Origin of the sequence: Gilliamella sp. Imp1-1, from assembly GCF_001690415.1 — a bacterium.
Lineage (GTDB): Bacteria > Pseudomonadota > Gammaproteobacteria > Enterobacterales > Orbaceae > Gilliamella > Gilliamella bombi.
In genome coordinates, this window is record NZ_LZHK01000036.1 from 1 (window position 1) to 57,671 (window position 57,671).

At 34.3% G+C, this 57,671-nt stretch carries 59 protein-coding genes, 3 tRNA genes, 1 rRNA gene and 3 pseudogenes (1 of these 66 running past the window's edge); 29 read left to right on the forward strand and 37 right to left on the reverse strand.

What is annotated here, in order from left to right; all coding sequences use genetic code 11:
- Positions 1–109, reverse strand: a 16S ribosomal RNA gene (locus tag A9G38_RS03070); the annotation flags it as partial.
- A gap of 541 nt (positions 110–650) precedes the next feature.
- Here A9G38_RS03070 and A9G38_RS12745 point away from each other — a divergent pair.
- A complete protein-coding gene (locus A9G38_RS12745) occupies positions 651–863 on the forward strand; it encodes a DUF4184 family protein (protein ID WP_255306891.1) in 213 nt (70 codons plus the stop codon).
- Complete coding sequence (locus tag A9G38_RS12750) at positions 847–1,170, forward strand: DUF4184 family protein (RefSeq protein ID WP_274517963.1); 324 nt, start codon at positions 847–849, stop codon at positions 1,168–1,170. Before A9G38_RS12745 ends, A9G38_RS12750 begins: the two co-directional genes overlap by 17 nt.
- 225 nt (positions 1,171–1,395) lie before the next feature.
- On the opposite strand, the gene gmhB is transcribed toward A9G38_RS12750, so the two are convergent.
- Positions 1,396–1,932, reverse strand: a complete 537-nt coding sequence (gene gmhB / locus A9G38_RS03075; RefSeq protein WP_034910762.1) for a D-glycero-beta-D-manno-heptose 1,7-bisphosphate 7-phosphatase — start codon at positions 1,930–1,932, stop codon at positions 1,396–1,398.
- A gap of 118 nt (positions 1,933–2,050) precedes the next feature.
- On the opposite strand from gmhB, the gene metN reads away from it, so the two are divergent.
- From metN to tsaA, 4 genes are all read left to right on the forward strand, one after another.
- Positions 2,051–3,082, forward strand: coding sequence for a methionine ABC transporter ATP-binding protein MetN (metN, locus tag A9G38_RS03080; protein WP_034910764.1), 1,032 nt, complete (start codon positions 2,051–2,053; stop codon positions 3,080–3,082).
- Between the two features lie 112 nt (positions 3,083–3,194).
- Positions 3,195–3,836, forward strand: a complete 642-nt coding sequence (locus A9G38_RS03085; RefSeq protein ID WP_034910876.1) for a methionine ABC transporter permease — start codon at positions 3,195–3,197, stop codon at positions 3,834–3,836.
- A gap of 14 nt (positions 3,837–3,850) precedes the next feature.
- A complete protein-coding gene (locus tag A9G38_RS03090; protein WP_034910765.1) occupies positions 3,851–4,753 on the forward strand; it encodes a MetQ/NlpA family lipoprotein in 903 nt (300 codons plus the stop codon).
- 122 nt (positions 4,754–4,875) lie between these two features.
- A complete protein-coding gene (tsaA, locus tag A9G38_RS03095) occupies positions 4,876–5,589 on the forward strand; it encodes a tRNA (N6-threonylcarbamoyladenosine(37)-N6)-methyltransferase TrmO (RefSeq protein WP_034910768.1) in 714 nt (237 codons plus the stop codon).
- Between the two features lie 221 nt (positions 5,590–5,810).
- On the opposite strand, the gene hslO is transcribed toward tsaA, so the two are convergent.
- The 3 genes from hslO to A9G38_RS03110 form a co-directional block, all read right to left on the reverse strand.
- A complete protein-coding gene (hslO, locus tag A9G38_RS03100; RefSeq protein WP_034910878.1) occupies positions 5,811–6,683 on the reverse strand; it encodes an Hsp33 family molecular chaperone HslO in 873 nt (290 codons plus the stop codon).
- Positions 6,676–7,071: a ribosome-associated heat shock protein Hsp15 gene (gene hslR, locus A9G38_RS03105; protein WP_218056483.1), complete on the reverse strand. Its 396-nt coding sequence runs from the start codon at positions 7,069–7,071 to the stop codon at positions 6,676–6,678. Before hslR ends, hslO begins: the two co-directional genes overlap by 8 nt.
- 100 nt (positions 7,072–7,171) lie before the next feature.
- Positions 7,172–8,716, reverse strand: a complete 1,545-nt coding sequence (locus A9G38_RS03110) for a hypothetical protein (protein WP_141671712.1) — start codon at positions 8,714–8,716, stop codon at positions 7,172–7,174.
- 304 nt (positions 8,717–9,020) lie between these two features.
- Here A9G38_RS03110 and greA point away from each other — a divergent pair, with 304 nt between their 5' ends.
- Positions 9,021–9,497 (forward strand): transcription elongation factor GreA, encoded by a 477-nt coding sequence (greA, locus tag A9G38_RS03115; RefSeq protein ID WP_034910774.1) that lies wholly within the window; start codon positions 9,021–9,023, stop codon positions 9,495–9,497.
- A gap of 62 nt (positions 9,498–9,559) precedes the next feature.
- Here the strand turns inward: greA and yhbY are convergent, their stop codons facing one another.
- Positions 9,560–9,853 carry a ribosome assembly RNA-binding protein YhbY gene (gene yhbY, locus A9G38_RS03120; RefSeq protein WP_034910776.1) on the reverse strand — a complete coding sequence of 98 codons (294 nt, stop codon included), beginning with the start codon at positions 9,851–9,853 and terminating at the stop codon, positions 9,560–9,562.
- 96 nt (positions 9,854–9,949) lie between these two features.
- Here yhbY and rlmE point away from each other — a divergent pair, with 96 nt between their 5' ends.
- The 5 genes from rlmE to A9G38_RS03145 all read left to right on the forward strand — a co-directional run bounded on the left by rlmE (position 9,950) and on the right by A9G38_RS03145 (position 14,587).
- Positions 9,950–10,576 (forward strand): 23S rRNA (uridine(2552)-2'-O)-methyltransferase RlmE, encoded by a 627-nt coding sequence (rlmE, locus tag A9G38_RS03125; protein ID WP_034910778.1) that lies wholly within the window; start codon positions 9,950–9,952, stop codon positions 10,574–10,576.
- A 76-nt stretch (positions 10,577–10,652) separates the two neighbouring features.
- A complete protein-coding gene (gene ftsH / locus A9G38_RS03130) occupies positions 10,653–12,509 on the forward strand; it encodes an ATP-dependent zinc metalloprotease FtsH (RefSeq protein ID WP_080702311.1) in 1,857 nt (618 codons plus the stop codon).
- 196 nt (positions 12,510–12,705) lie between these two features.
- Positions 12,706–13,548, forward strand: a complete 843-nt coding sequence (gene folP / locus A9G38_RS03135; protein WP_034910882.1) for a dihydropteroate synthase — start codon at positions 12,706–12,708, stop codon at positions 13,546–13,548.
- 244 nt (positions 13,549–13,792) lie between these two features.
- Positions 13,793–14,365: a DUF2975 domain-containing protein gene (locus A9G38_RS03140; protein ID WP_034910781.1), complete on the forward strand. Its 573-nt coding sequence runs from the start codon at positions 13,793–13,795 to the stop codon at positions 14,363–14,365.
- A 12-nt stretch (positions 14,366–14,377) separates the two neighbouring features.
- Complete coding sequence (locus A9G38_RS03145) at positions 14,378–14,587, forward strand: helix-turn-helix domain-containing protein (protein WP_034910784.1); 210 nt, start codon at positions 14,378–14,380, stop codon at positions 14,585–14,587.
- A 4-nt stretch (positions 14,588–14,591) separates the two neighbouring features.
- Here A9G38_RS03145 and A9G38_RS03150 read toward each other — a convergent pair whose 3' ends face one another.
- Positions 14,592–15,281 (reverse strand): aspartate/glutamate racemase family protein, encoded by a 690-nt coding sequence (locus A9G38_RS03150; protein ID WP_034910785.1) that lies wholly within the window; start codon positions 15,279–15,281, stop codon positions 14,592–14,594.
- 582 nt (positions 15,282–15,863) lie between these two features.
- Positions 15,864–16,247 carry an autonomous glycyl radical cofactor GrcA gene (grcA, locus tag A9G38_RS03155; protein ID WP_034910787.1) on the reverse strand — a complete coding sequence of 128 codons (384 nt, stop codon included), beginning with the start codon at positions 16,245–16,247 and terminating at the stop codon, positions 15,864–15,866.
- Positions 16,248–16,451: 204 nt separating this feature from the next.
- Here grcA and ung point away from each other — a divergent pair, with 204 nt between their 5' ends.
- The gene (ung, locus tag A9G38_RS03160; RefSeq protein WP_034910789.1) at positions 16,452–17,141 is read left to right on the forward strand and encodes a uracil-DNA glycosylase; all 690 of its coding nucleotides are present in this window, start codon (positions 16,452–16,454) and stop codon (positions 17,139–17,141) included.
- A complete protein-coding gene (gene gntR, locus A9G38_RS03165) occupies positions 17,138–18,142 on the forward strand; it encodes a gluconate operon transcriptional repressor GntR (protein WP_034910792.1) in 1,005 nt (334 codons plus the stop codon). The genes ung and gntR overlap by 4 nt, the downstream gene beginning before the upstream one ends.
- Positions 18,143–18,209: 67 nt before the next feature.
- Here the strand turns inward: gntR and A9G38_RS03170 are convergent, their stop codons facing one another.
- The gene (locus tag A9G38_RS03170) at positions 18,210–18,584 is read right to left on the reverse strand and encodes a DUF805 domain-containing protein (RefSeq protein WP_034910793.1); all 375 of its coding nucleotides are present in this window, start codon (positions 18,582–18,584) and stop codon (positions 18,210–18,212) included.
- A gap of 248 nt (positions 18,585–18,832) precedes the next feature.
- On the opposite strand from A9G38_RS03170, the gene upp reads away from it, so the two are divergent.
- Positions 18,833–19,459 carry a uracil phosphoribosyltransferase gene (upp, locus tag A9G38_RS03175; protein WP_034910795.1) on the forward strand — a complete coding sequence of 209 codons (627 nt, stop codon included), beginning with the start codon at positions 18,833–18,835 and terminating at the stop codon, positions 19,457–19,459.
- A 102-nt stretch (positions 19,460–19,561) separates the two neighbouring features.
- Entirely contained in the window at positions 19,562–20,821 is a 1,260-nt protein-coding gene (locus tag A9G38_RS03180; protein ID WP_080702316.1) for a uracil-xanthine permease family protein, read from the forward strand.
- 317 nt (positions 20,822–21,138) lie between these two features.
- Here the strand turns inward: A9G38_RS03180 and lysS are convergent, their stop codons facing one another.
- From lysS to recC, 13 genes are all read right to left on the reverse strand, one after another.
- Positions 21,139–22,656 carry a lysine--tRNA ligase gene (gene lysS, locus A9G38_RS03185; protein WP_034910798.1) on the reverse strand — a complete coding sequence of 506 codons (1,518 nt, stop codon included), beginning with the start codon at positions 22,654–22,656 and terminating at the stop codon, positions 21,139–21,141.
- A 30-nt stretch (positions 22,657–22,686) separates the two neighbouring features.
- A protein-coding gene (gene prfB, locus A9G38_RS03190) for a peptide chain release factor 2 (RefSeq protein WP_141671713.1) occupies positions 22,687–23,785 on the reverse strand; the annotation gives its coding sequence in 2 pieces (ribosomal slippage) (positions 22,687–23,709 and positions 23,711–23,785; 1,098 coding nt in all).
- 189 nt (positions 23,786–23,974) lie between these two features.
- Positions 23,975–24,601, reverse strand: coding sequence for a Fe-Mn family superoxide dismutase (locus A9G38_RS03195; protein ID WP_034910802.1), 627 nt, complete (start codon positions 24,599–24,601; stop codon positions 23,975–23,977).
- Between the two features lie 121 nt (positions 24,602–24,722).
- Positions 24,723–25,565, reverse strand: coding sequence for a VanW family protein (locus A9G38_RS03200; protein WP_034910804.1), 843 nt, complete (start codon positions 25,563–25,565; stop codon positions 24,723–24,725).
- 34 nt (positions 25,566–25,599) lie between these two features.
- Entirely contained in the window at positions 25,600–26,328 is a 729-nt protein-coding gene (locus tag A9G38_RS03205; RefSeq protein ID WP_034910807.1) for a type 1 glutamine amidotransferase, read from the reverse strand.
- A gap of 211 nt (positions 26,329–26,539) precedes the next feature.
- Positions 26,540–26,615, reverse strand: a tRNA-Asn gene (locus tag A9G38_RS03210).
- 97 nt (positions 26,616–26,712) lie between these two features.
- Positions 26,713–27,288, reverse strand: a complete 576-nt coding sequence (locus A9G38_RS03215; RefSeq protein WP_034910810.1) for a YiiX/YebB-like N1pC/P60 family cysteine hydrolase — start codon at positions 27,286–27,288, stop codon at positions 26,713–26,715.
- Complete coding sequence (locus A9G38_RS03220; RefSeq protein WP_051634174.1) at positions 27,272–27,859, reverse strand: biotin transporter BioY; 588 nt, start codon at positions 27,857–27,859, stop codon at positions 27,272–27,274. Before A9G38_RS03220 ends, A9G38_RS03215 begins: the two co-directional genes overlap by 17 nt.
- 160 nt (positions 27,860–28,019) lie before the next feature.
- Complete coding sequence (locus tag A9G38_RS03225; protein ID WP_034910811.1) at positions 28,020–28,652, reverse strand: MBL fold metallo-hydrolase; 633 nt, start codon at positions 28,650–28,652, stop codon at positions 28,020–28,022.
- 4 nt (positions 28,653–28,656) lie between these two features.
- The gene (locus tag A9G38_RS03230) at positions 28,657–30,060 is read right to left on the reverse strand and encodes a DHA2 family efflux MFS transporter permease subunit (protein ID WP_051634175.1); all 1,404 of its coding nucleotides are present in this window, start codon (positions 30,058–30,060) and stop codon (positions 28,657–28,659) included.
- Between the two features lie 128 nt (positions 30,061–30,188).
- A complete protein-coding gene (gene panS, locus A9G38_RS03235; protein ID WP_051634176.1) occupies positions 30,189–31,154 on the reverse strand; it encodes a ketopantoate/pantoate/pantothenate transporter PanS in 966 nt (321 codons plus the stop codon).
- 67 nt (positions 31,155–31,221) lie between these two features.
- Positions 31,222–32,001: a TatD family hydrolase gene (locus tag A9G38_RS03240; RefSeq protein ID WP_034910812.1), complete on the reverse strand. Its 780-nt coding sequence runs from the start codon at positions 31,999–32,001 to the stop codon at positions 31,222–31,224.
- A gap of 14 nt (positions 32,002–32,015) precedes the next feature.
- The gene (gene recC / locus A9G38_RS03245) at positions 32,016–35,240 is read right to left on the reverse strand and encodes an exodeoxyribonuclease V subunit gamma (protein ID WP_034910813.1); all 3,225 of its coding nucleotides are present in this window, start codon (positions 35,238–35,240) and stop codon (positions 32,016–32,018) included.
- 161 nt (positions 35,241–35,401) lie between these two features.
- Here recC and A9G38_RS12545 point away from each other — a divergent pair.
- Positions 35,402–35,856: pseudogene (locus tag A9G38_RS12545) on the forward strand (transposase); the annotation flags it as partial.
- A gap of 96 nt (positions 35,857–35,952) precedes the next feature.
- Positions 35,953–36,123 (forward strand): peptidoglycan peptidase, encoded by a 171-nt coding sequence (locus A9G38_RS12200; RefSeq protein WP_080702313.1) that lies wholly within the window; start codon positions 35,953–35,955, stop codon positions 36,121–36,123.
- A gap of 1 nt (position 36,124) precedes the next feature.
- On the opposite strand, the gene rnhB is transcribed toward A9G38_RS12200, so the two are convergent.
- The 4 genes from rnhB to fabZ are packed head-to-tail and all read right to left on the reverse strand — an operon-like array spanning position 36,125 to position 39,130.
- The gene (gene rnhB, locus A9G38_RS03250) at positions 36,125–36,715 is read right to left on the reverse strand and encodes a ribonuclease HII (protein ID WP_034910816.1); all 591 of its coding nucleotides are present in this window, start codon (positions 36,713–36,715) and stop codon (positions 36,125–36,127) included.
- Positions 36,709–37,860 carry a lipid-A-disaccharide synthase gene (lpxB, locus tag A9G38_RS03255; protein ID WP_034910820.1) on the reverse strand — a complete coding sequence of 384 codons (1,152 nt, stop codon included), beginning with the start codon at positions 37,858–37,860 and terminating at the stop codon, positions 36,709–36,711. Before lpxB ends, rnhB begins: the two co-directional genes overlap by 7 nt.
- Positions 37,860–38,639 (reverse strand): acyl-ACP--UDP-N-acetylglucosamine O-acyltransferase, encoded by a 780-nt coding sequence (gene lpxA, locus A9G38_RS03260; RefSeq protein ID WP_034910823.1) that lies wholly within the window; start codon positions 38,637–38,639, stop codon positions 37,860–37,862. Before lpxA ends, lpxB begins: the two co-directional genes overlap by 1 nt.
- Before the next feature lie 44 nt (positions 38,640–38,683).
- Positions 38,684–39,130: a 3-hydroxyacyl-ACP dehydratase FabZ gene (gene fabZ, locus A9G38_RS03265; RefSeq protein ID WP_034910827.1), complete on the reverse strand. Its 447-nt coding sequence runs from the start codon at positions 39,128–39,130 to the stop codon at positions 38,684–38,686.
- Positions 39,131–39,358: 228 nt separating this feature from the next.
- On the opposite strand from fabZ, the gene fkpA reads away from it, so the two are divergent.
- The 3 genes from fkpA to tusC are packed head-to-tail and all read left to right on the forward strand — an operon-like array spanning position 39,359 to position 40,885.
- Entirely contained in the window at positions 39,359–40,147 is a 789-nt protein-coding gene (fkpA, locus tag A9G38_RS03270; protein ID WP_034910830.1) for an FKBP-type peptidyl-prolyl cis-trans isomerase, read from the forward strand.
- Between the two features lie 4 nt (positions 40,148–40,151).
- Positions 40,152–40,517: a sulfurtransferase complex subunit TusD gene (gene tusD, locus A9G38_RS03275; RefSeq protein ID WP_442902856.1), complete on the forward strand. Its 366-nt coding sequence runs from the start codon at positions 40,152–40,154 to the stop codon at positions 40,515–40,517.
- 14 nt (positions 40,518–40,531) lie between these two features.
- A complete protein-coding gene (gene tusC, locus A9G38_RS03280) occupies positions 40,532–40,885 on the forward strand; it encodes a sulfurtransferase complex subunit TusC (RefSeq protein ID WP_034910832.1) in 354 nt (117 codons plus the stop codon).
- A gap of 246 nt (positions 40,886–41,131) precedes the next feature.
- On the opposite strand, the gene nagE is transcribed toward tusC, so the two are convergent.
- Entirely contained in the window at positions 41,132–42,622 is a 1,491-nt protein-coding gene (gene nagE, locus A9G38_RS03285) for an N-acetylglucosamine-specific PTS transporter subunit IIBC (protein WP_034910834.1), read from the reverse strand.
- A gap of 249 nt (positions 42,623–42,871) precedes the next feature.
- On the opposite strand from nagE, the gene nagB reads away from it, so the two are divergent.
- The 3 genes from nagB to A9G38_RS03300 are packed head-to-tail and all read left to right on the forward strand — an operon-like array spanning position 42,872 to position 46,098.
- Positions 42,872–43,678 carry a glucosamine-6-phosphate deaminase gene (gene nagB / locus A9G38_RS03290; protein WP_034910836.1) on the forward strand — a complete coding sequence of 269 codons (807 nt, stop codon included), beginning with the start codon at positions 42,872–42,874 and terminating at the stop codon, positions 43,676–43,678.
- Between the two features lie 11 nt (positions 43,679–43,689).
- Positions 43,690–44,832, forward strand: coding sequence for an N-acetylglucosamine-6-phosphate deacetylase (nagA, locus tag A9G38_RS03295; protein WP_034910839.1), 1,143 nt, complete (start codon positions 43,690–43,692; stop codon positions 44,830–44,832).
- A gap of 36 nt (positions 44,833–44,868) precedes the next feature.
- Positions 44,869–46,098: an ROK family protein gene (locus tag A9G38_RS03300; protein WP_034910842.1), complete on the forward strand. Its 1,230-nt coding sequence runs from the start codon at positions 44,869–44,871 to the stop codon at positions 46,096–46,098.
- A gap of 50 nt (positions 46,099–46,148) precedes the next feature.
- Here the strand turns inward: A9G38_RS03300 and asd are convergent, their stop codons facing one another.
- From asd to A9G38_RS03325, 5 genes and pseudogenes are all read right to left on the reverse strand, one after another.
- Positions 46,149–47,252, reverse strand: coding sequence for an aspartate-semialdehyde dehydrogenase (gene asd, locus A9G38_RS03305; RefSeq protein WP_034910847.1), 1,104 nt, complete (start codon positions 47,250–47,252; stop codon positions 46,149–46,151).
- A 205-nt stretch (positions 47,253–47,457) separates the two neighbouring features.
- Positions 47,458–47,534 (reverse strand) — tRNA-Pro (locus A9G38_RS03310).
- Between the two features lie 22 nt (positions 47,535–47,556).
- A tRNA-His gene (locus tag A9G38_RS03315) sits at positions 47,557–47,632 on the reverse strand.
- Between the two features lie 123 nt (positions 47,633–47,755).
- Positions 47,756–48,034: pseudogene (locus A9G38_RS03320) on the reverse strand (L-serine ammonia-lyase, iron-sulfur-dependent, subunit alpha); the annotation flags it as partial.
- A gap of 7 nt (positions 48,035–48,041) precedes the next feature.
- Positions 48,042–48,290 (reverse strand): annotated as a pseudogene (locus tag A9G38_RS03325) (serine dehydratase subunit alpha family protein); the annotation flags it as partial.
- A gap of 320 nt (positions 48,291–48,610) precedes the next feature.
- Here A9G38_RS03325 and A9G38_RS03330 point away from each other — a divergent pair.
- Both A9G38_RS03330 and A9G38_RS03335 read left to right on the forward strand, forming a co-directional pair.
- The gene (locus tag A9G38_RS03330; protein WP_034910896.1) at positions 48,611–49,291 is read left to right on the forward strand and encodes a response regulator transcription factor; all 681 of its coding nucleotides are present in this window, start codon (positions 48,611–48,613) and stop codon (positions 49,289–49,291) included.
- 18 nt (positions 49,292–49,309) lie between these two features.
- Positions 49,310–50,605: an ATP-binding protein gene (locus A9G38_RS03335; RefSeq protein WP_034910851.1), complete on the forward strand. Its 1,296-nt coding sequence runs from the start codon at positions 49,310–49,312 to the stop codon at positions 50,603–50,605.
- Between the two features lie 13 nt (positions 50,606–50,618).
- Here the strand turns inward: A9G38_RS03335 and A9G38_RS03340 are convergent, their stop codons facing one another.
- Entirely contained in the window at positions 50,619–51,353 is a 735-nt protein-coding gene (locus A9G38_RS03340; RefSeq protein ID WP_162162643.1) for a M15 family metallopeptidase, read from the reverse strand.
- A gap of 175 nt (positions 51,354–51,528) precedes the next feature.
- On the opposite strand from A9G38_RS03340, the gene A9G38_RS03345 reads away from it, so the two are divergent.
- The 3 genes from A9G38_RS03345 to A9G38_RS03355 all read left to right on the forward strand — a co-directional run bounded on the left by A9G38_RS03345 (position 51,529) and on the right by A9G38_RS03355 (position 53,947).
- The gene (locus tag A9G38_RS03345; RefSeq protein WP_034910857.1) at positions 51,529–52,662 is read left to right on the forward strand and encodes a bifunctional tRNA (adenosine(37)-C2)-methyltransferase TrmG/ribosomal RNA large subunit methyltransferase RlmN; all 1,134 of its coding nucleotides are present in this window, start codon (positions 51,529–51,531) and stop codon (positions 52,660–52,662) included.
- Positions 52,663–52,691: 29 nt separating this feature from the next.
- Positions 52,692–53,306 (forward strand): hypothetical protein, encoded by a 615-nt coding sequence (locus A9G38_RS03350; protein WP_034910860.1) that lies wholly within the window; start codon positions 52,692–52,694, stop codon positions 53,304–53,306.
- A 65-nt stretch (positions 53,307–53,371) separates the two neighbouring features.
- Complete coding sequence (locus A9G38_RS03355) at positions 53,372–53,947, forward strand: manganese efflux pump MntP (protein WP_034910864.1); 576 nt, start codon at positions 53,372–53,374, stop codon at positions 53,945–53,947.
- Positions 53,948–54,090: 143 nt separating this feature from the next.
- On the opposite strand, the gene A9G38_RS03360 is transcribed toward A9G38_RS03355, so the two are convergent.
- The 4 genes from A9G38_RS03360 to A9G38_RS03375 all read right to left on the reverse strand — a co-directional run.
- Positions 54,091–55,113 carry an AAA family ATPase gene (locus tag A9G38_RS03360; RefSeq protein ID WP_051634181.1) on the reverse strand — a complete coding sequence of 341 codons (1,023 nt, stop codon included), beginning with the start codon at positions 55,111–55,113 and terminating at the stop codon, positions 54,091–54,093.
- Positions 55,114–55,384: 271 nt separating this feature from the next.
- Positions 55,385–56,224 (reverse strand): nSTAND1 domain-containing NTPase, encoded by an 840-nt coding sequence (locus A9G38_RS03365; protein WP_034910869.1) that lies wholly within the window; start codon positions 56,222–56,224, stop codon positions 55,385–55,387.
- Between the two features lie 14 nt (positions 56,225–56,238).
- Positions 56,239–57,435 (reverse strand): hypothetical protein, encoded by a 1,197-nt coding sequence (locus A9G38_RS03370; RefSeq protein WP_034910874.1) that lies wholly within the window; start codon positions 57,433–57,435, stop codon positions 56,239–56,241.
- Positions 57,436–57,449: 14 nt separating this feature from the next.
- Positions 57,450–57,671, reverse strand: part of the annotated coding region (locus A9G38_RS03375) for an IS30 family transposase (protein WP_141671714.1) (this coding region is incomplete at its 5' end). Its footprint extends 95 nt past the window's final position; 222 of its 317 annotated nt are in view.

The following is a 57,671-nucleotide window of genomic DNA, read 5'->3' on the forward strand; positions in this document are numbered from 1 at the left end:
CCCGTCCGCCACTCGTCATCAAGTGCAAGCACTCATGTTACCGTTCGACTTGCATGTGTTAAGCCTGCCGCCAGCGTTCAATCTGAGCCATGATCAAACTCTTCAATTTAAAGTTTGATGCTCAATAACTGTCTCTGACATATTCAAATGAATCTTCAGTGTCACTTATCAAGACTTAACTTTTTTTAGTCCGTAGACTTTAATCTTTCGTCTCGCAAGTGCCCACACAGATTGTCTGTTTCTTATTTTTAAAGAGCTGACAGCTTATGTTCCTTATCAACCTTTTGTTGATTTAGCTCACTGTCTCAAGGATTGCGTATACTACGCTAACCTTTTTTATTCGTCAAGATCTTTTTTAAAATTTTTGATCTCACTTAATCACCAACTCTTCGTCTGCTTGTCGCTGACTGCGTGTCAGTGGATGCGCATTATAGGGGTTTAAAAAAATTATACAAGAGATCATTACGCATTTTTTCTTGTTTGCATTTTTTTTGCTCAAGACGAGCTAAAAACAAACTAAACTGAGTTGTTGTAAAACCAAATTCTAATATTTAATATCTTTGGTAGGTTGATTATATTTCTTATAACAAACAAAATAATTTTAAATTAAACACTCTTTATTAAGTTAGAATAAAAAGTGCCTTTTACATTTGCTCATCCAGCTATCATATTACCTTTATATAAGAACCCCCCATCTATTTTCTATGACGGCTTTGATTATTGATAGTATGGCGCTTGATTTTGAATACTTCTTAAGAATGGAGGTAAAAAGTGCTTTAAGTCATAGTCTAGCTGGTATTTTTCTATTTGATTTACCAATGACTTTAGTTATTTCTTATATTTTTCATTTTATCATTCGATAATGTTTTAATTAAAGATTTACCTAATTTCTTTTATAAGCGATTTGCTAATTATTTAACTTTCAACTGGAATAAATATTGTTGTCAGCATTGGTTAAGTGTTTTAACATCGGCAATTATTGGCATAATTTCTCATATTGGGTGGAACTCTTTTACTCATCCGTCAGGTTGTTCTGTTCAACTTTTTAGTTTATTACAACATACTGTTAATATAGGGAAAATGAAAATTCCAATTTATAAATTATTACAACATGGTAGTTCATTAATTGGTATGAGTTTTGTGGGACTATTTATTATTTACCGATTGTAACATCTAAACAGAATAAAATTGGTTTTTCATACTGGAGCTTAGTAACACTTATTACTTTGCTTATTTTTATATTTGGCAACTATTTTTTCTACAAATCAGCTAGGTATAACTGTTGTTACTTTTATTAGTGCCTGTTTTATTGGATTAACCATTATTCCACTGATACTTAAAAGTATAACTTTAATACAGCGTTTAATATAAACACTGTATTAGTTAAAACAACAATCAAGATTGGTTTTTTATTTTTTTTGGTAGATCAGCCAAACTATCAATAACCCAATCAGCTTGTTCTAATGCTTCTTCAGTTATAGTATCGCCCGTTTTTACTAGCACAGTTTTTTTAACGCCAGCTTTTTTACCCGACAATAAGTCAGACACTCTATCTCCAACCATATAAGAATTAGCAATATCAATTTTTAGTTCTTTAGCTGCTGTTTGAATCATCCCTGGATTTGGCTTACGACATTCACAAGTATCCACTAACGGGTCGTGAGGGCAATAATAGACACCATCTAAATCAACACCACGATCTTGTAAAGACCAATCCATCCATTCAGTCAAAGTATGAAATTGTTCTTCAGTAAATATATTTCTAGCAATCCCCGATTGATTGGTTGTAATGACTAATAAAAAACCCATTTTCTTGAGCTCTTGCATTGCCTCAATAACACCGTTAATAAAGTGGAACTTATCAATTGTATGTACATAATTATAATCTATATTAATAGTACCATCTCGATCTAAAAAAATTGCTGGCTTCATATTTACTTTTTTTCCTTTTAATTTTAGATATTACTCTAATTCATATAGCATATTATTGATTGACTTAGATGTCTAGACGTCTTAATATTCATTCATTCATCTTTTGTTTTTATATATTATGATACAACTACAACATATTTCGAAAACATTTGAGCATAATAAAACCCCCATTTATGCTTTAAAAGACATTAATATCCATGTTCCCCAAGGGAAAATTTACGGTGTTATTGGCAAATCAGGGGCTGGGAAAAGCACACTTATTCGCTGCATTAACCTACTAGAAAAGCCGACTAGTGGGAAGATCTTCTTTGATAATCAAGAGATCACTAATCTATCTAATAGAAAATTAATTGAAATACGTCGAAAAATTAGTATGATTTTTCAACATTTCAATCTACTTTCTTCACGTACTGTATTTGATAATATCGCTTTCCCTCTTGAACTAAATAAAACGCCTAAAATAGCAATTAACCAGAAAGTAAATGAGCTTATGGAATTAGTTGGATTGACAGAAAAAGCGAATGTTTATCCAACTAATTTATCTGGTGGACAAAAACAACGTGTTGCTATTGCGAGAGCTTTGGCAAGTGACCCCAAAGTATTGTTATGTGATGAAGCTACCAGTGCGCTTGATCCTGAAACAACACGTTCAATTTTGTCATTACTAAAAGATATTAACCAAAAATTAGGACTAACAATTTTATTAATTACTCATGAAATGGATGTAGTAAAACAGATTTGTGACCAAGTAGCTGTTATAAGCGATGGCAAACTAGTTGAACAGTCATCAGTTGGCGAAATGTTTTCTCATGCTAAAACAGATATTGCTCGACAATTTATTCAATCAACCTTACATCTTAATATTCCAGATGATTATTTAATAAGGCTATCATCTGAACACAAAGAAGGACTCAATCCGTTATTACGTTTAGAATTTACAGGAGTCTCCGTTGATTTACCATTATTATCACAAATTGCTAAAGAATTCGAAATTGATAGCAACATTATCAGTGCACAAATGGATTATGCCGGAGGAGTCAAATTTGGCTTAATGTTAGCGGAAATGAAAGGGAAACAAAAAAGTATGGCATCAGCAATTCAATTCTTAGAAAAAAATAATACTAAAGTAGAGGTGCTCGGCTATGTTTGATTTTATTCCTTCATTTAAACCTTTTGAATCATTATTTCGATACTTAACTCAATATAATTTTTGGGCTGACTTTGTTGCTTTTTGTTCATCATTTAATGGCTTTAATGAAGCAATGCTTTTCAAAATGGCACAAGCAACAGATGAAACTCTATTTATGGTCATCTTATCAGGTTTTTGGGGAACGATAATTGGATTACCCATTGGCATATTACTTTATACAACTCGTAAAGGACAAATATTGGATTGTTATGCCGCTAATAGTATTATTTCATTTATTACAAATGTATTCCGTTCAATTCCTTTTATCATATTAATTGTATGGATTATTCCTTTTACCACAATTTTAATGGGTACATTTATAGGCAAACAAGCTGCAGTGGTGCCATTAAGTATTGGAGTATCGCCATTAATTGCTCGTATGATAGAAAATGCATTATTAGATGTCCCCAAAGGATTAATAGAGGCGGCTCGCTCAATGGGTGCAACACCACTGCAAATTATATATAAAGTTTTATTGCCTGAGTCATTACCTATAATTGTCAATAGTATGACGATTACCTTAATTACTTTGACAGGATACATTGCAATGGCTGGAGCTGTTGGCGCAGGAGGCCTTGGACAACTTGCTATTCAATATGGTTACAACGGCTACAAGCCTGCTATAATGAATACTGTTTTAGTTATATTAATTATTATTGTCTTTATTATTCAATTTATTGGCAATATGATTGTTAAACGCGTCACACATCATTAATTTTGGAGAAATATATGTCTATTAAAAAGCTAGCACTTATTACCACATTGGTAAGTGCATTTTTTTTAACTGGCTGTGATAATAATAAACAAACAGCCACAACAGATAACAAACCAACAGAACCAACTAAAGTAAATATTCTAAAAGTCGGAGTAATTTCAGGCCCTGAACAAGAAGTTGCTGAAGTAGTTAAACAACAAGCAAAAGATCTTTATAATCTAGATGTTGAACTAGTTATTTTTAACGATTACGTAACCCCAAATCAAGCATTAAATGATGGTCTAATTGATGTAAATGCTTTCCAACATAAACCTTATTTAGATGAACAAATGAAAGAACGTGGCTATAAATTAGCTGTAGTAGGTAATTCATTTGTTTATCCTATTGCAAGCTATTCTCATAAACTAAAACCAATTGATGAATCAATAGAAACAGGCGAAGGTGTAAAAGTCACTTCACCACGCGGTGAAGCATTTTTCATTCCAGCTAACTCAACGATTGCTATTCCTAATGACCCTACAAACTTAGGACGAGCATTACTATTATTACAACATGAAGGGATGATTACTGTTGATAAATCTAAAGGTTTACTACCAACTGTACTTGATATTACCAGTAACCCTTATAACTACAATATTTTAGAACTCGAAGCCCCAATGTTACCTCGTTCATTGGATGATGCCCAAGTTGATCTTGCAATCATCAATAACGCATTTGCAGGACAAGCAAACTTAACACCAAGTAAAGATGGTATTTTTGTTGAGGATAAAGAATCACCATATGTTAACATTATTGTTTCGCGTGAAGTGGATAAAGATAATGAAAATGTGAAAAATTTTGTTAAAGCATACCAAACCGAAGCTGTTGCACAAAAAGCTGACCAAATTTTTAATGGTGGAGCTATTCGCGGTTGGTAACAATTTATAAATAAATATTAGACTAATATTAAATCCGCCGATCTTTGTATCGATCGGCGGAAATAGAGATAATAATAAAATGACTTAACAAAACTGCTACTCATAAATAAAATTATCGACCAATAATGACATATCAAATTGAACCAATCGGCATTATCCGCTCACCGTATAGTGAAAAATTTGCTGTACCAAGACAACCCAATCTAGTTAGTGCAGGACAAGGGGAACTTTATTTATTAGCACCTTATAATGACCCTATCAGTGTAAAAGGATTAGAACAATTTTCACATTTATGGTTATTATTCCTATTTCACCATGTTGCTCCTGAAAAATGGAGATTAACCGTTCGCCCTCCTCGTTTAGGTGGAAATAAAATAATGGGAGTGTTTGCTACACGATCGCCATTTAGACCTAATCATATTGGGCTTTCAGCAGTAGAGTTAAAAGATATCATCATAGAAAATAAGCAAGTAGTCTTAAAATTAGGAAGTCTCGACTTAGTCGATGGCACACCAATTATTGATATCAAGCCTTATCTCCCTTATTCCGATAGCCACTCAGAAGCACTTGCAGGATACGCACAATCTACTCCTGAAAAAAAAATAACAGTAGAGTTCTCACAAAAAGCACGATTATCTTTAGATTTACAAAAACAAAGTTATCCTCAACTCGCCGAATTAATTACACAAGTAATATCCCAAGATCCAAGACCAGCCTATAAACAAAAAAACATTAATGAACAAGCATACGGACTTGCACTTTACCATTTTAATATTAAATGGAGAATCGTAAATCAACACGCCATTGTTGAAGATATTTATGTAGGAAGTAAATAAAAATAATTTTTATGAATTTTAAAAAGTTAAGGCTAAAAAATTTTTTATTAATTTCAATGTAAAATAGCTTTGTAAATTTACTTTACAAAATTTTTATATAAAATCGATAAAATAGGTTGGTATCTTTTTTCTATTCTGTTAAATTGAACACGGGTTTAATTCCCTATATTTCACTTTACCACTAAGGTGTTAATAACCTTAGTGGTATTTTTCTATTAAGATCAATGATAATTTAGGTTACTTTTACTTCTAATTTCAGCAATATCAATTGCATCAAACAGATAATGCTTTCCACAATAATCACAATGGATATCAATCTTCCCCTCGTTTTCCTTTAGGATTTCATCAATCTCATTAGCTGGTAAAGTCATTAAACTATCTTCACAACGTTGACGTGAACATCCACACTTAAAAGTAATATCATGCGTTTCAAAAAGACGTACTTCTTCTTGATTATATAAACGATATAAAATCTCATCAGTAAAAAGTTGAAATAACTCATCACTAGTGATTGTCTCAGTTAAAGCGCTAAGATGTTCAAATGATTCAACTGTATTTTCATTAGCAGGTAAAACTTGCAATAAAATACCTGCTGCTATTGGTTTATTATCATGTACACCTGTTTTTACAAATAGACGAGTTGGGAGCTGTTCTGATTGCATAAAATAATTTTCGATACAACCAATAAGTGTATCTTTTTCCAGCCCAACGATACCTTGATAACGTTCACCATTTTTAGGGGTGATAGTAATAACGACATAGCCATTACCCACCATCTCTTTAAGTGTTGCATTATCAGCGATTTCACCACTAACCCGAGCTATACCGCGTAGCTGCTGTTGATCATTACCATTAACAACCGCTAAAGATAACGCTCCATCACCTTGTAACTGAACAGCAATATCGCCTTCAAATTTTAGTGTTGCTGTTAATAAACTAGTTACAACCAATAATTCACCAAGCAATTTTTGTACTGCTATTGGATAAGTATGATTATCTAAAATCGCTTGATATGTCTGTTCCAGACGAGTAATTTCACCACGAATAGGGTGATTATCAAACAAAAAACGATTTAAAGTATCCATATTAATCATTACCATCTTGTTGCCTATCATATTTAAATTTAATCAAATTACGCCGTTCCTTTTTATCAGGCCGTCTATCTGGATGCGGCATTGTCAATGCATTAAGTTTACGCGCTTGTGCTATTTTTTCTCGTTTTGCAATACTATCAGGAGTTTCTTGATAAAGCTGTTGGGCTTCAATAGCCGTTCTTCGTTGTTCACTAATGGCTAAAACCCGAACTGTTTTTTGATCAGAACCTTGGCGAAGCGTTAAGATTGCACCGACTTCAACAAGCTTACTTGGTTTGGTACGTTGGCCATTATAATGCACTTTGCCACCATCAACCATTTCTCGTGCTAACGATCGAGACTTATAAAATCTTGCCGCCCAAAGCCATTTATCTAATCTTACAAGCACTATTACTACCTCGTATTACTTATTATTGAGTTTTTAAGCTCAAATGAACATAATAACTTAAACATCTTAACGATGTTATATAAGGATGCTTTTGTAAAAATCAATGCGCAAGATTAATGATATACTCATTCCCATTTGCCGAAAATTTACCTGAGAAATTAAATGGTTGTAATTTACCATGTAAATTAGCTGAGTAATTCGTAGCATTTGGCGGTTGTTTTATCAATTTCCAATTTTCTAGTAGTGAACTTGTTACACCATAAGCATCAAATTGCAAAGATAGCGGTTCATTTTGCGATAAATCAACTTTTGCTCTCGACTCAATTATTCCTCCATTAGTTAAAGAACTAAAAGCTAATGAAGGATGGTTATCAGAATCAAATTTGAGAACAAGATCTGGATAACGAATATCTATTCGATTTAACGAAGCTTTTTCAGATTTCAAAAAAACAGTTCCTGAAAATAGTCCTAATTTTTGCGCTTTTGCTAAAGTGATATCTTTACCTGAAGCTTGAAAATTATATAAACTAAAAGGAAAATCGCTCTGCTTTCTAATTATCAAACTCTGAAAAACATTCAGCTTATCAAGCTTAATATTTCTAAAAATATTAGGTAACAGAGTCTGTCCCAAATTTTCAGGAATCTCATAGACAATATCCGCTAACATTAATTGATCTAGATGTAAGGTATTATCTTTCCACTTACCAGAAAAATTTATACTACCTTTATTCCATTTTGCTAATACTTTTTGAATTGTCGCTTCTTGGTTTTGAAATGATAATTGTGCTAATACCGACGAAAATAACTGATTATGCCAAACTAGTTCCTCGGCAGTAAAAATAAAGGAGCCCTGTTCGAAATGCCATTGCCCATCATAACGAAGATTCGTCGCTTCAATATTGCCTTTTTCCATTAAAAAACTAGGCAACTGAATACTACTTTCCTGTATCGATAATTGTTTGATTATTAACTTTGGAAGGACATGAAAATATCTATCAAAAAAATCATCATCAGTTGATTGAAAATGTATATTATGCAACTTTAATTGTTCGATATCTAAAATATTGTCGGCCTGTATTTTTAATTTACTGACAAAAAATCCGTCTTTAATATTTCCACCTAAATTAGTAATCGTAGTAATACCATCTCGATGGAAACCTTGAATAAGCAAAGATTTTATTGGTATTTGATTTACCAAAGCTTCTTGAGAAGTAAAATCAAATTGATATTTATCTCCCCCTGATGAAAAAAAAGGTTGAATCCCTCCATTGATTTTGAAGAAAGAAAGTTTATCTTTTCCATTATTAGCCAGAATATTAATGGTTGAATTAACAAATTTTAGTGTGTTTGTTGAAAAAGCATAATGCTTGGATTGAGTAGTATTAATAGTACCATTAATGACAGTAACATAATTAAAATGGCTTAATTGCCATAAATCACTTTTATCCAACCCTACAACTAATTTAGGAACATTAACAATCTCTTGATTATTATCATTGACAACAACATCATCAAAAACCAATTCATAAAAAGTTGAAAAAGAGTGATGAACACTGCCGATTGAGATTGTATATGAACTTAATTTAGATAACTGATAACTAACTAATTTTGCTCCGAACGAAGTTTGTAAAACAAAATAAGACAACAATAAAAAAAACCAAACGATGGACAGAGAAATGATTATATAAAATCGGAATTGCCGCATAAATAAATGTAATTATTATAATGAACTACTAAATAGTTATATTACGATAACCGATTTTTATAAAAATATCATCTCATTTTCAGTATAAATGATTTGTTATTAAACTAACTTTACAGTTAATATATAAATATTCACTTTAACGTTTTTAAATAAACAAAAAACAATTAACTTTCTCTTTCTTTTGATTAAGATAAGGGATAATTATTTTTATTTACTAAAATAAGTAAAAACGGGAGATACCTAGATGAAACAAATCCCAATGACAGTAAAGGGAGCTGAACTATTACGAGCCGAATTAGAAGAGTTAAAGAATGTCAAAAGACCACAAATAACGGCAGCAATAGCAGAGGCAAGAGCTCATGGCGATTTAAAGGAAAACGCTGAATACCATGCAGCAAGAGAACAGCAAGGTTTTTGTGAGGGTCGTATTCAAGAAATCGAAGGTAAATTATCACAAGCTCAAATTATTGATATTACCAAAGTAAAAAATACTGGTCGTATTATTTTTGGTGCTACAGTAACAGTAATAAATATTGAAACGGACGAAGAGACAACATATCGCATAGTGGGTGATGATGAAGCTGACTACAGACAAAATCTTATTTCAGTCAACTCACCTATTGCCAGAGGGTTAATTGGCAAAGAAGATGGTGATACAGTACAAATTAAAACCCCAGGGGGTGATGTAGAATTTGATATTGTTAAAGTTGAATATATCTAATTATTAAATAAATCACTTACAAAAACAGATGATAAATGCAACAGGGCTAAGCCCTGTTACATTTATTTAGGTAGGGAAATTTTCTTATCTTCGCTTGGTCTAAAAATAGTGAAATTAGAACCAACCAATTGCACTGCTAACGCTTTTGTTTCGCGTACAATTGCATCACAAATAAGCCTTTTTGTTTCACGATCTTCAGCAGAAACCTTAATTTTAATCAACTCATGGAAATTTAAAGCGTTGTCAATCTCGGCAAGTACACCCTCGGTAAATCCATTAGCCCCAATCATCACTATAGGTTTTAAATGATGAGCTTCACTTTTTAAATACTGTTTTTGTTTATTCGATAAATTCATTAAATTTTTATCACATTAAGTTGTAATTTTGCTATTCTACCCTTATATATGTTTGTAATCAATGAAGTGACCTTTTACATTAAGGATTTATTAGTTGTGAGTAATAAAAAACGCTCAGCAAGTTCAACGCGCTGGCTCAATGAGCATTTTAATGATCGCTTTGTACAACAAGCACACAAAAAAGGGCTCCGATCTAGAGCTTGGTTCAAACTTGAAGAAATTCAAAAAAGTGACAAATTATTTAAGCCCGGAATAACGGTTGTTGATTTAGGTGCAGCCCCAGGAGGTTGGTCACAATATGTCGCATCGCTTATCGGCAATAAAGGGCGTATTATTGCCTGTGACTTACTTCCCATGGATCCCATTGTTGGCGTTGACTTTCTTCAAGGCGATTTTCGGGATGACGCAGTTTTAAAAGCATTACTTGAACGAGTTGGCGAAGAAAAAGTCCAAGTTGTCATGTCAGACATGGCGCCCAACATGAGCGGTCAACCTGCAGTTGATATACCTAGAGCAATGTATTTAGTTGAACTAGCGTTAGATATGTGTAAAGACGTGCTTGCTCTTAATGGTAATTTTATTGTTAAAGTGTTTCAAGGTGAAGGATTTGAAGAGTATCTAAAGCAAGTACGTTCGATGTTTAAAACTGTCAAAATTCGAAAACCTGAGGCTTCACGCGCAAGGTCTCGAGAAGTTTATATTGTTGCAATGGGTATAAAGTAGCCAGTTGTATAATTTTGTAGTACCATACTTTGTTAAATTTAGTCGTAACTGTTAATTTTTATGAGAGGTTTTTCTTTTGAACGACATGATAAAGAATTTACTGATCTGGGGAATTATCGCTGTAGCATTGATTGTTGGATTTAGCCAATTCAGCTCAATATCTAATAGTGGACCTCAAGTCAATTATACCCAATTTAATTCCGATATCGCAGCTGGTAATCTCCAAGAAGTGCATATTAACGGACGAGAAATTGTTGCCACAACTAAAAATAAAGGCAATTACACTACATATATCCCTTACCTTGATGGAAAATTAATGGATGATTTATTGGCCAATAAAGTACCTGTTTATGGTAAACCCGATGAAAGACCAAACTTAATCACCAGCATTCTTATCTCTTGGTTTCCTATGATTTTGCTTATTGGTTTTTGGCTCTTTATGATGCGTCAAATGCAAGGTGGTGGTAAAGGTGGACCAATGTCAGTTGGTAAAAGTAAAGCAAAAATGCTAACGCCAGACCAAGTCAAAACAAAATTTACCGATGTTGCCGGAAGTGAAGAAGCAAAACAAGAAGTCACCGAAGTTGTCGACTTTTTACGCGATCCAGGCAAATATCAAAAATTGGGAGGACGCATACCAAAAGGGATTTTAATGGTAGGACCTCCAGGAACAGGTAAAACTTTACTAGCAAGAGCTATTGCAGGTGAAGCCAATGTGCCTTTTTTTAGCATTTCAGGTTCTGACTTTGTTGAGATGTTTGTGGGAGTGGGGGCTTCGCGAGTGCGAGATCTCTTTGAACAAGCACGTAAGCACGCACCTTGTATTATCTTTATTGACGAAATTGATGCCGTCGGACGCAAGCGTGGTGCTGGCTCAATGGGAGGTCATGATGAACGAGAACAAACATTAAACCAAATGTTGGTTGAAATGGATGGGTTTGAGGCTAATAGCGGCATTATTATCATCGCAGCAACTAACCGAGTTGATATTTTAGATTCGGCGTTACTCCGTCCTGGTCGTTTTGACCGCCAAGTGCAAATTGGTTTACCAGACATGAAAGGCCGTGAGCAAATTCTTGCCGTTCATGTACGCAAAGTTCCGTTAGGTTCTGATGTCAACTTATCGGTATTAGCTCGTGGCACACCAAATTACTCTGGTGCAGAACTTGCTAATTTAGTTAACGAAGCAGCTTTATTTGCTGCACGTCGAAACAAACGAGTAGTTACCATGGAAGAATTTGAGGAAGCCAAAGACAAAATCAATATGGGAACTCAACGCCGTTCATTATCTATGACGAAAGAACAATTAACTAATACTGCTTATCACGAAGCTGGACATGCGATTGTTGGCTATCTTGTGCCAGATCATGATCCACTTCATAAAGTAACTATTATCCCTCGTGGGCGCGCATTAGGTGTAGCATTCTTTTTACCTGAAGGTGACCAAATTAGCCAAAGCCGAACTCAATTAGAATCAAAAATTTCTACCGCTTATGCAGGCCGAATTGCTGAAGGATTAGTCTTTGGTGAAGATAAAATTACGTCGGGGGCATCAAGTGATATTCAATATGCATCTAATGTTGCTCGAGCAATGGTAACCCAATGGGGATTCTCAGAACGTTTACCACCTGTATTATTTGAGTACGAAGAATCATCTTATGGGCCATTGAAAAAAATCTCAGATAGTACAGCTCAAATTATTGATGAAGAAGTTGACGCTATTATTCAACGTAACTATCAACGTGCAAAAACGATCCTAACTGAAAATATTGATATTCTTCACGCTATGAAAGATGCACTGTTAAAATATGAAACAATCAATAAACAACAAATTGATGAACTTATGAATCGTCAACCGGTCACACCGCCTGATGATTGGACGGAAAGCGATGAAAAAGCAGCAAATGGAGGTAGTGATACACCACTACAATAAAAAAGTTAATTTGCTTTAATAAAATATAACGCGCTTACGGCGCGTTTTTTATCGGTAAACTAAAAATAGCTTATCAATAAATTTGCAGGAATAAAGCAACGATTATATTGAAAATTTCACTTTAATTATGCTTAATAATTTTGAAGATCATTTAAACAACTGCATCATTAATTTTAATCAAATAGGGCTTTTAATCATGGAAATACATTTTCAAAATCATGTGATGGATCTTTCATTCCCACAAGTGATGGGCATCGTTAATATGACGCCAGATTCATTTTCTGACGGTGGTAATTATAACAACCTTGATGATGCTATGCGTCGAGTTGACAGTATGATCCAAGCTGGTGCAACATTTATTGATGTCGGCGGCGAATCAACACGCCCTGGTGCAACTGAAGTGTCTGTCGATGAAGAGCTTAACCGTGTTATTCCATTAGTTGAAAAAATTGCCCATTATTTTGATGTTTGGATTTCGGTTGATACATCAAAACCACAAGTCATGACCGAATCTGCCAAAGTAGGAGCCCATCTAATTAATGATATTAGAGCTTTAACAGAACCAGGTGCGGTTGAAGCAGCTGCACAAACAGGATTACCTGTTTGCATTATGCATATGCAAGGCGCTCCTAAAACTATGCAAAATGCGCCATACTATGAGCTAGATATCTATCAAGAAGTCGATAATTTTTTTACAAAACAGATCCAACGCTGCATAAACGAAGGCATTGACCGTCAAAAAATCATACTCGACCCAGGTTTTGGATTTGGTAAAACACTAATGCACAATTACCAGCTATTAGCAACACTTGAACGGTTTCACCATTTAAACCTTCCTTTATTAGTAGGCATGTCCCGAAAATCCATGATAGGACAAGTATTAAATGTACCACCGCAAGAACGTACACTTGGTAGTGTTACATGTGCAGTAATTGCGGCAATGAAAGGAGCAAAAATTATTCGCGTACACGATGTAAAGGAAACTTTCAATGCACTAAGGATTGTACAAGCAACCCTTGCAGAACAAGATTCCTTTTGAGATTGTAAAATCGTTGTATTTTTTCGAACAAACTTTTTCATATATAACATTGATTTTAATTAATTTATATCTAATTATTTTTTAGTGAAATCAAATGATTATAAAGTAATTTTATTTAATATTTAGCTTTTATAATTAAAAATAATAAAATAAAAAATTATCTTTTTACTTTAATTTTTTATTGTTTAATGAATTTCCTAATGCTATACTGTGTTCACTTTTTATAAAACGAAAGGATTTAAAAATGAACACAGATATGACTAAAACACATTCTCGATTGAATCAATATTGTCGAATTATGGCATTACTAACATTAATTCCAATTCTAATTTTGTTAATTGGCGCAATATCTCCATTCTTATATTATTTTTTTGATAGGCAAGATATTGGACTTGTAGGGTTTATTTTCTCCTCTGGTGGGTGGGAGAATGTTGATCCTGTATCTTTATCTGGATGGCAAGCGGCTATTGCAACATTAATGGATACTTCATTAATACTTCTTTTAGTTTATGCGTTTTATCAACTTAGACTACTGTTTATCAATTACAGTCAATCCGAATATTTCTCAGTAAAATCAGCCAACCATAGTTACATCTTTGGCAAATTGCTTGTTTGTTGGGTGGTTATAAGTTTTTTATCTGAACCATTATTAACAACGATCTTAACTTATAATCAAGAGGAATCAGCACGTTACTTTTCTATTTCTTTTTCTAGTGATGAAATTATAACGTTATTTCTTGCGATTAGTATTATGCTTATTGGTCAAATACTAAAAAAGGCCTGCCAACTAGCTGAAGAAAATAAACAATTTATTTAAAAGGAGTCATATGTGCCAATTATAATAAATTTAGACGTAATGCTTGCTAAACGTAAAGTTAAATCAAAAGATCTAGCGGTAGCAGTTGGTATTACAGAACAAAATTTATCATTACTTAAGCAAGGTAAAGTAAAAGGATTTAGACTAGCAACACTCGAAGCAATCTGCAAACACCTAGATTGCCAACCAGGTGATATACTAGAATATACCAACGAAGAATAACTTATTAACTTATTGCAAGTAATGCTGCCTCTTGCGCGTGAATTAAGGCTGTATCAAAAAAAGGTATATTACGATCGGATTGAGAGATTAATAACCCAATTTCCGTACAGCCTAAAATAACACCTTCTGCACCATTTTTAATGAGTTTATCAACAATATTAAGATAGGCTTGCTTAGAATCAGGCTGAATAATACCTTTGCAAAGTTCATCATAAATTATCTCATTAATAATATTTCTGTCTTGAGATTCAGGAATAAGCACATTTAAATTTTTATCGATCAGTTTAGATTTATAAAAGTCCTGCTCCATTGTATATTTAGTACCTAACAAAGCGACCGATTTAATATTTTGTGCGAGTAAATGTTTAGCTGTCACATCGGCAATATGAATAATCGGAATATTAATTGCTTTTTGGATTTGATCTGCAACTTTATGCATAGTATTGGTACAAATAACAATAAAATCTGCACCAACTAATTCAACTCTTTTAGCCGCATCAATTAAAATTTCTGCGCTTTTGTTCCACTCATTATTAGCTTGGCAACTTTCAATTTCTTGAAAATCAACGCTATATAAAATCGTTTTTGCTGAATGCAGGCCTCCTAATGATTTAGCAATAGTTTGATTAATAACTTGATAATAAGTTGTTGTACTTTCCCAACTCATACCCCCGATTAAACCAATTGTTTTCATTCTAAAAATTCCTTATAGAAAGTTTATGATTTTTGATATTAAAATAATTTTATTCTTAACTATATTGTAGAATGTGTAAAGTTATTTCAATTGTGGTAGAGTTAGGTGGAATTTAATTAGTACTTGTTTAAGCAATCAATGGTTAATTATCGCTATGAAGGTATTGTGTTTTTACTTAGCAAGCAAAAACATCTACTAAATTTTATCTTTAGAAAAAAATTTTATTAACAAAATAAAGAAATATTGTTCAATATAAAACAGTTTAAGGAATAAAAAGTACGGTTGGTAGCGTAAACACATCCACCAATACCTAACTTAAGTAACCTGCTATGACTTTAATCGCGATAATAGCTACAATAGCAACTATTTATATTCTTGAGCAAGAAAATTCTTTTTCTTATATTCATGTCAACTACATAAAAAGGACTAACGCATCGATATTAACAGAAGTATTGCTGAAATGTTTAACATCACTAGGATAAAATAGTTAATCTGATAAGATGAAAAATTAAATTCGGAATAAATATCTTATTTATTATAAAAAACCCAGCAAATGCTGGGTTTAAAACTTTTGTTATTTTATTAAATTTTAGTTGTAAACGTACGAGCAATAACATCACGTTGTTGTTCTGCTGTTAATGAGTTAAAACGTACTGCATAACCAGAAACACGAATTGTTAATTGTGGGTATTTTTCTGGGTGTTTTACAGCGTCTTCTAAAGTTTCACGACGAAGAACATTCACATTTAAATGTTGACCACCTTCAACTTTTACAGTTGGAGCAACATCTAATGGAACTTCACGATATTCGAATTGACCAAGTTCTGCAGTAGGAATGATTTGATCTTCTTTATAAACTGATTTAGCAGCTACACAACGAGCTTCTTTTGTAGAGTCGTCTAATAACCAGAAAGAGTTTAGAAGTGCTGAGTTGTCTGCTTTAGTAATTTGGATACCTGTAATCATTTTAAATCCTCCTAACGGGGCCTTATTGCCCTAAAATAATTATGGTTAATATAGCACTTTAAAAATTTGATAAAAGTCAAAAAAAACTATTGCTTCGATAAGTAATACCTTTAATTTCTATTTTCTTTTGTGATAGGTTATTATGTAGAAATATATTAGTTATTGCCCAGAAACACTGGCATTATTGATGAGTGATATCAAAATATGACAACAAAATTGACTTGGCATGAAGTTATTGGTGCAGAAAAACAAAAACTTTATTTTCAACAAATAATGCAATTTGTAAAGACTGAGCGTGCTAATGGCAAGATAATTTACCCGCCTCAGCATGATGTGTTTAATGCGTTTCGTTTTACACCATTTGATCAAATCAAAGTGGTGATTTTAGGGCAAGATCCTTATCATGGTCCTAATCAAGCTCACGGTCTTTCTTTTTCTGTTTTACCCGGAGTTAAGACACCACCATCGTTAGTTAATATTTATAAAGAACTGGCAACCAATATTGATGGTTTTACAATTCCTTCTCATGGCTATTTAGCTTCTTGGGCTGCTCAAGGTGTATTACTATTAAATAATGTGTTGACTGTTGAAGCGGGGCAAGCGCATTCTCATGCAAAAATAGGTTGGGAAACTTTTACTGATAATGTGATAGCGGCAATCGATGAGTATCTTGAAGGTGTGGTTTTTTTATTGTGGGGATCTCCTGCACAAAAAAAGGGGCAGTTTATTAATCGCCAAAAACATCATGTATTAACATCGGTGCATCCATCACCATTATCAGCTCATCGTGGATTTTTTGGCTGTAAGCACTTTTCCAAAGCGAATGATCTTATTATGCAACAAGGTAAAAAAGCAATAGATTGGCAACCAAGACTAGCGGAAAAACAAACATGAGTAATAATAAAAGACGCCGAACAAGTTTGCAGGAAATTGCAAATTTAATCGGGATTAGTAAAATGACAGTGAGTCGTTTTTTACGAGATCCCAATCTTGTATCTAAACCACTTCAATTACAAATTTCAGCCGCAATAGATAAGCTAGGATATATTCCTAATAAAGCTCCCGATATGCTGTCTAACGCTAAAAGTAATGCCATTGGTATTGTGTTCCCTTCTTTAACCAATCAGGTTTTCGCCGATATTTTAAAAGGTATTGAGATGGTGACTGATGTAAGAGGATATCAAACCATGATCACTCATACCGGATACAGTGCTGACAAAGAAGAATTACGCCTGCGCTCATTACTTTCTTATAATATTGACGGATTAATTTTAACGGAAAGAACGCATACTCCAGCAACATTAAAGATGATTGAAATTTCGGGTGTTCCTGTAGTTGAAATTATGGACAGTGTTTCACCTTGTATTGATATGGCTGTTGGATTTGATAATTTTACTGTAACCAAGAATATGATTGATAAAATGATAGATAAAGGCCGCCGTAATATTGTCTATTTTAGTGCAAGACAAGATCAACGAAGTATTATACGTCAAAAAGGATATGAAAAGGCTATGGAAGAAGCAGGATTAACACCTAGAACGCTAGCGACTAAAGAAGCATCATCTTATGAATTAGGGTCAAGATTTTTGCATCAAATTTTAAAAGATTTTCCTTGTGTTGATGGTATTTTTAGTACTAATGATGACTTAGCTTTAGGGGTATTACTTGAGTGCCAACGGATGGGAATTGAAGTACCAAAACAAATAGCGATTGTTGGATTTCATGGACATCAAATTGGTCAATTTATGAATCCCAAACTAGCATCTATACAGACACCAAGAATTGAAATGGGAAAAATTGCAGCTGAGCTGTTATTAAAACGAATCAACGGCGAGAAGGTTGAGCAAAAAGTGATTGATTTGCCGGTTGAGTATCTAGATGGAGAAAGTATTTAGAAGATAGGGGATAATATTGATAATGATTTAACCTTACCACGTTTAGTGATAAGGTTATTAGTAATAATTACAACCCTTTAGGGTTTTCACCGTATTGGTTGCTGCCCGGTGTTGAGTCTGAGCATGCGAAAACCAATAACACAATTGCGCCAATCAATGGAACCAAAGCAATTAATATCCACCAACCAGATCTATCTGTATCATGTAAACGTCGTACTGCAACAGCCAAACTTGGAATAAATAATGCTGCCCAAGCAACAAAACTAATAATATTTGTTACTGACACTAAAGAGGTACTAATTGAAATAAGGATCATGCTGACAATAGTCAAAGCAAGATTTAAAAGAAAATTGAAGAGAATAAACATCCAATATTCTTGACGACGAGCTCGCCCATTAAAATTTGCATAATTTTTTGTAATACAATCAATAAACCAATTCATTCCTATATTCCTTTTTTAAATTAATTACTGAAATAAATTATTTGGGACGGCTATTTTAATGAAAAAAAAACAAAAATAAAACTGATTTTTATCGTTAAATTTTTTTATTTTTATTTTTTATCAATATTTACATTGCCTATAAGGCTGTTGATTTCAGGTTTTCATAAAGTGATAACTATGTTAGAATTATCGCTCAGTGGTTATTTATACCAGCTAACAGATTATAGAAAATAACACTGAGGCCCTCCATGAAAATAGTTGAAGTAAAACACCCTCTTGTACGTCATAAAATTGGATTAATGCGTGAACACGATATTAGCACCAAAGACTTTCGTGATCTTGCCAGTGAAGTTGGCAGTTTATTAACTTATGAAGCAACGGCTGATCTACCTACTGAAACAGTAACAATAGACGGTTGGTGTGGACCTGTTCAAGTAGAACGTATTAAGGGTAAAAAAATTACGGTTGTACCTATTTTGCGTGCCGGCTTAGGTATGATGGATGGTGTGCTTGAGCATGTGCCAAGTGCCCGTATTAGCGTTGTCGGGTTTTACCGTAACGAAGAAACGTTAGAACCTGTTCCTTATTTTCAAAAACTAACCTCGGATATTGAAGAGCGAATGGCTTTAGTTGTTGATCCAATGTTAGCTACAGGTGGCTCAATGGTGGCGACAATCGATTTGCTTAAAAAAGCAGGTTGTAAAAATATTAAAGTATTAGTTTTAGTTGCCGCACCAGAAGGTATTAAAGTGCTTGAACAAGCTCACCCTGATGTTGAACTTTATACTGCATCGATTGATGAGAGGTTGAACGAAAAAGGCTACATATTACCTGGACTGGGTGATGCTGGAGACAAAATCTTCGGCACAAAATAAAATCTCAAAATTTAGACCGGTTAATCCGGTTTTTTTATGCCTGTTAATCAGGTAAGTTATACAATAAACTTCGTTAAGTAAGAGAGGCGAGATGTGAGCAATATCACAACAGATAAAACAAAAAATATAACATCACTGCATAAGCATTCTTGGCAAGATATTTTTACTGGAGCGCAAATGTTATTTGTCGCATTTGGTGCATTGGTGTTAGTTCCACTATTAACAGGGTTAAACCCGAATGTAGCTCTTTTTACTGCTGGAGTAGGTACTTTATTATTTCAATTGACAACTAAAGGTAAAGTTCCTGTATTTTTAGCGTCATCATTTGCTTTTATTGCTCCTATCTCATTTGGTGTTGCTCATTGGGGGATTCCTGCTACTTTAGGCGGTTTAATAGCTGCTGGATTTATATTTATGTTTTTTGCTTTTTTAGTAAAAATAAATGGTAAACATATTATTGATCGTATCTTACCGCCAGTTGTAACTGGACCAATTATTATGGTTATTGGTTTATCATTGGCGCCTGTTACTATAGGTATGGCAATGGGTAAAGATAGTGGACTGCAAGCTGAAAATTATCAATTGATTATTATTTCAATGGTATCATTATTAACAACTTTAGTGGTTGCCATTTGGGCAAAAGGCTTTTTAAAATTATTACCTATTATTTCGGGTATTGTAGTTGGTTATACGCTCTCTTGCATGTTTGGTATTGTTAACTTCCAACCAATTATTGATGCACCATGGTTTAAAGTTCCCGATTTCACTTTTCCTGAATTTCACTGGCAAGCCATTTTGTATATGCTCCCAATTGTCATTGCACCAACCATTGAACATGTTGGCGATATTATGGCGATTGGTTCGGTAACGGGTAAAGACTATACACGCGATCCCGGTTTACAGCGTACATTACTTGGTGATGGACTAGCAACTTCGATGGCTGGATTTTTTGGTGGACCACCGTGTATTACTTATGCAGAAGTGATTGGTGCAGTAACGCTAACTCGCAATTTCAAAACTCGAGTAATGACATGGGCAGCTCTTTGGGCAATTTTAATGTCTTTTATCGGAAAAATTGGTGCATTTTTAAGTTCAATTCCAACTGTAGTAATGGGTGGGATTATGGTGTTACTGTTTGGTTCTATTGCATCAGTGGGCATTAATATCTTAGTGAAACATAAAGTCGATCTATCTGTACCGCGTAATATGTGTATTGTTTCATTAGTTTTAGTTTTTGGTATTGGAGGGATGATCTTTGATTTTGGCTCTTATACACTGCAAGGTATTAGTTTATGCGGTATTTTAGCTATTGTGTTAAATCTTATCTTGCCACATCAAGTCAAATCAACTAATAGCCACTAAATTAACTGCTATATCGTTGGTTATTTTTATAGCCAACGATATTTATAATATAACTGTATTAACCTATCACTCTTTTTAGCCTTTCTATTTTTTTGTGGCAAACCTATTTTTGCATTTTTAATCAATATGGTGGTTATCACACTTCATAGCAAGCACAAAATCTATGTATAGAATTATGCAGTTTTATAATCAATGGATGGATTGTTTCTTTTTATATGCTTATCGCTGTTTTTTGTCAAAAAGTTTCAGGTAAGTATGTGTTTCAGTATAAAAACACACTTATCAAAAAATAAGTGTGTTTTTAATGATAAACCGTTTTATTTGATTGGACGCATGGTTGGGAATAAAATTACGTCACGAATTGTATGGCTGTTGGTAAATAGCATCACGGTACGGTCAATACCGATCCCAAGTCCTGCTGTAGGCGGTAAACCGTGCTCCAGCGCTGTAATATAATCTTCATCATAAAACATCGCTTCATCATCACCCGCATCTTTTTGTGATACTTGATCAGCAAAGCGTTGAGCTTGATCTTCAGCATCATTAAGCTCTGAGAATCCATTACCTATTTCACGACCACCAATAAAAAATTCAAATCGATCAGTCACAAATGGGTTTTCATCGTTACGGCGAGCAAGTGGGGATACTTCAGCTGGATATTCAGTAATAAAGGTTGGTTGAATTAAGTTTGATTCAGCAACTTCTTCAAAAATTTCAGTTACCACTCGACCAAGACCCCAACTTTTTTCAATTTTTATACCAATTGATTGTGCTATGGCACAAGCTTTATCAAAGTCATCTAGATCAGTATTATTGGTTTCAGGGCGGTAATGGCAAATGGCTTCACGCATGGTCATTTTGATAAATGGTTTACCAAAATCAAACGTATGTTCACCATATTGCACAACAGCATCACCTGTTACCGCAATAGCTAAACGACGGAATAATGTTTCTGTTAATACGATCAGATCTTTGTAATCAGCATAAGCCATGTACATTTCCATCATGGTAAATTCTGGATTATGTCTTGGTGATACGCCTTCATTTCGGAAGTTGCGATTAATTTCAAATACCCGCTCAAAACCGCCTACAACTAATCGTTTTAGATAAAGTTCTGGCGCAATACGCATATACATATCTAAATCAAGCGCATTGTGATGCGTAATAAATGGTTTAGCTGATGCACCACCCGGAATTACCTGCATCATTGGCGTTTCGACTTCCATAAAGTGGTTTTCAATCATAAAGTTGCGGATTTCACTGACAACTTTGGAACGCGCTTTAAAAGTCTCTCTTGATTCTTGATTTGTGATAAGATCCAAGTAACGTTGACGGTAACGCATTTCTTGATCGGCAAGTCCATGAAACTTATCAGGTAATGGGCGAAGAGCTTTAGTTAATAAACGAATTTCTTCACAGTGGATAGAAAGCTCACCAGTTTTAGTCTTAAATAGGTAACCTTTAGCGCCGACAATATCTCCCAAATCCCATTTTTTAAATTGCTCGTTATAAAAACCTTCAGAGAGATCATCACGAGTAACATAAAGTTGGATTTGTCCAGCAACATCTTGTAGAGAAACAAACGAGGCTTTACCCATTATACGACGCATCATCATACGGCCAGCCACAGTTACAATAATTTTCTTTTCAATCAGTTCTTCGTTAGTTTTATCGCCATATTGTTTATGGAGATCACTAGAAATCGCATCACGGCGAAAATCATTAGGGAAAGCAATACCTTGTTCGCGAAGATGAGCGAGCTTTTCGCGACGTACTTTTAGTTCATTATTTAACTCTTCAATTTGGTTTTGTTGATCTTGCTGCTCTGTTGACATAGTTTTACCTTTTATTTATAACCAAGCGGTTTATAAACCTGCTTTTAAGCTTTCTTCAATAAATTGATCTAAATCGCCATCTAATACGGCCTGTGTATTACGAGTTTCAACTCCAGTACGCAAATCCTTGATACGCGAATCATCAAGTACGTAAGAGCGAATTTGGCTTCCCCAACCAATGTCAGATTTAGTCTCTTCCATTTGTTGTTTTTCAGCATTCTTTTTTTGCATCTCAAGCTCATACAGTTTTGCTTTTAACTGTTTCATTGCTTGATCTTTATTGCTGTGTTGTGAACGGTTATTTTGACATTGAGTAACAATACCCGTAGGAATATGAGTGATTCGTACAGCAGACTCAGTTTTATTTACATGTTGACCACCAGCACCTGACGCACGGTATACATCGATACGGAGATCGGCAGGGTTAATGTCGATATCAATATCATCATCAATTTCAGGATAAACAAATACAGAAGCAAACGAGGTATGGCGTCGATTGCCTGAGTCAAATGGACTTTTGCGAACTAGGCGGTGTACTCCAGTTTCTGTGCGTAACCAACCGTAAGCATAATCACCCGATACTTTAATCGTTGCCGATTTGATACCAGCAACATCACCATCCGATACTTCCATCACTTCAGTTGCAAAACCTTTTGATTCAGCCCAGCGTAAATACATCCTAAGTAACATTTCTGCCCAATCTTGTGCTTCAGTTCCCCCTGAGCCTGATTGGATATCTAAATAACAATCTGCACTATCATATTTACCAGAAAACATTCGTCGGAATTCAAGTCCAGCCAGTTTTTTCTCTAACTGTTCAAGTTCAAAATTAGCTTCATCGAAAGTATCTTGATCTTCAGCTTCAATAGCAAGTTCAAGCAAGCCTTCAACATCGTCAAGACCTTGAGCTAATGAATGAATAGTATTGATTATTTCATCAAGTGCAACGCGTTCTTTACCTAACGCTTGTGCTTTTTCTGGATCGGCCCATACTTCGGATTGCTCTAGCTCGGCATTGACTTCTTCGAGCCGTTCTTTTTTTAGATCATAGTCAAAGATACCCCCGAATCACGGCTGTGCGTTCGGTAAGTTCTGCTATCTTTGATTTAACTGGATTAATTTCAAACATGATTTAAATGGAGTTGCTCTGTTTTATGATTTATTAAACAAGCGTCCATTGTAGCGGATTTGGGCATAATTTAGCAATTGCCAATTACTATTTTTGACTTTGACTCAGTAAATAAAGCATTGCTCGAAAAGAAAAGATGGCGCACTAGGCGCCACTTTTTAAGGTGAAAAGAATATGAGTACAATCAAGTTATTTTTTTGCTTCAGCGTATAGCTCAGCAACTTTATCCCAGTTAACTACATTCCAAAATGCACCAATGTAATCAACACGGCGATTTTGATATTTCAAATAATAAGCATGTTCCCAAACATCTAGTGTTAAAATCGGCGTACCAGAAACACCAGCAAATTTTTCGCCCATTATCGGTGAATCTTGATTGGCTGTAGAAACAACTTCCAGTTTACCATTTTGTAATACTAACCAAGCCCAACCTGAACCAAATCGAGTTGCTGCCGCTGCTGCAAATTTTTCTTTAAATGCATCAACCGAACCAAAATCTTTTTCGATGGCCGCCTTTAGGTCGCCTTTTAGTTCAGTACCAACTTTTAATAGTTCCCAGAAAAGAGTGTGATTAACATGACCCCCTACGTTATTTTTAATACCCGTGATTTTGTCAGCAGGTACTTTATCTAAATTTTTTAACAAAGTGCTAGGGCAAAATTCTTTTAATTCAGCTGGCAAAGTTTCAAGAATGGCATTTGCATTGTTCACATAGGTTTGATGATGTTTATCGTGATGAAGATGCATAGTTTCAGAATCAATATAAGGTTCTAATGCATCATAAGCATAAGGTAATGGAGGTAAAGTATAAGCCATGAAATTTGCTCCTTTCATATATTAGGTATTATTAACTACTTTATTTCATGAGTATACGGGCTATTAGTATAGCTCTCAAACTATCACTTAGATAGTTAGTGACTATCTGTTATCAGAATGACTATTGCTTTTTCAATTCGTCTTCATTATTTGCTATAAATGGGGTATACATCATAATTGCGTGGTTTTCGCTGATGAGCTTTTCTTCAACATGGTTATCAATTAAATGTGTTTTACGTTGCCATATTTTATTATGTCTGGTATAACCTCCCCACCATTGTTGTTCAATACGATGATCGGTTTCTAGGATTTCATAATGATTACTTAAGGGGGTATCAGCAAGTAATTCGCCATGTAAATATTGATCATCAAGCCAAAGATTAAGCCGGTAAGTGCTATTGGTTTTATTGATTAACTGTAAATCTACATAGTTATAAGATAAGGTGGCGCCACAAGCAAAAGGAATCGTTCGATTAATATCGGGAAAAACATCAAAACTATGACGCCAACGTTCTACGATTGTAAGATCGGAGTGTAATACAATCCAATAAATCAAATTACCTAATTGGCATAATCCTCCACCAATATCTTTGCCTATCTGTCCATTATGTAATGATAGTCCTTCTAAAAATCCCCGTTTTTTGGATGGGCGTCCTACTTTTTGCCAGATCGAAAAACGTTGATTAGGCTTAATGATTGAACCATTAAGTTTTTCAATTGCTAATCTAAGATTAGTGATTTTGTTATATTGTAAATACATATCAACATCTTTTAGTTGTCTTAATAAAACAGACTGATGTTTTTTGTGAGAATAACAACATGTATTATTATTTATGTCGACAGTGCAATATGCGTTACGATGTCGCCACCAATCAAATTTTCGTTTTAAGATAAAATATTCTTTGCCTAATTTTAGCCTTAATTTACTGCGTTTTATCGGTTTATCGATAATAATATCCTGCATATTTTCCATTCCCTTATCGACAAGATATAATCAGTTATTTTTCTAAAGGTGACAGATAGCGTTGGCTTAACTTGTCGAGAAAAGTGAAAAGTTTTTGATTCATTTCAGTGTAATCATGAGAGCGAAGCTTATCAGGTGTATCGACAAAGCGGTATTTTTCTGCTTGGCTAAGTTCCTTTTGTGAATGGGTAATTAATAATTCGACTACTTCAGGTGTTAACTCCATATGGCATTGGAAACCATAAACAAATTTACTGTATGCAATGATTTGACGAGGACAACCTTCACTATACGCAATAATTTGAGCATCTTTGGTTAAACCTGGCATATCATTGTGCCAATGACCGACTTCTAATGTACTACCAAAATCAGTAAACAAAGGATTTGTTTTACCGATTTGAGTTAACATAATAGGGAATTTGCCAATTTCTTTTTCTGGGCTGTTGCTATAACTTGCCCCTAGAGCTTCGCCGATTAATTGTGAACCAAGACATACACCAATGACTACTTTCTCTGCTTTTATTGCAGATAAAATAATGGCTTGTTCTGCTTTAGAATCAAAATGAGCACATTCTTGTTTGGTCGTTGATGGTGACTGTGGACCGCCCATAACAATAAGAAAGTCGATATCATCAATGCTATTAGGAAGTGGTTCATTAAGGTAAACGCGAGAATAAGTTATAGTGTGATGATTATTTATCGCCCATTGTTCATAAGCTCCGGGCGCTTCAAAATCCTCATGAATAATAAAATGTATATGCATTAATAACTCCTTCTTGTCTATAAATATTATTATTAACATTATGATTTGATAAAATTTATATCAAAGGATATAAATTTATTTTTGAGTTATTATGAATAATTTATTTGCAATTGCAATACAGAATTTTGAACTAACACGATAAAAAACAGGTAAAAAGAAATTACTTAAAATATGAAACAACAGGGAAAGATAAATAAGAAAATCTGAAAATTGGCTCCTCCAACAGGACTCGAACCTGTGACATACGGATTAACAGTCCGCCGTTCTACCAACTGAACTATGGAGGAACCGAAATGTAGCGCGCATATTATAGATTTAATGGTGCTATGTCAATAGTTAAATTATTTTAAATGTTTTTTTGTGTAAAATTTCCTCCTTTTATTATCATTCAAGTGTTAGGATTGTCTTGAATAAATGGCGCTGTCTAAGTAATTGCTGTGGGTGCGATCCTAGTTCATGTTGTGGAATAATCTGATTTAGCTCGCGATAATAATCAACCCAATAAGATAAAATCTCATTTGTCGCTAAATCTTTAAAATTCATTGGATATAATGCGAAATAATCATTACCTTGCTCAGTTTTAAAGGCATAAGTAATTAGTTCACTACAATAAAACCCATCTGCATTGGGATGAAAGCTGTGATTGTAAGGTGAACCCAAGCATTTCTTTACCCGCCTTAATGCATTTTGAATAACAACTAAATCATGGATTCTACCAATGATATTGTGCTTAGCTGCACAAATAAAATTAGTCAACAATTGTTCAATTACGCCATAGTTTTGCGTTGCTTCAATAACGGTATTATTTCCAATATATAAACCAACATGATTAATACTTTTGGTTATTTCATCTATCTTTGGCAATGCACCTGAAAGGCTTACAGCGCCATTAAAAGCATTATTTTTTTTTAGGCTTTGGAAGATAATATCTCCACATTGGATATTATTGTTTTTTAGCACGATAGCGCCATAGCGAAAACATTACACAAGTTGCAATAATAAATTTAAGCGCATCCACACCAACAAATGGCAGATAACCCACTTTTAAAGCATCAATTAGCGTGATGTGTAAATAGCCCATTAAATAGACAACGCCAAATACAAATAACAATTGATGCGCACAAGCGAATGCAATTAAACCTAAAATAAAGTGACGATCATAACCTCTTTCTGCTGCAAACCCTGCTAAATAGGCACTAAATACATAGCCATATAAGTAACCTGAAGATGGTGATGCTAACGCCATGATTCCACCACTACCATTGGCAAATAGCGGTAACCCAATTGCACCTAAAATAAGGTATTGGATTATTGCTAATGCACCTAGTTTACGACCTAAAAAAGCACCAATTAACAATACAGCCAATGATTGTAATGTAAATGGAACAGGGTAAGTTGGAATACTAATGTTAGCGGCTAATCCTAAAAGTAATGCTGCACTTGTTGTGGTTAATAATTTACGTTGCCAAGAAGATAAATTTACAAGTGTAGTGATAAATGTTGGATAATACGAAGTCGGTTGAAGTTTCATTATTTTCTACCTTTTATATAAATAGTAGAACTATAATAGCGCAACTATTGCTATTGTAAACTCTTTTGTTTTTAATTAGTTTACATTGGAGTGTGTAAGATATAGGATATTTTTATCACACTCTAAAATAAAGAGTGTGATAATTAAAATAATTTGTTACTTAAACTAAGTAAGGATTACTAACTCGTTCATGACCAAAACTAGACATAGGTCCGTGGCCTGGTACAAAAATAAAGTCATCCCCAAGTGGTAATAATTTGTTAGTGATTGATGAAATTAAATCGGCATGGTTGCCTCGTGGAAAATCAGTTCTTCCTATACTACTTTTAAATAATACATCGCCGACAAAAGCCAGTTTATCCAAATGGTTAATAAAAACAATATGTCCCGGAGTGTGACCCGGGCAAAAAAGTACATCAAGTCTAATATTACCAACTTGAATCTGCTCACCTTCTTTTAACCACCGATCAGGCAAAAAGCTATCAGTATAAGGAAAACCGAATTGTGTACTTTGTTGTGGTAAACTTGTTAATAGAAATTCATCTTCTTGGCTTGGTCCAATAATCTTCACATCATAATGTTTAGCCAATATAGTTGCAGCACCAACATGATCCAAATGTCCATGGGTTAATAAGATCTGCTTAATATTAACGCCTAGCTTTTCAACCGCTTTTATAAGCAGTTCGGGTTCACCTCCGGGATCAATAAATGCACCTTCCATGGTTTGATCGCACCAAATGATGCTACAATTTTCTTGGAAAGCTGTAACTGGGATGATTTGGTACTGGAACATAGATTTATCTCCTTATTTCTTGCTGATGATTGGTTAGATTTTGTCCGTCTTCTTTTTTTAATTGTGCAAAAATAATGCTTGATAAAACGGTAATCATACCAAGTATAACAAATGTTAACTGAAATGAGTGAATAGTACTTGTTGTGGTGCTAATTAAGCGTAATAAAACAGCACCCAATCCGGTACCAAAACTAATTGCTAATTGTTGATTTACTGCCATTAAGCTATTGCCACTACTTGTATTGTCGTTTTCTAGATTAGCTAAGGTTATGCTATTCATGGCTGTGTATTGCATGGAGTTGATTCCACCGATACAAAATAGCAATAAACTGATAAGAATAAGTGGTGTCGATAAATTTAATACGGACATTAAAATAATCATTATGCCAGCTAAAATTGTATTAGTAACTAGTACGAAACGGTAACCTAAACGTGCTAAAATACGCGGAATAAAGATTCGAGTACAAATTGAAGCAATGGCCATTGGCATCAACATAATGCCGGCAAAAATAGCTGAATAACCAAATCCCACTTGTAATAATAGTGGAATAAGAAAAGGCACTCCTGATATACCTAATCTGCAAATTAAATTTCCGATAATTCCTATTTTGAACGTACGGATTTTAAATAGCGATAGTGGGAATAATGGAGTTTGTTTCTTTTTTGCATATTCACGATAAATAAATAAAAAAAGTAGACTAATTGTCGCAAGTAGTAATGGACAATAATATGTCTGATTTTGGTTTAAAATCTCTACACTCAAAGTGGCGCTAATAAAGCTAATAACAATAAATATAAAGCCTAATAGATCAAAAGGCATGTGTTGGCCTTTTAAGTTAGGCATGTATTTCCAACTAATTATTATACCTAAAATACCAATGGGTAAATTAATAAAAAACACCCAGTGCCAACTTACCATATCAACTAGATATCCTCCCAATACTGGTCCTAAAACGGGACCAATTAATCCAGGAATCGTGGCTGTATTTAACGCAGCTAAAAAATCACTACGCTTAAAAGATTTTATCAATACTAAACGTGATATAGGCACCATCATCGAGCCACCAACACCTTGGATCACTCGTGATATATCTAAAAAAATTAATGAATTAGATAAAGCGCAAAGTAATGAACCCAGTGTGAATAGTGAAACGGCCATCACAAAAATATTTCTAGTGCCAAATTTATCAGATAAAAAACCACTAACAGGAATAAATAATGCAAGGGTCAAAGCATAACTTATCACGGCTGATTGCATATTTAATGGGGACTCATTGAGGTCGTTAGCCATAGTGGGGAGGGCTGTATTTAATATCGAGGTATCAAGTGATTGCATAAAGAATGCAAACGCCGCAATCCACGGTAATATACGATAGACAAACGGTGGTAACTGTAATTCGCTATTCATTTTAATTTGGCCTAAAATTAATTTAAATGCTAGTGGAGCGGTTGGATATAAGTTCAGAAAATTAAGCTCTCTTACTTAGAGTTGATTAAGAAAGAGAGCTGATGAATGCTATTTTACAATATTATTTGTTAATGATTGGATTTTTTCTTATTCTTTACTGGTTTACCTTGCCAATAACCAGCCAGTAATGAACCTGAAATATTGTGCCAAACAGAAAATACTGCAGCAGGTAGAGCTGATAAAGCTGAAAAGTAGGTGGTGCCTAAAGTAGCTGCAAGGGCAGAATTTTGCATTCCTACTTCAAGTGACATGGTTCTGCAGGTTGATTCATCAAAACCAAATAAACGTCCTCCCCAGTAACCACCAAGCAATCCTAACGCATTATGAATCACAACTGCAAAAATAACAGTGCCCCCCACTTGGCCAATTTGAGTATAGCTACCTGCTACTACAATACAAATAATTAATAAAATACAAATCATTGATAAAAGTGGTAAAAATTGCTCACATTTTTTAACAATAGCATTTAAGAAATGGTGAACAATTAATCCTAATATAATCGGTATTAGTACAATCTGTACAATATGTACAAGCATTCCCCAAACAGGGACTTCAACTGTTGTTCCAACTAATAGTAGTGTTATCAGTGGTGTTATAACTACCCCCACAAGTGTCGAAACAGATGAAATTGTAACAGACAATGCAACATCACCTTTGGCAAGATAAATCATCACATTTGATGCTGTTCCGCTAGCTACGCTTCCAACTAACACCATGCCAACCAATAGTTCTGGTCTCATTGTAAACAGTTTTGATAAAATTAGAGCAGTTAACGGCATAACAATATAATGTAACAAAGTACAAATAACCACCGCTTTAGGTTTGGTGACTACACGTTTAAAATCATCAATACTTAATGTAACTCCCATGGTGAACATCACAAACATGAGTAATTGTGATGTATAGGGACGTATAGGTGTAAAAGTATCAGGAGAAAAATAGGCCATAACCGCACACAAAACTGCCCACAAAGGAAATAATCGGGTGAGGGAGGAAATAGATTGAGCAAATAGTTGATTCAATTGTCTAGCCATATAAACCTACTGTCGTTGGTTTACTAAAATAACTTCATAAAAATAGTAAATTTATTTTAGTTGCTTGTTAAATTTTTATTCTATTGATTCCACTAAATAGCGTCAAGGTATTTGTTAAAATTGTGTTAAGTATGTGTTCTGGTGATTCAGTGCGTAATTGTGTCAATATTTTAAAAACCTCAGTGATATATTCAGGGCGATTTGCTTGACCTTGACGCCCACTTAATGGCATGTCGGGCGCATCTGTTTCAAGTACTAGGCTGCTAAGTGGTAATTGAGCAATTGTATTGCGAGTTTTATTCGCACGTTCATAACTAATTACGCCACCTACACCAATATAATAACCCAGCTTAACAAATTGCATGGCTTGTTGATAACTACCTGAAAAACCATGTATTACGCCACAACAAGATAAGTTGGCCTTGTGTAATTCACGGTACATAATATCGTGCGCTTTGCGTGAATGTATTAAAACGGGCAAATCAAACTGTTTGGCAATTGTTAATTGCGACCTAAAAAATAATAATTGTTGTTGCCAATCGATACTTAAATCGTAGCGATCGAGCCCGATTTCACCAATGGCAACTAATTTTTTAGGTTTTGTTTTAACAATATTGGTTAATAGTTCTAAATCAGCCATAGTATGTTGATAGATAGGATGCAACCCCAAAGCGGCATAAAGTTCATGGTATTTATTCGTAAGTTGTAAAACAGCATCAAAATAGTTAGCACTAACTGCGGGTATAATTAACCCAACGATATTCGCTTGGCGAATCTTATTTATTGAATCAGCAAGAAAATCACTAAAAGGTGGAAAATCAAAATGACAATGTGTATCAATAAACATAATGCTAAAGCCTCTTATTCTGCCGTTGTTTGATGTAATAAAATTGGCAATAAAAATCGCTCAGCAGTAAATATAATTTGTTCAATCAGTGTATCGGTTAACTCAGGATAAAGACGAGTATAATAACTGTCACACTCGGCGGATTGGTTAAATCCGCCTTGCCATGAATTTAAAAGTTGATTGATAGCTCTTTCACTAGCGATAATCTGACCTGTTTTTTTATCATAAGCTGTAATTAACCAACTCCACGAACTTTTTAATGGCATTAATAATGGTTCATTGATCCCCTGCAAATAGCCTTCAACTAAATTAGTTAATATAGTTAAGGACAGATCTGCATTTAAATGTGAAAATCGCCATTCATTATCGTCCCGACCATACATACGACTTTGACTATCAATTTTATCAGGATTTAAAATGCAATAAATCAAATGATCAATCCACAACGAAATACCATCGCGAATCGAAAGCTTTGACGGTCGCCATGTCAATATACCATCGTCTTGAATGTGAGTTAACCAACCTTGTAATTGGTAATGTTGATCATTAGATGAAATGGTTAAATTAACTTCTTGCGTTGTCATAACTAAACGTTCTTGGTCAACTTTATTGGCCAAAGGTTGCAGTGATTCAAGTTGATTATCATAAATAATTTCACCAAACGCACCATCTGGTAAGTCACCTGTTAACGCTAATCGTTGATAGAAATCATCTGATTGTTGCGATCTATTGGCAATTAATTCATTTAAAATCTGTAAGTTTAATTGATAGCGCTTTAAGCTATCAAGATTAAAGTTTTCGGCATCTGGTAAGGTATCATCCATATAATTTATATAAAAATTAAACCGTTTTTGTAAAAATAGCCTAATAGAGTGCTGGTAAAATCGTTTTAATTCATCAAGATTAATATTATCTACACTAATAATTGGTATTTCACTAATAAATAACTGACTTTCACCTTGTTGCAATGCTGCAGGTAACCACTCATCGGCATAGCTTTTGGGTTCTTGTAAAAAATTTTTGGGGTTAAACGGTGTGCGTGTATGGTTTACACGTAAAAAATCTAAGCTATTTGTTGTAGTGCTATTTGTAGTACCATCTGTATTATTTTTATCCTTGCCATAATATTGGCCAATATATTCCCAAAACTCATCAACAAGTATAGAAGGGTAACGTTCACTATTATCTTTCATATCGCGACCAATATAACTGATATACAACTGTTTTTGCGCAGATAAAATTGCTTCTAAAAAAAGGTAACGATCATCTGTGCGACGGCTACGATCCCCTCGTCTTGGATGTTGTGCGATTAAATCAAAATCAAGTGGAAGAGACGTTCTTGGATAATCGCCGTCATTCATACCAAGTAAACAAACAACTTTAAATGGAATAGAACGCATTGGCATCATGGTACAAAAATTTATCTTACCAACTAAAAAACGATGCGCTAAATGATTTTGCTCTAAGCGTGATTGCATAGCATCATGTAGAATAGTGATAGAAATATTATCTGTATAACAAGCCGATAATCCACTATTAATCAGTTCTTGCCATTCTTCTTCGATCATCAATAAAATGGATTCACGTTGAACATTACTTACAAAAAAGTCATTGATTAATTCAAGGCAACAAGGTTGCCAATTAATTAGCGGTTTTTCTTCATTTAAGATAGCAAACCACTTACTTACAACTTTAATAAATTCGGCTAATTGGCCTATTAATTCGGCATCTAAACCTGTTGCACCATCATAAGGTAATATTTGTTGCCAACCGCCTTGTTCACTGTTCATCGTGTAACCGAGTAATAACCGCTCAAGCCCAAATAACCAACTATGTGCACTATCAAGTCCAAAACGAATGCCTGACTCAACAATCCAAGTTCGCAACAAGGTTAATTGAGATTCGTTAATAGCGAATTTTTCGGCAATAGCAGGGATTTCAAGTAAATTAAATAGTTCTTCTGCTGTAAATCGACTATTTGGAAAATTTAAAATGGCAAAAAAGCCTTGAACGATAGGATCGATATTTCGTGCTTTTTGATCTGAAATAGTAAAAGGTAAATAGCGCTTTTCAACAGCATTACCAAAGACGGCTCGAATATAAGGAACATACTTATCAATATCTGATACCATAACTATGCAATCGCGCAACTCCAGCGTAGGATCGGCATCAAAAACCGATAGCAGGTAGTCATACAATACCTCAACTTCACGTTGTTCACTATGGCAGGCATGAAACGAAATCGACTTATCTGTTACGGCAAAAGTTTTATTATCAAAATCGGTTTGATACAGTTCTAAAATATCTTGCTGAATAGCATGTAATAGACAAGAACGATCCTGATCGGCAAACGCTTCAATATCTTGCTTATTATTAAATTCTTGTAACAAAAATAGATTATCACGCCCAAGTTTTCCCCATGAGGTTAATAGAGGATTGGGTATTTTATCGGGTGTATTTAATATATCTGACAACTGTTTTTCAGCAATATCGCCCCAATACCATTTACACGGATTATTAAACATTAAATGGACATCAATATGTTGCCCAAGTGCTGAAAGTAGCGAAAGATAAATAGGAGGAAGAGAAGTAATACCAAAAATAAAAATACGGTTAGGTAATGCATCTAAACGTGAACGTTCAAAGTTATTATTTAATAACATTTCAAGCATTTGTTGATAAATATTAGCGCGATGATAAGGTTGGCTAATTGATATTAGTTTTCGCCACAACTCCGCTTGCCACGTTTCATCAGAATGATGATTCAATTCGGCAACAGTCTGGTTTGCCTCCCATTTTGCTAGCCAATCTGGACGGTAAACTAAATATTGGTCAAATAATCGTGCAATACGCGTTGCAAGCTGATACCGTTTTTTATCTTGCTTATCAATATCAAGATAATGTTTAAGCGCGCTAAACTCAGGTTGTTTAATAACTTGAGGTAACAAATAATACAAACGCCAACTCATTGATTCAACATTAAAGCTATTTTCAATTGGCGCCTCTGGTAACAAGACTTGATAAAGTTGCCAAATAAACTGAGTTGGAAAAAGAAAATCAACATTAGCCACGATACCAAGTTCATCCGCTAACGCAATTTGCAACCATTGTGCCATGCCTTGACTTTGCACCATAACAACATCAGGTGTAAATACATCATCTAATGGTTGCCTGCGCATCAATTCACTCAATAATGTTTTGAGTAAATCGACTTGATTTGAATGATAAATGGTAAACATAACAACACTAATTATTAGTAAGATTGGGTTAAGATTATCGCTGATCGTTATTAATAAATCTAGTTGCTATTCTAGTATCAATTTTATAAGTAAGATAGCCATTAACGAGTAATAATGAATGGGGGTTTATCTTTGATGGTAATTTTTTAAATGGCATAATGACATTTGAAGGAATACTGTTCCGAATGAGAACGGGTATTCCTTGGCGAGATTAATCAACTATATTTGGTTAATGGAATACAGTCTATAGACGTTTTAATTTATGGTCTAGAAAAGGCATATTAATATATTATCAAAAAATTATTAAGTATAGCTAATCTCGAATGGGCTTTCCTCGATGATTCTATTATACGAGCGCATCAACATAGCTCAAAATGCAGCAACTCAGCATTAAGAACAGATAGGAAAAAGCTATGGAGGAAACTCAACTAAAATCCACCTTTCTGTTAATAGCATGGATTGATATCTGTATAAATATCGCCATTTAATTGAAAATGCGTTTGACTGAATTAAGCAGTATCGTTCAATTTCAAAAAGATATGATAAATTAGAAAGCAATTATGCCTGCATGTTATTGCTGGTATTTATACTTATGTGGCTACCAATGTATTATTGATTAATATATGAACACAAAAGTTCAACAGACCCTAATAGCGAAATTGCTAAATAAAAACAAGTAGTTTGGAAAATAATTTATGATAAGGCACTTAAATTGAAAATTGGCCAATTACAAACTATCAAAGATTTTAATCTTTCATCGTCTGCCGTGAAGAAGAAATTGAAAAAATGTTATGGAAACAAAATTCCTTATCAAGAAATGGTCATTTTACCAGTTTCTATTTTTAACTCACCATTGCTGACAACGGTTGATAAACAATCGTGAATTAAAATAATGTTAAACTCTTAACTGGTCCAAAACTTTTACGGTATAAATGATTAATACCATGTTCCTTTATTGCAGCTAAATGCGCTTTAGTTGGATAACCTTTGTGTTTAGCAAGTCCATACTGTGGATATAATTTATCAAGCTCAACCATTTCACGATCGCGTGTAACTTTAGCTAAAATAGACGCAGCACTGATTTCTGGCACTAATAAATCGCCTTTAACTACAGCTTGTGTTTGTATACCAAAATCGGGGCAACGATTACCGTCAACTAATACAAAATTGGGGTTAATAGGTAATTTAGATACAGCTCGCTGCATAGCAAGCATGGAAGCATGTAATATATTTAATTTATCAATTTCGTCCACAGATGCTCTTGCAACACTCCAAGCTAAAGCATCTTGTTTGATAATATCAAATAGATGTTCTCGTTTTTTTTCGGTTAGTTTTTTAGAATCAGTTAAGCCTTTAATGGGCTTGTTAGGATCTAAAATAACTGCAGCGGTAACAACATCGCCACAAAGTGGACCTCGCCCAACTTCGTCAACACCTGCAATTAAAGTGACATCTGGATAGGTAAACTCTAACAATGTGGCTCCTTTAATACATCAAGTACAGCTTTAGCAGCTTGTTCATCAGCATTACAACGAATTTGATTATGCAAAGATAAAAATGTCTGTTTTAGTTCTGAATTATCTCCCTCTAAAAAAGGGATAATACGATTGGCAATATTTTCTGGTGTGCAATCTTGTTGCAACAATTCAGGTACAATCTCTTTACCGGCTAAAATATTAGGTAAAGACACATAAGGCGTTTTAATTAATTTTTTAGCTAACCAAAAAGTTAATGCTTTCATTTTGTACCCAACTACCATTGGGCACTTAGCTAACATACATTCTAATGCCACAGTCCCCGATGCTAAGATTGCTGCATTACTCGCAATCATCGCTTCACGGGCTTGACCATGTAGTAACTGTATTTTAAGTTCTGGTGCAACTTGAGCTTTGATTTGTTCAAATTCTTTTTGTCTTTTAGCATTAACTAAAGGTACTAGAATATGTATATTAGGATAACGCTCTCGTAATAGCTTTGCTGCTTTTAAAAAAGGTGCTGATAATAATGTCACTTCAGCATGACGGCTACCCGGTAATAATGATAAACAAAGGCTATTTAAGGGAACACCTAATTGTTGACGCATAGCTGTTTGATCTGGATTTAAAGGAATATCATCCGCCATCTTATGCCCAATAAAGCGACAAGGAACATCAAACTTATCATAAAAGACTTTTTCAAAAGGTAAAAAGGCTAAAATAAGATTAGTATTACGCTTAATTTTGAAAACGCGTTTTTGCTTCCAAGCCCAAACAGATGGACTAACATAATGAATTGTTTTAATGCCAGCTTGCTTTAATTTTCCTTCTAGGGAAAGATTAAAATCGGGAGCATCAACACCAATAAATATATCGGGCTTGAGTTTAACTAGGCGTTTAGTGATATCTCGGCGAATAGATAAAATACGGCGTAATCGCCCCAATACTTCAACAATTCCCATGACCGATAATTCATCCATTTCGTACCAAGCTTTACAGCCTTCGGCTTGCATTTTCGGACCCGCTATACCTACAAATTCAATATTAGAATGGTAATTTTTTAGCGCACAAATCAATCCTGCGCCAAGAATATCGCCCGAGGCTTCTCCAGCGACTAATGCAATGACTAGTGTTTCATTAGCCATTAACGGATGATGCCACGCGTTGAACGGGCAAAAAAGTCAATAAACAATTGGATTTCAGAGTGTTGTTTGGCAATGGTTTCAATTTCAACTTTTGCCTCTTCAAACGTTAAGCCATTTCGATAAAGGATTTTATAACTATTGCGAATCGCCTGCAAAGCATCTTTGCTAAACCCTCTACGTTTTAAGCCTTCATAATTTACGCCATGAGGTGTTGCATGATTACCTTGGGCAATAACATAAGGCGGAACATCCTGAGCAACACCTGAACAACCACCAACCATAACATGTGATCCGATCACACAAAATTGATGAACGGCAGTCATTCCGCCAATAATTACATAATCATCTAATTGAACATGCCCACCTAAAGTGGCATTATTTGCTAAAATACAATGATCACCAATATGACAATCGTGAGCAATATGTGCATTAATCATCAATAAATTATCACTACCAATTCGCGTTAATTCACCACCTTGAACAGTGCCACGGTGAATAGTTACGCTTTCACGAATCATATTACGATCGCCAATTTCAGTGCGTGTTGGCTCTCCACGATATTTTAAATCTTGGTTTACCTCACCAATCGAAACAAATTGATAGATTTGGTTATCTTTACCAATTTTTGTGTGACCATTGATAACAACGTGTGATTTTAAAAAAGTACCGTCACCAATTTCAACATTCTCACCAATAAAGCAAAACGGACCAATTCTGACGTTATCGCCAATTTTTGCTCCCTTTTCAATCACTGAGCTTGGATGTATCTCCATTGCCATAATTATTCCTTAATACTGTTTTTGGGGGAAATGCTAAAAAACGATTATTTACGGGCACACATCATTTCAGCTTCACAAACTAACTTACCATCGACAGTTGCAACACCATGGAATAATGCAATACCACGACGTTCTTTAATATATTCAACATCGAGCATAAGCTGATCTCCTGGCACTACAGGGCGTTTAAAACGTGCTTTATCAATGGAAGCAAAATAATAAAGTTGACCTGGTGATAGCTCTTCAATACTTTTGAAAGCCAATATCCCAGTCGCTTGAGCCATTGCTTCTAAAATCAAAACACCAGGGAAAATGGGTTTATTTGGAAAGTGCCCCTGAAAAAATGGCTCATTCACAGTAACATTTTTTATCGCTTTTAGTGTTTTACCTTTCTCGTAACTAAGAACTCTATCAACCATTAAAAACGGATAACGATGAGGTAACAGGCTGATGATTTCTTCAACATCAAGGGTATTAAGTTCGGTAGTCAAAATAGCTATCCTTATACATTATTACTATAAATTTTTAACATTATAACTGAGGATACCACTTTCACTCAAGGATGATTTAAATTGCAAAAGATGCTTTCCTTAATATATTATCAATGGATTACTATAAATTTATAAAATAAATGATTTGTAAACCCTTATTATCTTATATCAAATCAGATATAATAACCAAGATAATTACCCAAAAAGTTTATAATCTGGAGAAGTAGAATGAAATCATTGATTAAAATGACGTTAGTAAGCAGCGTAATTGTATTAACATTAGCTGGTTGTGATGAGAAAAATTCATCAAATAAAGTAACAATTTCAACTAATGCACAAAAAGAAGCATATGCATTAGGTTCATCATTTGCAACATACATGAAGTCAAATTTAGAACAAAATGAAATTAAACCAGACCAAGAATATTTAATCAGTGGCTTTAATGAAACTTTCCGAGATGCCTCTCAACTTTCAAAAGATGAAGTGAAAACCATCTTAGATGAATTTGGTAAAAGAATCCAAAAAGAAAGCAAAGAGCGTTTTGAAAAAGAAAAAACTGAAAATACAGCATCTGGTGAGAAATTCCGTGCAGAATTTGCTAAACAAGATGGAGTAAAACAAACAAAATCAGGGTTACTTTATCAAATCATTCAAGAAGGTTCTGATCGTCATCCAACAGCTCAAGATACAGTTATTGTTCATTATACAGGAACTTTAACTGACGGACGTAAATTCGATAGTTCTTATGATCGAGGTGAACCAGCAACATTTCCACTAAATGCTGTTATCAAAGGTTGGACAGAAGGAATTCAATTGATCGGAATTGGCGGAAAAATCAAACTTGTTGTACCACCTGATTTAGCTTATGGTGACCAAAGTCTTCCTGGTCAAGAAGGTAAAGCTGGAATCCAACCTGCATCAACTTTAATTTTTGAAGTTGAATTGCTTGGCATTGATGGGGATAAAAATGATAAAAATCAAGAGCCAGCTCAAAATCAAGAACAACAAGCTAACTAACTTGATTGATTCATTGAGTTATACTCTTGTTGTTATGGGTCCTGCTTATGGGGCCCAATCTGCTTATTGTGCATATCAATTTGCACAAGTTTTACTGTCACAGACTCCTCATACCATTAAAAATATCTTTTTTTATGCTGATGGTGTTTATAATGGCAACAGTTATACTGATCCCGCTAATGATGAATTCGATTTAATCTCTGCATGGCAGGAATTAGCAAAAACATACCCTTTAACTTTAACTGTTTGTGTTGCTGCCGCTCAGAGGCGTGGCGTTATTAAAAATAATCTCGCGGATTATTTTCACTTAACGGGCCTTGGAGAACTAAGTGAATCAATTGCAACAACAGATCGAACTATTCAGTTTTAACTTAAGATACTGAAATGAAAAAATTAGCAATTATTATTAGCTCACCACCTCACGGAAATGCCAAAGGCCGAGAGGCTCTTGATATAGCATTGGCTACATCAGCTATTAACCATATTTCTGTTTTTTTTATTGATGATGGTGTATTCCATTTATTACCAGAACAACAACCCCATAAAATTTTAATGCGTGATTATATTGCAACTTTTAATATGCTTGAGCTTTATGATATTGATGATGTGTACGTATGTGAATCTTCACTCAAATCGAGAAATCTAATTCAAATACCTCATAATATTCCTAGTAAAGTCATTAATAATCAGTTATTAACTCAATTATTAACTCTTCAAGATGTAATTTTTCGATTCTAATTCTAGACTAAAATACAACATGTTACACTGCGATAATAGGCATTATACCTAAATAAAAATCGTTCAATAAGACTATTTGTTTTATTTGATTTTTCTAATTATTTATAAATACATTCTAGTATTTATAAATAAGCTAATAGTATTTTGTATATGATTAAATCAAATAAATAATCCACTCTATTTTTTCACTATACTTAAATAGGAGTGGATTATGGTTTAATTTGATTTAACTCTTATTTTAATTAACTAAACTAACTTTTTCATTTGATCTGCAATCTTTTCTGCTTGCTGACCAACCACAATTTGTACCCCTGTTTTACCTAATTTTATTACGGCCATTGCACCAAGTGCTTTAGCAGCTTGTTCATCAATAAGCTCAGAATCATTAACGCCTAAACGCAAACGTGTAATACAAGAATCAATATTGGTTAGGTTTTCCTTACCTCCAACAACTGCTAAATATTGCTCTGCAAGTTTTGTTGTATCTGTATTTCCTTGCGTTGATTTTTCCGCTTCACTTTGGGTTGTTTCTACTTCATCTTCACGACCTGGTGTTTTAAGATTAAATTTCACAATAACAAAGCGGAATGCAACATAATAAACAACAAAGAACACTAAACCTTGAAGTATAAGCATATACCAATGTACAGCAAGTGGATTACGACTAGAAAGTAGCATATCAACTAAGCCAGCACTAAAACCAAATCCCGCAATCCATTGCATCGCTGCGGCAATATAAAGAGAAATACCGGCTAAAATAGCATGTAAAACATAAAGTAATGGCGCAACAAACATAAACGCAAATTCTAACGGTTCAGTAACGCCAGTAAAGAATGCAGCAAATGAAGCGGCTAACATAATTGATGCTGTTTTGTCCTTATTACCTTTTTTTGCTGTATGATACATAGCTAGCGCAGCTCCCGGTAAGCCAAACATCATAATTGGGAAGAATCCAGCTTGGTAACGCCCCGTAATACCAATTGTAGCTAATCCATCATCAATTGACTTTTGTCCACCTAAAAAAGTTGGAATATCATTAATACCTGCAACGTCAAACCAAAAAACAGAATTAAGTGCATGATGTAAACCAACAGGAATTAATAGACGATTGAAGAACCCATAAATACCAGCACCCACTGAACCTAAATCTTTAATATATTTACCAAAAGCAACTAATGCATCATAAATAGATGGCCAGATAAAATATAAAACAGCAGAAACCAATAACATAACTATCGATACGATAATAGGCACTAGCCTTTTACCACTAAAAAATGCTAATGCTTTATGTAATTCCACTTGACTAAAACGATTGTAAAGTTCAGCTGAAATAATACCAACGAGAATACCAATAAATTGGTTATTTATTTTTTGGTATGCAGCAGGAACTTTTTCTAACCAATTTTCTGCTTTTGTATCAATACCACTAAATAGTGCAATCGAACTAGGAGACAGTAAAGTTGTAACCACTAAAAAGCCAACTAACCCAGCAAGTGCGGCTGCACCATCTTTATCTTTAGACATGCCATAAGCCACACCAATAGCAAAAAGTATTGGCATATTATCAATAATTGCTCCGCCAGATTTAATTAAAAAAGCGGCTACAATACTATTTTGCCCCCAACCATTAGGATCGATCCAATATCCAATTCCTAGTAGTATTGCAGCAGCTGGTAGAACTGCCACAGGTACCATCAATGAACGCCCGATACGTTGCATATAAGCTAAAATTCCCATAAGTTTAACCTCATATAGTTATTAGGGGTATATAATAAAAAGTAATAAAATTTTACATCTTTAAGTGATGATAATTAAGTATTATTATTCCACTCTATATTATTTATTTTACTTCGCAAATTAATTATTCTTTTTTTGTGATTTAAATCACCATTTTTTTTGATTAATTAGTTTAATATAGTAAAATAAAGACAACATATTTTATTTCAAGAAAAAAGTTTTTAATTATATCACAAGAGGTAACAGCACATGAGACTTATTCCCTTAGAAAATGCACAAGAAGTCGGTGCCTGGGTTGCACAGCGCATTGTTAATAAAATTAATGAGTTTAAACCTACCGCAGATCGTCCATTTTTATTGGGGCTGCCAACAGGTAGTTCACCATTAGTTATGTATCAACAATTGATTAAACAATATAAAGCAGGTAACGTCAGCTTTAAACATGTTGTAACCTTTAATATGGATGAATATGTTGGTATTCCAGAAGAGCATCCACAAAGCTACCACACATTTATGTACGAAAATTTTTTCAATCATATTGATATTGATAAAAACAATATCCATATATTAAATGGTAATGCGCCAGATATTGATCAAGAGTGCCGTCAATATGAAGCGAAGATCAAAGCTTACGGCAAAATTAATATCTTTGTTGGGGGGGTGGGTCAAGATGGACATATCGCTTTTAATGAACCAGGATCTTCACTTTGTTCACGTACACGCATCAAAACATTAACTGAAGATACACGCATTGCTAATTCTCGCTTTTTTGATAATGATGTGAATCAAGTACCAAAACATGCGTTAACCATTGGTGTTGCAACTTTAATGGATGCACAGGAAGTTATTTTATTAGTTTGTGGTCATAACAAAAGTTTAGCATTACAAGCTGGTGTTGAAGGGTCTGTTAATCACCTTTGGACTGTCACTGCACTACAAATGCATCCTGCATCAATTATTGTTTGTGATGAACCAAGTACTGATGATCTTAAAGTGAAAACACTAAAATATTTTAAACAAATGGAAGCTGATAATCTTAAAGTGACCGTTTTATAAAGGATAATTCAATGTATGCATTAACAAATTGCCGTTTTTATACAGGTTATGAGATCCTTGATAACCACGCTGTTATTATTGATGGAGATAAAATTACAAAAGTCTGTAAACAAAACGAATTACCTACAGATATCAAAATTGAAAATTTACAAGGTGCACTTGTTGCACCTGGATTTATTGATATCCAAGTTAATGGTTGTGGTGGTGTGCAATTTAATGAAACGCTTGATGCACTGTGCGTTGAAACATTAGAAGCCATGCAGGCCACAAATCTTATTTCTGGCTGTACTAGCTATTTGCCTACATTAATTACATCAACTGATGAATTTATGATAAAGGCAGTTAAAGTGATGCGTGAATATTTGACCTTGCATCCTAACCAAGCACTAGGTTTACACCTTGAAGGACCTTACATCAATCCTGAAAAGAAAGGTATTCATGACGAAAATATTATCCGCCAACCATCGCAAAAAATGATTGATTTTCTATGTAAAAATGCTGATGTAATTAAAATTATAACTTTAGCACCAGAAAAAGTTGAAAGTCATTTCATTAAGCAATTGGTTAACGCAGGTATTCATGTATCTGTTGGGCATTCGAATGGTCACTACGATGATTGTCGTCGTGGATTTAACGATGGCATTCGTTTAGGTACTCACCTATTTAATGCCATGCCTTATATTTCTGGACGCGAACCTGGCGTAGTTGGCGCAATTTATGATGAACCTGAAGTTTATGTAGGCATTATTGCTGATGGTCAACATGTCAGTTGGGCAAATATTCGCAATAGTCACAAAATAAAACAAAATCATTTAATTTTAGTTACTGATGCAATGTTACTTGCAGGTTCTAATTTAGAATCAGGCGTATTTGCAGGCAAAACCATTTATTATAAAGATGGCCGCTGTATTGATGAAAATGGCACACTTGGTGGTTCAGCATTAACTATGATTGATGCAGTAAAAAATGCTGTTGAATATGTAGGTATTGCATTAGATGAAGCATTAAGAATGGCAACACTTTATCCTGCCAAAGCAATCGGTGTGGATAAAGATCTTGGTAGTATTTGTGAGGGTAAAATTGCGAACCTTGTTGTATTTAATCGTGACTTTACAATAATTAAAACTATTGTTAATGGAGAAGTGAGTCGCTAGAATATCAGATAGTTAATGAAAAATATTGAGTAATATATGAAATTTAATTATCTGAACTTAGTTGGCAACGCTGAATTAATCAAACAGCTAAATTATGCAATGATTTACCGTTTGATTGTTCAGCAAGCACCTGTTTCTCGTATTCAATTGGCCGAAATCAGCCAATTAGCCCCTGCAAGCATTACCAAAATAACCCGTCAACTTCTTAAAAAAAAATTAATTAAAGAAGTTGATGCACAACAATCAACGGGGGGACGGCCTGCAGTTTCAATCGAAGCTAAGTTTGAATATTACCAAGCAATTGCCGTACAATTAAGTCGATCTCACGTCACAATAGAGCTTTTTGATTTAGGGGCTAAATGCCTTATGTCAAAAAAATGCTCACTTACCAATTTTACTCAACAACAAGTTCAAGATTATCTAATTATATTAATTAAAGAATTTATTCAGTTGAATAGCAAAAAAATAAAACATTTAGTTGCAATATCTATTGTACTCCCTGGCTTGATTGACTCAGTTAATGGCATTGTTCGATACACCCCACATATTCAAGTAGAAGAATGGGCTTTAGGCGAGATACTGCAAAAGGAATTCAATGTATCTATTTTTGTAGGAAATGATATTCAAAGTCTAGCATTAGCTGAAAGTTATTTTGGTTCAACACAACATGTTGATGATTCTATTTTAATCCGTGTACATCGCGGGGTAGGCTCTGGTGTTATCGTTAATCAACAGTTGCTTACAAACCACAATCAAAGCGCTTGTGAAGTTGGGCACATTCAAGTAGATACATTAGGTGAACGTTGCCATTGTGGTAACTTCGGCTGCTTGGAAAACAGAGTTGTAAATAAAGCAATTGAATACCGAGCTAAACAGATGATTGAGCAAGGTTATGCATCAAAGTTAATATTAGAAAACTGTGATATATATCATATCTGTCAGTATGCTAATCAAGGCGATGAACTAGCTATTAAGTTAGTTAAGGATGCAGGTGAAAATCTTGGTAGAGCAGTTGCAATTATGGTTAACATCTTTAACCCTCAACGAATTGTGTTAGCAGGAGAACTTACCAAGTCGCCCGAAATACTATTAACTGCTGTTAATAGTGCATTAAATGCTCAAAGTTTAGAGGGATTACGGAAAAACCTGACTATCACTTGTTCTTCCCTTAACGATAGCTCAGCAATTGGCGCATTTGCATTAGTGCAGCAAGCTTTATTTAATGGATCACTATTAGTGGCGTTGTTGAATGATAAAGAACCATAATCTATTGTTATAAAAAACCGATAAATCGGTTTTTTATATTTTATTTTTAATTAGGCCAAAATGCATAACATTCTACGTAATGGTTCAGCCGCCCCCCATAATAATTGGTCACCAACAGTAAAAGCCGAAAGGTAATCTTTGCCCATATTCAATTTACGTAAGCGCCCAACAGGTGTTGTTAAAGTGCCTGTTACTGCTGCAGGGGTAAGTTCACGCATCGAAAGATCACGATCATTCGGCACGACTTTTACCCAATCATTATGAACTGCAAGCAGTTTTTCAATTTCAGGAACGCTGATATCTTTTTTCAATTTAATGGTAAAAGCTTGGCTATGACAACGTAGTGCTCCAATACGAATACAAAGCCCATCAACCGGAATAACTTGATTGGTACCTAAAATTTTATTGGTTTCGGCTTGCCCTTTCCACTCTTCTTTACTTTGTCCATTATCTAGCGCTTTATCGATCCAAGGAATTAAACTTCCTGCTAATGGCACACCGAAATTATCAGTTGGTAAACTACCATCACGCATTTTTTGGGTCACTTTTCTCTCAATATCTAAAATAGAAGAATGGGGATCTTGTAACTCTTTTGCCACCTCAGCATTTAGCATCCCCATTTGGGTGAGCAATTCACGCATATGACGTGCGCCACCACCAGAAGCAGCTTGATAAGTTGAAACGGAAATCCAATCAATAAGGTTTTCAGCAAATAAACCACCAAGAGACATTAACATTAAGCTTACAGTACAGTTACCACCTACAAAGGTTTTAATACCTTTATCTAACGCAGTATCAATGTTATCTTTGTTCACTGGATCAAGCACGATAATTGCGTCATCTGCCATACGTAAAGTCGATGCTGCATCAATCCAATAACCCTGCCAACCTGTTGCACGTAATTTTGCGTAAATCTCTGAGGTATAATCACCACCTTGGCAAGTGACAATAATATCTAATGCCTTTAAAGCATCAATATTATCTGCGCTTTGTAATATACCTGTTTTTCCACCGAAGATAGGAGCTGCTTGACCTACTTGAGAAGTAGAAAAGAAAACAGGATTAATATAATCAAAATCGTGTTCTTCAACCATACGTTGCATAAGAACAGAACCTACCATTCCACGCCATCCTACAAAACCAACATTTTTCATAATTTATTCCCAATAAATAGAGGTTATATAAAGAGATATTTTTATCTATTAAAACAAAATATCACCATAAAACAAGTAAGATAAGAATAATTTTTGTAGGTAGGAATATAATAACATGCCGTTATATATTAAAAAGACAAAACAAACACAATAACGAACAGAAAAACAAAATCTCAACTAAATGAACGAGCTTTTTATTTAAAAATGGTCGGCGAGAGAGGATTCGAACCTCCGACCCACTGGTCCCAAACCAGTTGCGCTACCAAGCTGCGCTACTCGCCGTTAGATTTTATATTTCATAAAATGGGGTGGCTAATGGGATTCGAACCCACGACAACTGGAATCACAATCCAGGGCTCTACCAACTGAGCTATAGCCACCATAGAAGTAGGACGAAATATTACGCATAAAAAATAACATTGTCCAGTAATTTTTTTTAAAAATATGCTGATTGCTTATATTAAAATCGCTAAAAGCCTAATATTTTAGCGTTAAGCAAATATTTATGTTTTATGCGACATGATATCAATAATCTGTGTGTCAATTATTTTCATACTTTGACTAACAATTGCACCAAGATTATTGATTGATGTTTCCACGCTATCACAAACAATACCTTCTTTACCTGTCACTCTAACTTGGCTTAATGCCATTAATACTGCTTTAAATCCAGAAGATACTGAAGTTGATACTTTCATTGCGCAACTGTTTGAAGCGCCATCACAAATAATACCAGATAAATCGCCAATCATACTACAAATAGCCATACCAATAGGCTCATGATACCCAACCACCGATTGCACCAATGGCAGCCGCAATAGGTAACTCAACCATACCGGTACCTGACACAGTTACCTCCGTACCATTTTTCATTAAATTAGGCAAAACATAAGCGTCAATTTTTTCAATAATTTTGTTGCTACTATGTTGCATCGCAATAGTTGCAACCAAAGATATGGGCTCAGTACAACCAACTGCAGGTAAAACTTCATGTTTTACCAATTGAATTAATTGCTGCCATATTACTTGTTGTTCCATTTTTTATCTCCATATTAACTTTAGTAATGTTAAATGGTGAAACATTTAATGTTAAGTAAGCAGACTATTTTAGTCTATCTTACTTAAGAATTAAATAATGCCTATTTACAACCATTAGAAAGTAATATGATAGTTATTGTCAAAAGATATATTAAAACATATAGTTATATCTTAAACCTTTTTACATTATTTAATAGTAAATTAAATAATCAGGAATAGTTTAAAATATGTAATATTTTAGTAAAAGAACCTGACTTTTTTTATATTATTGCAATAATATAAAAACCTATAATTAGATAACAATGGCGATTGCGATTATGATAAATATTTTATTAATAGATGATGATATTGAATTATCACAAATGCTTAGCGAATATTTGACTAATGAAGGTTTTAATATCAAAAGTGTTTATTTAGGTAAAGATGGTATTGATGAAGCGCTATCAGGTAAATATCGTGCAGCAATCTTAGACGTGATGTTACCAGATATTAATGGTATTGATGTCCTGAAAAGCATCCGTCAACAATGTAATATGCCTGTTATTATGTTAACTGCTAAGGGTGATAATATTGATCGCGTTTTGGGTTTGGAATTAGGTGCTGATGATTACATTCCAAAACCATGTTATCCGCGTGAATTATTAGCAAGATTACGTGCAGTTTTACGACGTTTTGATGAACGTTCGGTCGAAATGGTTGATGATAAAAAATATCATTTTAATGGTTTAATGTTAGATCTACCTCAACGGCTTTGTACGTGGAATGGACAAGTAATTGATTTGACATCAACCGAGTTTAATTTATTAGTTTTATTAGTGAAACATAGCGAGCGAGTAGTAACTAAAGAAGAATTATCTGAAATTGGGCTTGGTCGAGCAAGAGAACTTTATGATCGTAGTGTTGATGTCCATATCAGCAATATTCGCCAAAAATTACATCAAGTTGCACAAAATGATGTGACAATAGAGACGATTAGAGCCGTCGGTTACCGTATTCGTTAACAAACAAATAGGCTTGACATGAATCATCGATTATTCTGGAAAATACTTATCACGTTTGGGGTAATCTTTTATCTTACCTTCCAATTGACTTGGATTGCGTTTTCTATTTATGTAGAAAATAAAAATCAAAGATTTCTCAATCATATGCCCACGAAAGTCGATATGATTGCCCAGTTATTACATGTAGCTGGTGAAGATGAAACGCTTAATTTCATAGCACATTTACCTGAGCGAGAAAGAACGTTACTGTCAATAAAATTAGTTTCTCCATTGAATGATCAAGTTAATATTTTAACCGATGAATTAGAAACACCTACATATGCTTATCAACGCATGACCGTCGCTCCTGACGGAACTCTTTATTCTGTTTCATTTAAAGAGGATAAAGAGGATCATGTTAAAAAGGCATTGTTCAACATGCCCTTGCCCATCGTATTAATGGGTATATGTGTTGGACTTGTTTTTAGCCTCTTTCTAGCATGGAATTTAACTAGACCGATGAGGTTATTAAGGCAAGGTTTTTTCAAGGTATCTCAGGGAGATCTTTCTGTCAGATTATTCAATAAACTAAAACCTAGGCGTGACGAACTTAGCGAATTAGGTAAAGATTTTGATATGATGGTTGAGCAACTTAATATATTACTTTCTGATCGTCAGTCTCTCCTTCATGATGTTTCTCATGAACTTAGAACTCCGCTTGCTCGATTGCAACTAGCAATTGGACTTGCTCAACAAAATAAACAAAATATTGATACATCTTTAGCTAGAATAGAGTTAGAGTCAGAACGTTTAGATCAGTTAATTGGCGAAATTCTAAATTATTCTCGTGCTGAAATGAATAATCGCACTGATGAATATTTTGATTTAAAAGACTTAATAAGTGTAGTAATCAATGATGCTAATTATGAAGCTAATCACCAGTTAATTGAAGTACATTTTACTTTATCATCTATTACTCATCCAATTGTTAAAGGTAATTCAGAACAAATACGTCGTGCTATTGAAAACATTATCCGAAATGCTATTCGCTTTTCAAAAGCTGAGCAAGCCGTAGAAGTTTCATTAAAAGAAACAGGTAAGTATTTACAAATTGAAGTTAAAGATCGAGGTCCTGGTGTTGAAGAAAATAAGTTATCAAGTATTTTTGAACCATTTGTCCGTATTCAGTCTCCACAATTAGGTAAAGGTTATGGTCTAGGACTAGCAATTGCCAGAAAGACCGTCATTATGCATAACGGTACTATCCAAGCAACTAATCGTGATGGTGGAGGCCTTATTGTAACAATATGTTTGCCTTATTGGAGAAAACATTAATAATAAAAATATATTAATAACAATCAGCATTCACCGTTAATACATACTCTTTAACTAGGCTTTCCAGCTTGATTTTATCGCGCCCTATAAAACTTAAAGATCTCATAATAACTTCTGGATCACTTTCCAATATATTTTTGTATTGGTCAATATATTGGCTAGCAATAGGTTTATATGACCAGTGCCATTCTTCAGGTTGATATCCTCCTTTGCGTCCTTCATTAAAAGCTTGGCAAAATCCATATTTAGGCAGATTTTTTTGAAGCCATTTGTATAAAATGATGCCTTTTTTATCATACTTAAAATATTTTGATGAAACGCTGGTAATATCAATATCTGTTCCCCAATGATGCCTTGATGTGCCAGGCATTGACGAAAATTTTAGAATTTCTTCAGCAATTTTTTCTGGATCATTTATTTTAGCTGATAAAGCATCCCATTTCCGCTGCCAAATACCGTTTTGGTAAGTGTAATTCCGCGTTGCACTTACTATGATAAAAGGAACATCTGGATGAACTTTTTTAAAATCATTGTAGGCTTTTATAAGTTGTTCGGTTGGCTCTTTTTGTAGATACATCCCTTTTTTATTAACAGGTAGTATAGTTGAGTCTAACGCAATAAAACCATTATCTTTTTTTTCGTCAAACTGTCCAATCAGTTTATTTAATGTGATCTGTTGTGCCATGGTAAAAGTAGGAAATAGAAGTAAAGATAAGTTTAAAGTTAAACCACCTATTTTTTTTAACATCGTTGATTTTTTCATCTTTCAAGCATTGCCAATATTCTATATAGCCAGATTAAGTTAAAAACAGTATAATCCTTTTCCTAAAAAATGAAATAGCCATAATGTGTAAAAACGAGGCCTTATGTTAACAACATCTACATCTAATACGTCTGGAAATTGTTTAGACGCTGCCAATACAATGAATCTTAATACAACTAATTCCATAAACGAAAGAATAAATTTACTAAACTTCACACGCCAACAATTAAGAGAGTTTTTTATATCACTTGGTGAAAAACCGTTTCGAGCTGATCAAGTAATGAAATGGATCTATCATTTTGGTGTAGATAATTTTGATCAAATGACCGATATCAATAAAAAACTACGTGAACAACTAAAGACTTTAGCAGAAATTAAAGCTCCGAAGATTGCCATAGAACAGCGTTCTTCTGATGGCACAATAAAATGGGCACTTGATGTTGGTAATAACCAACTGATTGAGTCTGTTTATATTCCTGAACGTGATCGTGCAACATTATGTGTTTCATCTCAAGTTGGTTGCGCATTAGAGTGTAAATTTTGTTCTACTGCCCAACAAGGATTTAATCGTAATTTAACCGTTTCTGAAATTATTGGCCAAGTATGGCGTGCATCAAATGCAATTGGTGTCACCGGAAAATTAGCAGATAGGCCCATTACTAATGTAGTTATGATGGGTATGGGTGAACCGCTACTTAATTTATCTAATGTTGCACCAGCTATGGAAATTATGTTAGATGATTTTGGCTATGGTTTATCAAAAAGGCGTGTAACACTATCGACATCAGGAGTTGTTCCCGCTTTAGATAAGCTAGCCGGTATGATTGATGTGGCGCTAGCGATATCACTTCATGCACCTAATGATACAATTCGTAGTGAAATTATGCCAATTAACCTAAAATACAATATGTCTATGCTACGTGATTCAATTCTGCGTTATCTTTCGTCTTCAAACGCAAATCACGGAAAAGTAACTATTGAATATGTATTACTTAATCAAATTAACGATGGCGTTGAACATGCTCATGAGCTTGCTCAATTCCTAAAAAATGTACCTAGCAAAATTAATTTAATTCCTTGGAATCCGTTCCCTGGTGCGCCTTATTCAAGATGTTCAAATACACGAATTGATCGCTTCATGAAAACATTAATGGGATATGGATTTACCGTAATAGTTCGTAAAACACGGGGGGATGATATCGATGCTGCATGTGGCCAGCTAGCTGGTGAAGTTGTTGACCGCACTAAAAGGACTCTTTATAAAAAGCAGAACCTTGTTAAACAAACAGCATAAGGATAAATCTTTATAAAAAGGAAAGATAGATGAAGAAGTTGTTAGTTATATCTAGCTATTTTTTGATGATAGTACTCGCAGGTTGCCAAATGAAAAACAACAATGAATTTGATCCAGAAAAAGCCGCTTTGGCTAGGATGCGACTTGGATTAGGATATCTTGCTAAAGCAAATGAGTCAGAAGAAAATATCAAAGTAGCACATTATAATCTAAAATTAGCTGCACAATACTCTCCAAATAATCCCCAAGTTATGTTAGCCATGGCAATGTTTGATCAACATGTTGGTGAATACAACGAAGCCGAGATGATTTACAAACGTATTACTCTAATGCAACCGGGTAATGGATTATATCATATCCATTATGGTTCTTTTTTATGTGGTCGAGATCGTTATCAAGAAGCAAAAAAACAATTTGAACAGAGTATTGAGTTCGATCGTCATCGTTGGAAAGCTGATGCTTATGAACAATATGGTTATTGTGCAATCCAAAATAATGATAAAAGAACAGCTGACTTAATGTTTAAGCAACTTTTTCAATATGATGCTAATCGTCGAGACAACGTTATAAAAACAGCTGAACTTTATAAAAACAAAGGTGATAAAAAAATAGCAAATTATCTATTTTCAGTAACAAATAAATAAATAAATCATCACCCATTATTATAATAGTAATAAATTTTTAATAATTATAAGCAAGAGTATATGTCATGAATTTTTGGGCTATTTTATTATTAGCACTAGCAATGTCAACCGACGCCTTTGCTGTCGCCGTTTGTCGTGGGATTTCACTTAAATCAACACCAATTTTAGGCGCATTAAAAATTGGTATTCTATTCGGTGTTGTTGAGACTATTACCCCATTACTTGGCTGGTTAGTTGGTTATATTTCGTTGCAATATATTGAACAATGGGATCACTGGGTTGTGTTTGCTGTCATGCTATTTTTAGGCATTAATATGATATATAACAGCCAGAAACAGTCAGATGGAAATTGCCAAGAAGATGAATTAACATCATCAAAAAAATCTTTACTAACGTTAATTTTTACAGCAATTTCAACTAGTATAGATGCATTTGCCGTTGGTGTTGGCTTAGCATTAGCAAGTGTTAATATCTTTTTTGCTGCATCAATGATTGGACTCGCTACCTGTACAATGGTTACTATTGGATTATTATTGGGTAATAAAATTGGCTGTTTAATTGGTAAACAGGCTGAGCTTTTGGGCGGGTTAGTACTTATTTTTGTTGGTGTAATAACTCTTTATCAACATCTTTCTGTTTAATGTTTCAAATAAAAATACTTTTTATACTGTTAGGTTTCGAACGTTTTATTGATTGATATATTTTATCCAAATTTAAATAACGTCCGAAACCAATTACTTTACTTAATAAAGGTTACAGAAAACTAACTCTATCTTATCTTCCTTTAATTTTTATAAAATTCCATATCAAAACTATGTGTCTGCTGGTTATAAATTGCTTTAAACACTCCTTGATCATGAGGATTCTGCAAAATATGATTAACAATAAATGGTCTAACATTGGTTTTTATATAACCCGGCAATCCTCTGGCACCACGAATGATATCATAATGATCGTGACAGAATGTACTGATACAAGAATCTTTTATTTCGATAGTGTAGCCACGATGACTATATGATTGATTTAATTTGTCAATTTCTCGACGAATAATCCGTTCAATAACTTCCATTGGTAGGCGTTTAAAATGAAGAATATTTTCTCGTCCATTAAAACGATTAAATAGTTCTGAACGATAAGTATTATTCAGTTCATTTGTCGCTAATTCACATGCAGCTTCGTCAGAAAGATTAGGATCCAAATAGTAAGATTGTCCAATATTTGAGGTCATAATAATCATAATATCAGAAAAATCGACAGTTCGACCTACATTATCGGTTAATCGTCCGTCCGATAAGATCTGTAAAAAGTTATTAAAGACATCAGGATGTGCTTTTTCAATCTCATCAAATAAATAGATTCCAACTGGTTTTTTTCTAACTGAGTTTGTTAAAATTCCACCTGCTTCAAATCCCTCATATCCTGGAGGTGCACCAATTAATTTAGCAACAGCATGTTTTTCCATATATTCTGACATATCAAAACGAACCAACGATTTTTCGTCACCGTAAACATATTCCGCTAAAGCTTTGGCCATTTCAGTTTTACCTACACCAGATGGACCTAAAAATAGGTAAGACATTGCAGGGCCTGATTCTTCAAGCGTGTCAACTTTAGCAACCTTCACCGAATTGGCTACATGTTTTACAATGTTATCTTGGCCAAAGATTCGCGATAATAAATTTGCATCCAAATTAATCAAGTTTTCAACTTCATTCTCATCTAATTTGTTTGCTGATATACCTGAAACTTTACTAAATTCGGCGATCACTTCTTGGCGACTTAGTCGCAAATCCTTATTGGCTAGCATCACCAATTTTTGGTGCTGTTCATTATTTTGTGCAATTTCTGCATCAATTTGTCGAATTTTTTTCCTTTAATTTAGCAACTGCTGGTGAGTCAAATCCTCCAGCTGTTAACTGTGCAAATGTTTTTATAGCAACTGATTCTGAATCTTTATTATTGTTGTCCTCTTCTTCTTGTAACTGGGTAATTTCATCTTGCAGTTTGAAGCGTAACGTTTCAGCATCACGTTGATATTGATATGTTTTGCTAATTTCAGACTTTAAATTCAGCCAATCTTACTGCCATTGTTCAAGTTGCTGTCGCAAATCATATTGTTCTGTTTCACAGCTACTTTTTTCGATCTTACCCATTAACTCAGCAATTTTTGGATGCTGTTTATGTGTAAGTTGACGATAACTAGCAAGTGCACGATCAAGTAATGAAATAGCACGTTGAGGCTGTACCCCACCTAAACCTAAACTATCACGATATTTACAGGTTAAATGTATCGCTTCATCAATAGCATCTTTATCCACTTCAATTTTGTGGTATGCAGATAACTCCTTTGCAACAGTAGTAACAATAGAATTTAAATTATCCCCAGTAGGTTTTTTGACATCGTAAAGTGTGTAAAGTTCAGGCATATTCGTGCTAGCCTTTAGCACACTACTAAGTTTATCATCACGAACTTCGAGGATAACTTGAAAATTATTTGATTTATCGGCGTTATTTAGAGCATTAATAAAATGAGCATTACCTGTATTATGTGCTGCTTCTAAAAAATTAGCCGTATCAGTAATAATCAGCACTGACTCAGGAGTTTGCATTAGCTTTTTTAAAATACTTTGAAACTCATTATTTATTTTAGTACTATCACCGCTAGAAAAAAGAGCATCACAATTTAACCAAAATAATTTTTTTACAATCAAATCAAATGGCGTATCTGGATTATTTTTAGCCGCTTGTAAACCAAGGGTAAGCATTGAAACACCTACACCTGCGGGACCTGTCAACAAAAGAGAATTTGATGATTTTCGTATGAGAATAGACGATATTCTCTCTAAATCATGTTCTCTTCCTACTAAAGTAAAATTAGGGTATTGCGCTAAATATTCACGCCCTCTAACTAAATACATTGTGCATTCCTTTGTTATAGTTTAAAGGGTGAAGTAGTATGTGAGCTATCTTTTTTGGTTTCAGATTTTTCTGATAAAACATCACCTGTCACCGCAATAAATTCTCGTGTATCACTTTGAACATCTTTGGACATTTTTTCAATTTCTTCCAAATTTGCTCGCATTGTTTCTAGTGCCGCACGGGTGATTTCCGTCGCTTCTTTTTGGGTATCACCAAATTCCGCTAAATTTTGTAGCATTGCTTCTAAATCATTATTAATTTCATCACGACCAGTTGCAATTCGAATAGCTTCATTTTTAGCAATGTCATTTGTTACTCGAGTCATTTCGGCTAAAGTATTACCGGCCATTGATTGTGCTTCATTAATTGCAGCTGAGTTAACTGCTGTTACAACAACACTGAGTTGTGAAGCAACCGATGCGATGCCTCTTGAATGCATTGCTCTTGCACTTTCAACTTGTTTTTTGGTTGCTGCTTGCATATTACGAATTTTAATAGCTTCAGTTGTTAATTCACCATAGGTTTGCATAGTATCGACAGTTGCTGTGGATACAGTATCAATGTGTTCATCCAAATTACGGCGTGTTTCATCAAGCTTCATTGACTCTAACAAATTATCACCAACATCTTTACTCTCAAGCTCTTGTCTACGTTCACGATGGACTTTCTCTACTTTTTTGGTCGCTTCGTTCATAATGGCATAAATTTGTATCATATTGCCATTATTGTCACTAAGTCCTTCAATCTGTTTAACCATTTTTTCAAGATGATTACGAATTGCACCAAAACGCTCTTTACCTTGATTCACAAATTTTAATGCCGATTCAACCATATCTGCTTGACGTAATGTATGCTGTTCTGAAGTTAAATTTAGCAACTCTTTTAATTTTTCAACATCGATTGATTCAGAGCGTTGCTCGTGACGCTTTGTAATTTCTATCTGAATATCATCTAATTCTTTATTTTTGTTTTTTATTTGTTGATTTAATTGAGCTATTTTTTCTTCGTCCCATTCTTGATCGGCTTTAATTTGAGCTAATGCATTTCGGGTTTCACCATTTTGGCGTAAGTTATATAAAGCATCGGTGAGTTCGGTAAGTGGTTTTATTTTTTCGATAAAATCATTAAGATCATTATTAAAATCAGCATACACTCGTTGTAATTCAGCAAATACTTCGGTATCAGTCATCTCAATACGTTGTTTAGACATCTCTTCAGAAATTCCTAGATTACACCATGAAGTGCAATTCTTCTTAACTCCTTAGAATAAAAATCGGCAGGGCTTTTAAACTTATGCCGTTTTCTTAGGCGTGTGTTCAACAGATATTGTATTTTCTTTATCTGTTTGTCGTCAACTAATGAAATGGCCGCTGACTTAGGTATAAACTGACGTATTAAGCCATTGGTGTTTTCATTTGTGCCTCTTTGCCAGCTTTTATAAGGCTC

Coding starts and splice junctions, on each gene's coding strand:
- A9G38_RS03230 (WP_051634175.1), bottom strand. CDS start 30,060: ATGAATAGCGAATTACAGTTACCACCGTTTGTCTATCGTATATTACCG.
- A9G38_RS03345 (WP_034910857.1), top strand. CDS start 51,529: ATGAATCTTAATACAACTAATTCCATAAACGAAAGAATAAATTTACTA.
- grcA (WP_034910787.1), bottom strand. CDS start 16,247: ATGATTACAGGTATCCAAATTACTAAAGCAGACAACTCAGCACTTCTA.
- lpxB (WP_034910820.1), bottom strand. CDS start 37,860: ATGGCTAATGAAACACTAGTCATTGCATTAGTCGCTGGAGAAGCCTCG.
- recC (WP_034910813.1), bottom strand. CDS start 35,240: ATGTTTACCATTTATCATTCAAATCAAGTCGATTTACTCAAAACATTA.
- A9G38_RS03225 (WP_034910811.1), bottom strand. CDS start 28,652: ATGTTCCAGTACCAAATCATCCCAGTTACAGCTTTCCAAGAAAATTGT.
- A9G38_RS03140 (WP_034910781.1), top strand. CDS start 13,793: ATGAACACAGATATGACTAAAACACATTCTCGATTGAATCAATATTGT.
- A9G38_RS03085 (WP_034910876.1), top strand. CDS start 3,195: ATGCTTTTCAAAATGGCACAAGCAACAGATGAAACTCTATTTATGGTC.
- lpxA (WP_034910823.1), bottom strand. CDS start 38,639: ATGGCAATGGAGATACATCCAAGCTCAGTGATTGAAAAGGGAGCAAAA.
- fkpA (WP_034910830.1), top strand. CDS start 39,359: ATGAAATCATTGATTAAAATGACGTTAGTAAGCAGCGTAATTGTATTA.
- folP (WP_034910882.1), top strand. CDS start 12,706: ATGGAAATACATTTTCAAAATCATGTGATGGATCTTTCATTCCCACAA.
- yhbY (WP_034910776.1), bottom strand. CDS start 9,853: ATGAATTTATCGAATAAACAAAAACAGTATTTAAAAAGTGAAGCTCAT.
- A9G38_RS03370 (WP_034910874.1), bottom strand. CDS start 57,435: ATGTCTAAACAACGTATTGAGATGACTGATACCGAAGTATTTGCTGAA.
- asd (WP_034910847.1), bottom strand. CDS start 47,252: ATGAAAAATGTTGGTTTTGTAGGATGGCGTGGAATGGTAGGTTCTGTT.
- ung (WP_034910789.1), top strand. CDS start 16,452: ATGACAACAAAATTGACTTGGCATGAAGTTATTGGTGCAGAAAAACAA.
- A9G38_RS03360 (WP_051634181.1), bottom strand. CDS start 55,113: ATGCTAGCCAATAAGGATTTGCGACTAAGTCGCCAAGAAGTGATCGCC.
- A9G38_RS03240 (WP_034910812.1), bottom strand. CDS start 32,001: ATGTTTATTGATACACATTGTCATTTTGATTTTCCACCTTTTAGTGAT.
- greA (WP_034910774.1), top strand. CDS start 9,021: ATGAAACAAATCCCAATGACAGTAAAGGGAGCTGAACTATTACGAGCC.
- panS (WP_051634176.1), bottom strand. CDS start 31,154: ATGGCTAGACAATTGAATCAACTATTTGCTCAATCTATTTCCTCCCTC.
- A9G38_RS03335 (WP_034910851.1), top strand. CDS start 49,310: ATGAATCATCGATTATTCTGGAAAATACTTATCACGTTTGGGGTAATC.
- nagE (WP_034910834.1), bottom strand. CDS start 42,622: ATGGGAATTTTAGCTTATATGCAACGTATCGGGCGTTCATTGATGGTA.
- A9G38_RS03170 (WP_034910793.1), bottom strand. CDS start 18,584: ATGAATTGGTTTATTGATTGTATTACAAAAAATTATGCAAATTTTAAT.
- A9G38_RS03200 (WP_034910804.1), bottom strand. CDS start 25,565: ATGCAGGATATTATTATCGATAAACCGATAAAACGCAGTAAATTAAGG.
- nagA (WP_034910839.1), top strand. CDS start 43,690: ATGTATGCATTAACAAATTGCCGTTTTTATACAGGTTATGAGATCCTT.
- A9G38_RS03300 (WP_034910842.1), top strand. CDS start 44,869: ATGAAATTTAATTATCTGAACTTAGTTGGCAACGCTGAATTAATCAAA.
- A9G38_RS03195 (WP_034910802.1), bottom strand. CDS start 24,601: ATGGCTTATACTTTACCTCCATTACCTTATGCTTATGATGCATTAGAA.
- A9G38_RS03340 (WP_162162643.1), bottom strand. CDS start 51,353: ATGTTAAAAAAAATAGGTGGTTTAACTTTAAACTTATCTTTACTTCTA.
- A9G38_RS03205 (WP_034910807.1), bottom strand. CDS start 26,328: ATGCATATACATTTTATTATTCATGAGGATTTTGAAGCGCCCGGAGCT.
- gntR (WP_034910792.1), top strand. CDS start 17,138: ATGAGTAATAATAAAAGACGCCGAACAAGTTTGCAGGAAATTGCAAAT.
- nagB (WP_034910836.1), top strand. CDS start 42,872: ATGAGACTTATTCCCTTAGAAAATGCACAAGAAGTCGGTGCCTGGGTT.
- A9G38_RS03350 (WP_034910860.1), top strand. CDS start 52,692: ATGAAGAAGTTGTTAGTTATATCTAGCTATTTTTTGATGATAGTACTC.
- A9G38_RS03150 (WP_034910785.1), bottom strand. CDS start 15,281: ATGAAAACAATTGGTTTAATCGGGGGTATGAGTTGGGAAAGTACAACA.
- A9G38_RS03365 (WP_034910869.1), bottom strand. CDS start 56,224: ATGTATTTAGTTAGAGGGCGTGAATATTTAGCGCAATACCCTAATTTT.
- hslO (WP_034910878.1), bottom strand. CDS start 6,683: ATGATTAATATGGATACTTTAAATCGTTTTTTGTTTGATAATCACCCT.
- gmhB (WP_034910762.1), bottom strand. CDS start 1,932: ATGAAGCCAGCAATTTTTTTAGATCGAGATGGTACTATTAATATAGAT.
- A9G38_RS03090 (WP_034910765.1), top strand. CDS start 3,851: ATGTCTATTAAAAAGCTAGCACTTATTACCACATTGGTAAGTGCATTT.
- upp (WP_034910795.1), top strand. CDS start 18,833: ATGAAAATAGTTGAAGTAAAACACCCTCTTGTACGTCATAAAATTGGA.
- metN (WP_034910764.1), top strand. CDS start 2,051: ATGATACAACTACAACATATTTCGAAAACATTTGAGCATAATAAAACC.
- tusC (WP_034910832.1), top strand. CDS start 40,532: ATGAAAAAATTAGCAATTATTATTAGCTCACCACCTCACGGAAATGCC.
- lysS (WP_034910798.1), bottom strand. CDS start 22,656: ATGTCAACAGAGCAGCAAGATCAACAAAACCAAATTGAAGAGTTAAAT.
- A9G38_RS03355 (WP_034910864.1), top strand. CDS start 53,372: ATGAATTTTTGGGCTATTTTATTATTAGCACTAGCAATGTCAACCGAC.
- A9G38_RS03220 (WP_051634174.1), bottom strand. CDS start 27,859: ATGAAACTTCAACCGACTTCGTATTATCCAACATTTATCACTACACTT.